This is a genomic window from Asaia sp. VD9 (assembly GCF_037150015.1).
Lineage (GTDB): Bacteria > Pseudomonadota > Alphaproteobacteria > Acetobacterales > Acetobacteraceae > Asaia.
Genome location: NZ_JBBCQM010000004.1, coordinates 230,128 through 286,962, shown reverse-complemented (window position 1 = coordinate 286,962; position 56,835 = coordinate 230,128). Strand labels below are relative to the sequence as shown.

Below are 56,835 nucleotides of genomic sequence, written 5' to 3'. Positions count from 1 at the left end.
GGGCGCGATATACCGGTTCTGCCGGAAACGGATTGAAAATTAGTCTGACGAAGCAAAGCTATCGGGATGGTATCTTCATTCTCAGCATTGCCCATGAGGATCTGGGATCCACCACCTATAGCGGGGTCGACTGGGCTGATTTGCAAAAGGCGGTCAGCAGGGATGTGCGAGCACTGGTACTCGTGGAAATGCCGGATGACACCGTGGCGGTGGAGACAGGATCTGTACAGCTCGCTGGCGGGACAGATGGCGCAGAGCCTTTAGCAGCCCGCTTCGTCGGTGTCAGCGAGAGCAAGACCGGGCTTTATGCGCTGACCTCCCAGGGATGCAGTCTTGCAACCCTCGCCGGTGTAGGTGACACGCTCCCCATGGCGGCGATGCTTGCCTTCGGACAAAGCGAAGGGGTCTATATGATCGCCGCAGGACCGCGGGGAGAAACTCTGGCCCAGGCGGTACAAAGCAAGACGGCGCTGGGTCTATGGTCGCATGCTCTCAAATATATGCATGGCGATTGGCTCTGGTGGAATGACGATACGCTTGGTCTGCAATTGGTCAGTCCCGCCCTTTTTGCTGCGGGCAAGCTCGCGGCTCTTTCGCCCGAGCAATCAGGGCTGAACAAGCCCCTGACCGGAATCGTGGGAAGTCAGAAAAACGGTTTCGAAGCGACCCGATTTGGCTACAGCATGGCCGAATTGGCCCTGCTGGTCGAGAATGGCATTGATGTCATCTGTAATCCCTCGCCGGGGGGGACGTATTGGGCGATCCGGGCTGGGCATAACACGTCCCTGAATAGCGCGATTCAAAGCGATGCCTATACGCGGCTGACGAATTACCTCGCCCGGGCGCTCGAGGGGACCATGGGGCAGTATGTAGGAAGCGTGATCAATGACACGCTGTTTGGCAACATACGGGCGTCCATTCTGGGCTTCCTGTCAAACCTGCTCTCGCAAGGTATTCTAGGAGTTACTGGGGGCGTCTTGCCCTATGCAGTGTTGTGCGACAGTTCGAATAATCCGATTGAACGGATCGCGACCGGCTATGTCCAGGCAGATGTGCAGGTCCGCTATCAGGGGATCAACGAGAAATTCATTATCAATCTACAGGGCGGTGCTTCTGTGAGCGTCAGCACTGTCAGTGGGAGCGTCTGACCCATGCCCAATCCCTATAGTATTGGCCGGGATTGCCGGATTACGCTCTTGTGGAATGGGTCGCGTATCGATTTGCGTGACGTGACAGGGTTCCAGTCCGAACAACACACGATCATCCAGCGCGCTACACCGCTCAATGGATTGCCTGTGGAGTTCAATACCCCAAGCGGCTGGCGCGGCGTATTCACAATTGCACGTGCCAACGCCAATCTTGATAGTCTGGTGGCAGCGATCGAGGCGGCTTTCTGGAATGCTGGAAGCATCGGCAGCGGTACACTTTATCAGTATATCCGTGAGCCAGACGGCGGCACGACGACCTGGGAATATACCGGTGTATCGCTCTCACTGAAGACGGATCGCTGGCAGGCTGAAGGCATGATCCATCAGCATGTGCAGTTCTATGCCTCATTACGGAGCAAGATTTCATGACGGGACTGCCTGATGAGGTAGAACTTGGCTCGGGTCGCAGTCTCACCCTGCGTGAACTTGACCCCGGCGACATGCTGGATCTGATTGAGGCTGGCGGAAGCGCTGTATCGGGAGCGGCGGCATCTGCCTGGCTGTCCTATGCGCAGATGATTTGCACTGTACGTGCGGTCAATGGTGTGCCGGTCCAGATGCCAGCCAGCAAGGATGAAGTACGAGACCTGGCAAGGCGGATCGGCAATGAGGGGGTCATGGCGCTCCAACCTCTCTTTTTTCCCTCCCCTGAACAGGAGGACGTGATGGTGGACAACGCAAAAAACTGAGCGGGCACCCGGTTTTCAGAGAGATTCTCTATCTGCTGAAGAACGGTGTGCCGTGGTCAGTTATCACCGGTTGGTCGCGTGCACGGCGGGTGGCGGCCTGTGTTGTGCTTGCGGAACAGGATGGGTTTTCCTTCGACTGGGAGCATTTTTCCTATCGGCGGGAGTAGGTGCGTATGATCCTTATAGAGAGTCCAGCACGGCCTTTTCCCTTTTCTGGGCGCAGGGATGCGAGGTGGATTGCGACGATGACGGCACGGCGATGGGTTGGTTCGTTCGTGCCACCATATCGCCTGGGCGTCGGAAATCGCCGCAAAGGAATTGAGAAGTCGGGAGAGCTAGGCTCTATAGACGAGCATGCTGTTTTCGGCAACTTTGATTCCACTCACCTCCCGGTGGATACAGCTGCCAGCAAAGTGACGCGCACACTCAGAGTTCACAATGTCGGGCTGGCGCTGCCGTGGCTCGGAGGTGACCGGCGGGGAGTATGGCGCGCTGCAGGCAGTCCAGTCTCGGCTAACACGGCCCGTTCGACGACCGTCGACCTGCTTGATGAAAGATCGAATACTCGTGCTTCGAAGAACGCACCGGGAAGGACGCGGCCAAGCTGGGTTCCTGTCATTGATTTCCTGAAAAGACGGGTCGCCTCGGGTAGCGACCCGAATGATGTTGCTTCGGGTATCGTCGACAGTCTCGCTGCACGGGGGGTGTCTGCACGCGAGCCTTCAAGAGGCGCGATCGAGGGGCTTCGGCATCTCATGTTTCTAGGACATCGCGCCCAGTCTAGCGATTATTCTGGCGTAGGCGTGGGGATAGCAGAGACCACGCCCTCAAGATCACTCGTGGCGCCAAACATCCTCTCTGCTGTGAAGCGAGGCGTGGAGAAGACCGAGCACCTAACGCGATCTATTCAGCGTCCCGACTTGCTGATCGTCCGACAGGGATATTCTGCAACAGGTCGTAGCGCGGGCTCAAAGGGTAGAGGATGCGCATCAGCGGTGCCTGACTTCATCGCTGCTGCGCGACAGGCGCGCCGTACATCAGCGAGGGAGTTTGCCATCGGCGGGGACGCTGTCTCTGTCGATGACGGCCAGGGGGGGCGGGAGAGCACCCTGCCATATTCCGGCGCGGATTTTGCTGCGTCTGACCGATGGTCCTTTTCACAGGCCAGCGAGAGCGGATTGCGAGCACGAAGCGCGAGCGTGGATGAGATCGCTGTGCCGCAATATCCAAATATGAGCTTCGGTTTCGTGTAGCAGGATGCAGAAATGGGATTATCGTTGCTTGAGGTCGAAAACGCCCTTGGGGCGATAGGCCAGCTCGACAGGGCGGCCCCTGTGCTTTTGGGGGATATGGTTCTGAGCGGGCCTGAAGTGCCTGATCAACTGATCATAGGAGGGCGGCAACTGCTCGTCATCCATCGGTTGCTTGGCGGCGGCAGGGTGATTGACTCCGTCGGCAATGATCCGGCCCGATTAATCCTGACAGGTCGGTTCGTGGGGCCTCTGGCGACGACGCGCGCGCGCCGTATGGAGGCGATGCGGGAGGCCGCGCAGGTTCTCTCTTTTTCGCTGGCTGATCTGGCTGCGCGCGTCTGGATCGCGGAATTTTCCTGGTCCTATCAGGCGCGAGGCACAATCTGTCCTTATCGCCTGGTGCTGGAACGAGAGGCTCTTCCTGCGGTCCCTGTCCCCGGGATGGCCGATCAAGTGGACACGGCCATGCTCTCGGGGCTGGGAACCATATCCGGGCTTTTGGGAGAGATGGCGGAGGCAGGATGGATCGGGACGGCTATGATCACGTCTCTGACCGGCCAGATCATGCCCGTCGCAAAGAGTCTGGGAGCGACCGGGGCCGTTGCGGATGCACAGAACGCGCTCGGTAGGGCGAGTGCCCTCTGGCAGAGCGCGATGAATACCGCTCGATTGACGTCCGTCTTGGATCAGACGGGGTCGTCTCTTTCTGTGGCGGCGAGTGATCTGGCTCAAGCACGCGATGACGCGGAGAGTGCTATGGACCGTACCACGATCAGTTCCTCTGCGGATCTGCTGACGATGGCGCAGAATTCCGGCCTGTCAACGCTGAGCGTTGAGGCTGGGAGCCATGTAACGCGCTCTCGGGCTTTGATCGGAGAGGCTCTGACCGCGAATTTCTGATCCTGAGCATAAGATTAGGGTCATTTCTGCAAGCAAAGCGAGAGAGGACGCGAAATGCGCGTACAAATCACGTCGGACGATGTTTCTCTCTACCACTTGGCTGTCAGGTATCTTGGAAATGCGATGCATTGGTGGCGCATCGCCGAGAAAAACGGATTGTCAGATCCGGATCTGAGCGCGTTCGACGTGCCGGTCATGCTCGTGATTCCAGATCGAGACAGCGGAGATGACGGGTCAGGAGTGCTATCCAGATGACAAGCGCGATGCGCGTGTGGAAGCCGCGTCTCCTGATCGATGGCGAGCGGCAGGACGGGGTCGAGGCGTGCAGTTTTCATATTGAATGCACCCGGTATGAGCGCTGTGACACCGCACGTATCAGGGTGTCAGTACGAGATAAGCCGACGATATACGCGTTTTTCGAAAGTCGGAGCGGTTTGAATCGTCCAGAAATCTGCCTGCAGATGGCCCAGGATGCAAGTAGCGGTACCAACTGGCAAACGGTGTTTCATGGTGTGCTGGATGCGGTAGGACAGGCAGATGGATCGTCTCTTCTGGAGTTGGAATGCCGGGATTACATGGCGTCCCTGCTCGATACGCGTATCGCCTCGTCGTGGGCTAATCAGACGGCGCTGGATATTGTTCGGGAAGCGGTAATCTCGGCAGGCCTTGGCTTTGAAAGTGATCCGTCCATTACCAATGTCGGGCCATATTGCGGTCAATTCTGGCAGTTGGAGCATCGGCGTCTGGCCTCGACCACGCAGAACCGATATCAGACCGCTTTTGATCTCGCGTACTCCCTCGCGCGGGATCACGGGTTCGAATGTCATGCGCAGGGGAAAACTGTGAAATTGCACCGCCCCTACGCCGCAGGCGAGGGCGGCATGCGCGTATTTTCGCCTGCTGGAGTGACGATACGGTCCTTTCGGCGGGACTTGGGGCTCACGGGCGATGTTGTTGTGGGCGTGTATTCCTGGGACTCACGCCAGCGGGCGAGAAGCGCGATCTATTATGACGGTGAGCGGTATTCGACCGACGCGCCGCGCTCCGGTGCCGCACTCTATACTTTTCGTGCCCCCGGTCAGCGTATGGACGATATCAGGCGACTGGCACGCGGCAAATATGCACGTATCGTTTCGCATGCTCTCGAAGCGCGCGTGACGCTCCCAGCCATAGCGGGTCTGGGGCCGCGTCATTTCATGACGCTGCGCGAGGGGCCTTTTGCCCAGCCACTGACACTCGCGATAGATTCCGTTGTGCATCTTTGTGATCCCGTAATGGGGTATCGACAGGAGGTAGTGTTGCGGGACCGCGTATTCTGAGAGGAAGAGGAATGCAGGGATCTCAGTGGGCAGCCGCCCACCAACTGCGCATGGCCCATGCAGTTCATGGCATTATCTCCGCCGTCGATCCTGCTAATCATGCTGTCAAGGTACGGGTGCAGCCCGATGATATTGAGACAGGCTGGTTGCCCGATGCGGCGATGACGCAGGTGGGGGATTTGCGTCTCAGCTGCCCCACGGCGCCTGGCGCCCATGTGCTCTTGATGCCGGTCGAGGGGGATGGGGAAAATTATGTTATTGTCTCGGTGCTTTTCGATGTCGTTGCGGGACCGGCTATTTCACCCCACACGGGCAAATGTGCCCAGCCTGGAGAATTGCTCATCCGCGCAGGATGCGGCGTTCCCTCACGCCCGGGAGGGCGGGTAGATGAGAAGGCTGGCTGGTTTCATCTTGGTCGTGACGGGGTTTTCTTTGGCGCCGGTTCCATGCAATGCGCGCTGACAGACACGGGTATCGTCCTGCGTGTCGGGTCGATGAAGATGAGGCTCGATTCCACCGGGCTCTCTTTTTCGGGTGGCGATGTCTCCGTTTCCGGAGGAGGAATTTCCGTTTCCGGTGGCGATGTGAAGACCGATCTACATAGCCTCGGCGGTCATGTTCATCCCTACGCAAATGGCATGACCGGAAAGGCGGTCGGATGATGGCGCTCTCTCATTATTTCGGAGAGGATCTGTCTCTGGATCAGGAGGGAGCACTGAACACGGTTTCCGGAAGTCTCTCTACCCGGCAGAATATCTTGCGTCGCCTGTGCACCAATCCCGGCGCTTATCTCTGGCATATCGACTATGGTGCGGGTCTGCCTTCTCGTGTGGGGCAACCTGTACGCGAGGATGCCACCAAGGGGCTGATCGCGAGGCAACTCGCCCTCGAGGCGGGTATCGACCAGAAAAGCCCCATCAGCGTGACGCTGGTTCCGTCAGGAATGAGCACGTATGCCTGCACGATCGCCTATAGCGAGCAAGGCGAGGATACAGAACAGGTATTTACTTTCAATCAGGACGGCACGATCTGAGCCCGATCTGGGCTTGGCCGACGAAGTATCGGAATGCCCATGGCTTTTTCCTTGCGTTCTTTCTCGTCGCTCGTACAGACGGCGATCGCGACGACACAGGCGAGTTGCGCCGCAAAATTCACTCTTGATACCGGCTCGCCCGGCCGCGCCCTGATTGAGAGCGTGGCCGCAACCGGGCTGTGGTTTCAGTATCTCCTCATGCAAGTGTTGTGTCGTACACGGCTTGCGACGTCAGTGGGCGTGGATTGCGACAGCTTCGTCGGTGATTTCGGTATGTCCCGTCTGCCGGGCGTGAAAGCCTTGGGCTCGGTTACGATGACCTGTTTCTCTTACGACGAGATATCGGCCGTCGTGCGTCCTGGTGTCACCGTGCGTACCGCTGCGGCGGTTACCTTTCAGGTCGTTAAAGATCCCACGCATGCGCGCTGGTCGGAGCAGACGCAAGGATATGTGCGTCCGGCAGGCGTGGCATCACTCGATTTGCCGGTTGAAGCCCTGCAGGAAGGCGTGCTGGGCAATGTGGCAGCGGGCGCCATTTCGCTCATGGGCACCTCGGTTGCCGGGATCGATATCGTGACCAACAAGGCGATGTTCATGAACGGCGCGGATCAGGAGACGGATGCGCAGCTTCGCAAGCGCTTTCCGCTCTGGCTGGCGGCCAAGGCCAGTGCCTCTCGCTCTGCAGTCGAGAGCGCCATTGCGGAAACGCAGAGCAATCTGAGCTATGCCGTGTTCGAGGGGCAGATCGATGGAGGCCCGGGTCGGCCTGGATATTTCACGGTCATCGTTGACGACGGGAGCGCTGAAACACCCGAACAGGTCCTGCGAAACGTTTATGCCAGCGTGGCGGCGACCAAGGCGCTCGGCATCGGCTTCGCTGTGCGGAGGCCAGAAGTCCTCACAGTCACAGTCGGTCTCACGGTTCAGATCGCCGCAGGCATCGATCGCGAGACCGCTGAAACGGCTTTGAAGCAGGCGATTGCGGCCGACATATCCGCATCGGCGATTGGGGCCGGTTATCCGATCAGCCGTCTGGCGTATGTCGCTTATATTGCCGCCGGCGTCTCGGTTCTGTCCGTAACGGATAGCCTGCTCAATGGCGCACAGCGGGATATTGCGGCGCGAACAAGTCAGTCGCTTTTTCCAGGCACGATCTCCGTTCAGATCGTTCAGGAGGGGTAATGCCGAAATTTAACAGCTACTTCCCGATCCCATCGGTGCAGGGGGCAGAGGTTCTCGTTATCGCGACACCGGATGGTGTCGAGACACTGAACGCGACCGCGAGTCAGATTGCAGGGGCCCCGGCCGATTCACCGCCGAGCGGCGAGTTCTTCGCCGAGGAAGGCGCGAAAGTGAGCCGCTATGGCGACCGTTTCTTTATCGGTGCGGCGTCGGATTACCCAGCGCTCAACACGCGCGATGTGGCGCAGCAGGATTGGCTATCGGCGCTGATGGCGACGACATCGATCGGCCCCTGGGCGCTCGAAAATGCGCAGGCAGCGTCTCTTTCCCGTTTTGGCAATAGTGCTTTTGTCGCAGGTTCGAGAACATCGGATGCCATGAATTCCAGGGACAAGCTTGGTCATGTGCCCAGCACGATCGGTGTCGCATCCTGGGGGGTGGCGGATGACACGACAAATCCGACACTTGCCACAGCCTATGCCTATTATGGCGAGGCATGGCGCATGCCCGGGGTAAACTACCAGCCCAGTTTTGTCATGGAGCTCGAAGCGGTGAATCTGGGGGGGGCTGCAGCAGGAATGTCGACGCCGTACCACCCTAATTGCGGCGGCGGTACCTACGCCATCCAGATCGGTGCGGGCGGCGGACAGACGGAGGAGACGGCGGATTGTGAAGCCGGGATCGTGTTTGTCAGCAATCCGGATTCATGGAAGACGGGTATCCTTTTCGGCAATACGGCGATTGCGGGCACCAATGGCGACGATCATGGATATGGCAACGCGATCTCCATGGCGCGCAACCAGGGTATCGAGTGGCGGACACCGGAGACACGGGAATATGTCCAGGGTCTCGACGCGGGTGCCATGCTGTTTTCTACTGTGGAAAAGACAGCGAATGGGCAGCGTATTCAGTTTTCGGATGACGGATTGCTCGTCACGAACATGACCGGTGATCTGCTGTTTTCAATCTCCCCCAATGCGAGACCAACCAACACCCTGAATATCCAGGCGGGAAGCGGACTTGCGGCGGCGGGATTGTATGTTCAGCGGGGCGAAAACGGCTCAGCGAATCTCGGCCTTTATCCGGCCCCCGGTGGCGAGATCCAGATGTCATCGCCCGTGGCGAGCCCGGGTGCGGCCGTACCTGCAGAAGCGGCTGGCGGTTTTCTGCATCTCAATGTGAATGGCAAGGATTATCGCGTACCGCTCTTCACTGTTGAGCAAGTGGGGGGCTGATGGCGGTTCTCAGAGATCCCGATCTTTCTGGTCTGACGGCGACAGATCGCAAAACTCTTTTTGATACCGGGCTGGCTCCTGGTTCGGCGCGCGATTTTGCCCGGCGTCTCCGGCTTCTCCTCCCGCAGGGCTGGTTTCCTGCATATCGAGGGGACGAAGTTGAGGAGGCTCCCGTGTTGCAGGCGTTGCTGACGGGGTTTGGCGCCGTTCTCTCTGTTATCTGGCACTTGATCATCGACGTGAAGAGGCAGACGAGGCTCGGGACCACGCAGGGTGCCTTTCTCGAAATGGCTGCGGTCGATTTTTTCGGTCCTGGGGCAATGGCGCGGCTTGAGCAGGAAAAAGACGGCCATTACCGTCGTCGGCTCGTGACGTCGCTCGCGGCACCCTTGAACACACGCATGGCTGTTTCGGAATCGGTACGACGCCTATCGGGTGCAGCACCAAGGATCATCGAGTTGGGTAGTGCACAGGATTGTGGGGCCTGGTGCCATGGCGGTGGTTATGGAGCGTCGCGTAGCCGTTACGGGTCACGTAACGGTGGACAGTTCTGCCTCGAGGTTTTTCCGAAAATTCCTGTGGACCAGCGCACAGTTCAGGCGGTGATACGCGTGACAAAGGCTTCAGGCGTGATTGCCTGGGTAAGGATGCTACACTGATGGATCGCCCTATAATCTACGCAGGCGCGGTGCCTTTCGATACGGATCTTCTGAGACTTGGTCGCTATGCAAAAGAAGGACTAGGACGTCTCGCCGAGATTGTGTTCGGGAGTGAAACAGTCCGGGCCTCCGGATTTTCTTGCCAGCTTTCCGATAAGGCTCTGTCGGTGACGCTCGGCCCAGGGACGATCATGGCGCCTGATCTCCTGGACCGCGCGCATATCGGTAGCTCATCTGCGGGACTAGAAGCAGATAATGCCCTGATTCAGAGCCTTTTTTACAGCAATGAGGCGCAGGATTTGGCTATCCCGATGACCGGGGCGTCGGTGACGATCTATGCCCTGTGCAGGGAGGTGGACGATCTGAATGATGTTTTGCCGTTTTACAATGCTGACAACCCCGAGCAGACGATGGCTGGGCCCGATAACCGGGGGAAAGCCCTGCCGACACGGCGCGCCGGACGAATTACGTTTTATGCTGGGACGAGTGCTCCGTCAGTGGAGGGGGGGCGTGCTGTCCCACTTTATGTGCTGTCGATACCAGAAGGGGCTGAGAACCTCAGCGCTGTAACTGCTCGGCAATGCGCTGCGTTTCAGAGTGCCATGACCGATCTGGCAACGATCGAGTTCGTGCAGCGGATCAGCCAGCCACAGGCTCTCTGCTCGACAAGCACACTTCTCACGGTGCCGAACTGGGCGCGCCAGGTCGAATTGCGTGTCATTGGCGGCGGTGGAGGGGGCGCGTCTACCTCCGTGCTGTCGCCGGAAGCTGGGTCTTTTTCCGGTGCGGGCGGAGGAGCCGGAGGCGATTGCTGGGGGGTCTATGCGGTCGATGCGTCGCGCAACGCGCAGCTTTCAGCGACTGTCGGTGCTGGGGGTGACGCCGACAGGCGGGGTGAGCCGAGCTTTGTGACTTACGGAGGGCAACCGTTGCTCACAGCCGATGGCGGTGGGGCTGGCGTCTTTGGCACTGCTCAGAATTCCTATGGCGGGAGCGGTGGCGGTACGGGTGGAGGCACGCTCTGGAACCAGACGGGCAGTGCTGGCAGCGATGGTCAGAATGGTCCCTACGTTTTTGCGGGGAATGGTGGCGCGGGACCCTGGGGTGGGGGCGGCCGTGCCGGTTATCTTGGGGGAATGAACGCGACCCGATATGGCGCAGGCGGTGGGGGAGCCTATTCTACCCGCGTGGCGGGGCAGAGCGTTGCGGGGGGGAAAGGATATCAGGGGCTGATTCTGTATCGTTTTCTCCCCTGAGGGGGGGGCGACGCTTAATTGAGTGGATTGACCGTTTCCTGCCTGATCCATTCGGCATTATGCGCGCGGAAGCGACGCACGTCCTCCTCGGTCACGCTGGCCGCCGTGTTGCCCCAGCTCTGTCTGATGAACGTGACCAGATCGGCGATTTCCCGATCCGATAGGATCTTGTCAAAGCCGGGCATGGTGAGAGCGGAGGGAGCCTTATCCGTTGGTGGAACGGTTGCGCCGCGCAGAATGATGAGGATGAGCGAGCCGGGATCCTTGTCCATGATCACAGGGTTGCCGGCCAAGGGGGGGAAGGCCGGGGCATAGCCATGACCATCAGTCCGGTGACAGGCCGCGCAGCGATCGACGTAGGTGCGCGCTCCCGCACCGGGAAGCACGCCCTTGTGCAGGGTCTCGGCCACTGCCGGATCCGGGTGCCAGGCGGTCTCGTTTTTGGAGGCGGGAAGAGTCGCTTTGAGATAGCGCGCGATGGCATGAAGGTCTGGCTCGCTCAAGTGCTGCGTGCCATGGGCGATAGCGTCACTCATGCCACCGAACGCTGAGCCGCGATCATTCCTTCCCGTTGCGAGAAAGGTCACGATGTCATTCTCGCTCCAACGACCAAGCCCTGTTCGATCGTCTTCCCTGAGATTGACCGGGGTCCAGCCATCCACAGCGGCACCGCCTGAAAGATAGGCACTTCCCTGATCGCTCGAGAGCGCTTTTTCCTGCATGGTAAGGGCGCGTGGCGTATGACACGCGCCGCAATGGCCCGGGCCCTCCACCAGATAGGCGCCGCGGGCGATTTCCTCAGAGGCGAAACGCCGATGCGCGTTCGCCATGGCAGTCTTCGGCGTCGGAGCGAAGGCCCAGCGCCACAAGGTCATTGGCCAACGCATCGAGAGGGGCCAGGGAATTCCATTCTTTGGAGGGGCTTTGGCGAGGGGTGAGATACCCTCATGGAAATAGACCCATAGTGCATGGATATCGGCGTCGCTCATACGCGCATAGGACGGGAAGGGCATGGCCGGGTAGAGCGGTTTGGCGTTTCGTCCAATTCCCTGACGCAACGCCCTGGTGAAATCGGCTTCGGAATAGCCGCCTATTCCGTAGCGTGAGTCGGGCGTGATGTTGGGCGCATAGAGTGTGCCAATTGGGAGTACGAAGGGATTTCCGCCGGCATAGGGAGCGGAGGCATCATGGGTGTGGCATGCCGCGCAGTCTGAGGCGGCTGCAAGATAGCGGCCTTTGTCGATGAGATCCTGCCTTGTGTCGGCGAAAGCGGGACGAGCCAGCGCCAGCAACGCAAGGAGAGCGAGGCCGGTGAGCTGATGCCGCTTCACAGGGACACCAGGGGGCCCGGCTGGGCAAGATAGGTCGTTCGGATATGATGCGCAGCCCAGTACGCCAGTGCCGCCACCGTGCCGGTGGGATTGTAGCCCATTCCCTGAGGGAAGGCATTGGAGCCGATGACAAAGACGTTCGAAACATCCCAGCTCTGCAGATAGCGGTTGAGCGCACTATCATGCGGGCTGACACCCATGACAGCGCCACCGCCCAGATGGGTTGTCTGGTAGCGTCTCGTATCGAAGACCTCGCCATGTTCCAGACGGCCCAGTTCATAGCGTCTGGCACCAAGGGCCTTCATGATTGGCTCGATACGCCCCACCACATATTGATTCATACGGATATCATTTTCCTTCCAGGTGAAGGTCATGCGGAGCAATGGCTGCCCGTAACTGTCCTTCCAGGTCGGATCGAGATCGAGATAGACGTCGCGATAGGCCATATTGCTGCCATGCGCATCCATGGCCATTGAATGGCGGTAGGTATCGACGAGCCCGGCCTTGTAGCCCGCTCCCCAGCGGGGAGCGGTCTTTCCACCGCCGGTCATGGCCGCAGCGATAGGTTTGACCCCTGCCTGATTGACCCAGACGGGAGAACCACCGATGAAGCCGAGCGGGCCGTGATCGAAATTATCGCTATTGAAATCGTCGATGGCGACGCCCGCTCCGCCCGCGCCGACGAACTGATTGGTGAACTGGTTTTGAGGCAGCCAGGCGCGTGAGGTGGTGATGGTCTGATAGACGAAGTTGCGCCCCACGACACCGGTATTGCTTATCGGGTCGTAAGGTTTTCCAATGCCAGAAAGCAGCATGAGATGGACATTGTGAAACTGGAAAGCCGCCAGGATGACCAGCTCCGCCTCGACCGTCTTTTCCTGCCGGGTATGCTGGTCGAGATAGATAACGCCTGTAGCCTTCCGGCGATCGCTGTCGAGGTTGACGCGCAGAACGTGCGCGTCTGTGATCAGGGTGAATTCCGGGTCATTACGCAATGCCGGCAGGATATTGATGTTGGGCGACGCCTTCGAATACATGTAGCAATCGTAACCGCTACAATAACCGCAGAAATTGCATGGCCCCATCTGCAGGCCATACGTATTCGTATATTGCATGGAGGCATTGGCGGCTGGCAGTGCATAGGGGTGGTATCCCACCTCGGACGCAGCTTTTCGGAACAGACTTGCTGTAAAGACATCCTGCATAGCCGGCAGGGGAAATTTGTCACTTCGTGATGGGGCAAAGACATTGCCGTTACCGACAACCTGCCCATTGATCTTGTAGGCCTGTCCCGATGTGCCGAACACCTTTTCGGCCTTGTCGAAAAAAGGTTCCAACTCCTCGTATGTGACGCCGTAATCCTGAAGATTCATATCCTCCGGAATGAATTTGGCACCATAACGGTCGATGACATGGCTGCGCAGGCGAAGATCATCGGGGGCCGCGCGAAAATGAACGCCAGACCAGTGCAGTCCGGCTCCTCCCACCCCTTCTCCTGGAAGAAAAGCGGCGAGTTGTCGGTATGGCAAGGCGGTCTGATTGATCGTGTTGCGGATCGTCACCGTCGTTTTCGCAGGGTTCTGGAAGAGGCGATGGCGTATGGCACCCCGTAATTCGTCAATGGACCCCGGATAGGTGCCCTCTTTCGCGGTCGCTCTTTCGGGGCCGCGCTCAAGCATGACGACGCTTCGTCCTGCTTCACGCATCTCCTTGGCGAGAATGGCACCGGCCCAGCCAGCCCCAATGATGACAACATCGGTCCGTTTTGAAGGCATGAATCTTGTACTCGACTGATTCTGGATCAGGCTTTTTGGCCAGAGATCGATACGGGTCCGAAAGGATACGGAGCGCCTTCCTGATCAACCCAGTCCATAAAGTCGGCGCGCGCGCCAGGGAAACCAAGCAGGAGCCAACCCGCCATATTGCGGTTGCCGCCGTGGACTGGGTCGGCAAAAACGCCTTCAAGTGTGTTGCGTCGCAATTGTTCGAAGAACAGGCGGGCGTTCAGTTCGGGAAAATGGACTGCGCCACCTTCAAAGGCTGTGAGAATTTCGATCTGATCATGGCTTGTCAGATCAATGAAATCCTTGCCGCGTTCGGACTGGGCATAGGCATTCGCGCCCGCAATCCCCTTGCGATACAGGTCTCGCGGCGCGAAAGGGAGCTGGTAACCCAAATTGGCAGGTCCATCCTCGAAAGGTCCGGCCATGTACCAGAGCTCCCCCCTGCCGTAAGGAGTGTCCATTTGTCTGTCGATAAAGTCAGGTACGCCGAGCATCGAGGCACCAGGACCCAATGAGTCAGCAGGGTAGATGCACTCGCAGGCAGCGTGCAGGAACCGGAATTCGGCAGGCGTAAAATAGACCGGTGTCGTATCGACTGATGTGCCAGTCGCGAAGGCACGACCGGGCAGATCTTGACCGGCCAGGAGGAGGAAAGCGGTTGTACCCGCAGCGTTCCTGACAAAGCGACGTCGTGAAGATGAAGGCGCGCTCAAGCCGGTCTCCTGACCAAACACAAAAGGCATTACCCACATAATGGGTAATGTCTCCTTCTTCGCGATTGTCGCCCGAAATGCAAGCGGCTTTATGGGATGTGCTTGTGTTCGGGCGGCCGGGTTTTTTCGTCAGGAATGCTTCGAGGGCAGGGCGAGAACGCCAGCCTTCGGGGACTTGACCGAAGGAGTAGCCGCGGGTGCGGCGGCACCTTCATCGCCCAGAGGGAAAATCGCGTCAGGCTCCTGGGGTTTCGCGGGCGCACTGACGGGAACGGTGGAGGCGGACGCCGCCCCGGTCGCGACCTGGGGGGCTGGGGGGGCAGTACTCATTGCGGGGGCATTGTTGCTTGATACGGTGGGGCTGGCAGTAGGTGCGTTGGGACCGATGTCCTGCTGCTGGATTGCTCCTGGGAGGGGCGCGCCGCTTGCGTCAACCAGCCAGTCATGCAGCGATTTCTTGATCTGGAACTCTAGTTCGACATTCATGTCCTGCATCATCTGCGATGTCAGATCATAAAGAACGGCACGCGATTCCGGGTCTTTATCTCCCGGATTGAGACTGCGCGTTATGTGGGCGGCTGCATAACCGGCGCGTCCGCCGGACGGAGCGGACAGATCGACATGCGCTTCGAGCTCGCCCAGCAATGTGCCGCCGGGGGCATGGAGGATGCTGGCCTTGGTTATGGTGAACGTACCGCTGCCTTCCGAGCCGCTCGCGATCAGGCGATCATGGGCCATCTGTTCGAGTGCCTGCTGAGGCGAGGTCGGAGCCTTGGCCGAGATATCGCCCGGAGTGTTTCCGGGGGGGGCAGCGTCGACCACCTCGATATGCGCCACATTCAGGTGCATCTTGCTCAGATAGCTGTAGTCCATCGGGGCAAAGCTCTGGGGTTCGCTGTCACCACATGCGGTGAGCACGGGAGAAAGAGCGCCCAGAACCAGGCATAGAGAACCGTAGCGGAGTAGCGTTTTTACACGTGACGGGCTGCGCGACATGACGGGCTCCTTGAATAAGCAGCAGGACATTATTTCTTTTTCACATAAGAGCGCAGCTTGTCGAACAGGCGCCCTGTTTGTTTCTTTTCTGCTTCCTGCCGGGTTTCGGCGGGTGAGGCGGGCCTCGTCGGGTTCTGCGCGAGAAACGCCCAGGATTCGGAGATCATATCAGCTGAGGCTGTGCTCGGAGGCGGTGGTAATGCGGCCTCGGTTGCAGGGTCGAATTGAAGTGAGGATGCCGTACCCAGCCCGTAATCACGGGCCTCAAAGGCAAGAGCCTCGGCAATCGAGGCAACATGCCCGGGATTGCTCAGATACCAGCCAAGAATCAAAGAGGGCAGCATGCCCGCCATTGCTTCGTCACTCACGAGAATAGCGGCCTTGGGGCAATAGAAGGACGGGGGCTTGTCGAGCTGTTTCTCCCACCAGGCGAGATAGAATACGCAATCGGCTTCCGGGTCATGGAAGCGATAGATCAGCTGATGATCGACCACGAAAGAGATCTGCGCACGCAGTGGGATATCGGTGAGCGGAGACAGCACGACCAGTGTTTCGGGCCCTACGCGTGAACCGAGAATACGTCTGATCTGCTTTGCTGACAGGGAAGACTGTCCGATCTGGGCCAGGATCTGCTCCTGACCCGCCAGAGACGTCTGGATCTGGCGCAAATCCATGAGCACGCGTACCGACCAGGCTGCTGCAAGCTGAGTTGCGAGGAAGAGCGGCATCGCAGGCGCATCGCGCAGCGGAGTAGGGGTTGCACTCAGCGCATTGCGGGCGAGTTCATCAAACCAGGGGGCAACAGCGCCGAGGATATCATCCGGGCGCATACGTTGAACGACCTCGATATGCGAGCCGCAATAATTGTGCGACTCATCCAGGTACCAGACAGCGTTGCGTCCCGTCAGCGGATCGGAAAAAGTGAGACAGGTGATGTCATCTGCAAGGGGGACGACCGCCTGAGGCGTCCATTGGTCGTAGAGCGCCGAGAGTGTCTCGCCCCCGACCCGGACGCTGCGCAGGAAATCATCCGCCGCGGTCATCGTGCGATCTCGGCACGTTCGAAACGAAAGCCAACATTGCAGAACTCGCAGTTCATGGTGATCGTGCCCTCTTCCGCCATGTGATTGAGATCGTCCTCGGGGAATGTGGAAAGGACGCTTGCGAGCCTTGCGCGGTTGCAGCGACACCCAAGGCTGACCGCGCGCGGTCGATCAATCAGGACATCCTGCGAGCCGAAAAGACGTTCGATCAACGTGGTGGCACTCAGGCAGGGGTCGAAAAGCTCGGCGGCGGTCAGGGTGTTGCCCAGAATGCCCGCTGTCTCCCAGGCGTCCTCATCGTCGGTTTCACCCGTGGCGATACCGCCTTCTTCGGCAATTTTTTCGAGCAGCAGGGCCCCGGCTTGCCAGCCATCCGGTGTCTTCTCACAATAGAGGCGCATCCAGCACTGATGCTGCTCGCTGGTCGCGAAATAATGCATCGCCATATCGGCAAGGGTTTCCCCCTCAAGCGCGACGATACCCTGATGGCGTTCCGTATGCGCGCCCTGATCGATGGTGAAGGCAAAATACCCTTCTCCCAGAAGGGCCTTGGCCGGCGCAGGATCGATGTTCTCGGGCGCGCGCAGATAAAAGCGCAATTCGCCCGCATCCGTGCAATCTGCCACCAGCATGGAAATCGGGCCGTCCCCCTTGATCTGCAGGGAAAAGGACCCTTTGAACTTCAGCCCGGCACTCAGTCCCGCGACGAGAGACAGCGCCTCTCCGGCAAGCTGACGCCCGCAATCGGGGATATCATGGCGCGACACCATGATATCCGCGAGTTTGCCCAGACGAACGAGACGTCCGCGGACCGGTCGCCGCGCCAGATGGAAAGGCGTTATTCCATGCGAGATCACCAGATCAGGCACGGTTTCGGGGCGGTGTGTATCCAGAAAGGCAGGTGTCTCGATCATTGGTGCTTCGTCGGTTGCTTCTCAAGGTGTCGGACGGTTGGACGCGCCGATGCCGTTCAGACGGGCTTACCGTAGGAACGCCAGTTCTCACCGCCCAGCACCCAGAGGAGCAGACCCTTTTGGGCGTGGAGGCGATTTTCGGCCTCGTCAAATACGACGGAGGCCGAGCTTTCGAACACCTCCTCCGTCACTTCCTCACCGATATGGGCAGGCAGACAATGCATGAACAGGGCATTGGGGGCGGCTTTCTGCATCAGGGCCGTGTTGACCTGATATGGGCTCAACGTGGTCAGCCGTGCTGAGGATTCCTGATCGGACATGCTCGTCCAGGTATCCGTCACAATGCAGTCAGCGCTTTGCACCGCCTCGACAGGGTCATGGACCAGCCGGATCTTGCCACCTTCGGCATGCGCCCAGTCCAGGATCTCCTGACGGGGTTTCATGCTTTCCGGCGTCGCCAGCGTCAGGGAAAATCCGAAGCGTACAGCGCCCTCGATCAACGACACGGCAACATTATTGCCATCCCCAACCCAGGCCCAGTGCGAGCCGCCCACCGGGCCACGATGCTCCTCATAGGTCATGATATCGGCGAGGATCTGCACGGGATGGGAATCCGGTGTCAGGCCATTCACGACGGGAATCGAACTCCAGCGGACGAGTTCAGTCAGCATGGCGGTCTCGCCCGTACGCACGACCAGCACATCGAGAAACCGCGACAAGACACGCGCGGTGTCCGCCAGGCTCTCGCCACGGCCAATCTGCATGTCTGCAGGCGACAGCACCGACACATCGCCGCCCAGCTGGCGCATGCCGACCTCGAAGGAGAGGCGGGTGCGTGTGGAGGGTTTGGAGAGCATCAGCCCCAGAGTGCGTCCGGCGAGCGGATGGGCAGGATGCATGGGCTTGCGGCGCTTGTCCTGCATCGCCTTGACCGCACGGCCCACATCGAGAATGTCGCGCAGCGTCGCTGCGTCGAGATCGCGCAGATCGAGAAAGTGACGAATAGCCGAAGCGTCTGCCTGTGTGCTCATGCCTGGCTCTCCACCGGGTTTGTCTTGTTGTTTTCAGCGGCTTCAAGGATGGTGGCGGCCCGCGAGAGGATCGCACAGGCTTCCTGGCATTCTTCCCTGCTCACGATCAGCGGCGGCAGCAGGCGCAGCACGTTCTCACCTGCGGTGACGGTCAGGAGACCCTCTTCCATGGCCTGAGCCTGAACCTGTGCAACAGGCAAGCGGCATTTCAGCCCCCACATCAGGCCACGTCCACGGGCGAGCTCGAAAACGGTGGGATGTTTGCGCACGAGGTTCTTGAGCCCCTCGCCCAAGGTCTCTCCCGTTATCGCGATCTGATCGAGGAAGCCTTCGGCAAGAATCACGTCGAGCACGGCATTCGCTGCCGCACAGGCGAGAGGGTTGCCCCCGAAAGTGGTGCCGTGGGAGCCTGCTCCCATGGAGGCAGCCACTTCCTCATTGGCGAGGATCGCCCCCATCGGGAAACCGCCCGCGATGCCCTTGGCGACGGAGATCACGTCCGGCGCGACGCCATAAGCCTCATGCGCGAAGAGCTGACCCGTGCGCCCCATTCCGGTCTGGACTTCGTCGAGCGCAAGAATCAGGCCAAATTCGTCACAGACCTGGCGCAGCCCGGTCATGAATTGAGGGTCGGCCTGTTTGATGCCCGTCTCGCCCTGGATCGGTTCGAGCATGATGCCTGCCGTCTGGGGGGTAATGGCGGCGCGCAGGGCGTTCATGTTATTAAACGGCACATGGTCAAAGCCTTCAACCGGCGCGCCGAAGCCTTCAAGATAGGCCGGATTGCCCGTTGCCGCGATCATGGCCAGCGTACGCCCGTGAAAGGCCCCCGTACAACAGATGACCCGTGTACGCTCGGGATGGCCACGACCCGCCTGCGTCTTGCGGATCATCTTGACCATGCCCTCATTGGCCTCTGCACCGGAGTTGCAGAAGAACACACTGTCCGCGAAGGAATGGGCGACCAGCCTGTCCGCCAGTTTCTCGGCCTGCGGAATGCGATACAGGTTGGACACGTGCATGACGCGCGCGGCCTGCTCGGCAATCGCCTTGACCAGACCCTCATGGCCATGCCCCAGCGACGAGACGGCAATGCCCGCCCCGAAATCCAGGAATCGTCGTCCGTCAGCCGTGTACAAGCAAGCGCCCTGACCATGCTCGAAAGCAAGGTCGACTCGTTTGAATGTTGGCATCAGAGCGGAAATCATGGCGATCAGAAAGCCCGGTTGGAATGGAAGGGAAAAGACGCAACGGCAAGAGCCCCGCACCTGAGAACTCAGGGCAGGGCACAGGCTGCTGCGTGCTTATGATGGGGTTATTCCCCCCCCGACGTCAAATCCCGGCTCAGATGCGCCTGTAAAGCAGATCGCGGGCAAGCCAGCATCCTGCGCGCAGGCCGGTCAGCTTGTGCTGTGCGTCACGCTGAAACGCCAGGGTCCAATACCCGGGCGGCGAGTGGTCGAGTGCTCGCAGGCAGGGCACGAGCCAGACGTCGTTGCCGAGTTTCTGCAGGCGCTCCATGCGTCCCTGGCCGAGCATGCCGGAGAAAGCGCCATAGAAGGCCTCTTCGCTTCCGGCAATTGTCAGGATGCTATCGAGTTCCTCGCATTCATAGCGTCCGGCCAGATCCTGAAAGCGCTGCATCTCTGGGATGGGTATCAGGCGTGTTTCTCGGTTTTCCTGCGGGCGGGACATGACCAGCCCTTGATCATCCAGGGTCAATGTTGTTGCATCGCGACCGGCCTTGTCCTGAGTCCAGTCATCAAGAATTTCGGGCGGATAAGCATAGCGCAGCGAAAGCCGCGCGTTCGAAACCGTCGGGGTGATCGAGGCGGAGAGCCCTGTTTCGGGCTCGAGATAGTGACCGATGAACGCGGTTGAGCCCGGCATTCTCTCCTGCGCAGTTCGGGTGATCTCCAGGGCTGCGGCGGCAAGCTCGGCAGCGGCGGAATGCGCCTCCGACATATGATTGAAGAGCACCACTACTGAGAGCCGCTCTTCGGCCAGATGGAGCCGGTGACTGCGCCAGCCGCGCAGGGCGCCCCCATGCCCTGTCATGGCCCGACCAAAAAGCTTGCCGCGCTGCAATCCAGATCCGTAGCGGGCCAGTCGGCCATCGCGAAAGTGAACAGGGCGGGAGAGCCGGTTATAGAAGCCCTCGGGGTCGTCGCGCTGCGCGTCAATTGCCTTTTCCCAGGCGATCATATCGTCCAGACTCGCCCCAAGCCCTGCATCCCCGGTCCACAGGATATTATTGTTGGCGGCGCGATACCCCGTGGCCTCGCTGCCCTCGTAGCCTTGGATCCCATCGGGCATTGATTGGGTGTTAGCCGCGAGGAATGCCGTTTTCATGCCGCAAGGGTCGAAAATCTGCGTTTGCAGCAATTCGGAAAAGCTGCGACCCGAGCAGGCTTCCAGCGCTTCGGAGATCAGATAGAAATTCTGGTTGACATACGAATAGGCCGTACCTGGCCTGAAATGCAGGCTGCGCGTGCCTGCGATCACCCGTTTTGCCTCGGCGCTGCCGAAAACCGATTCGGTGGGCGCACCGTGCAGCATGGCTACGGCCCAGTAATCGCGCAGGCCGGACTGGTTATGCGCGAGATCCATGACACCCGGCGGAGGCTCCTGCAGATTGGGGAGGCTCGATGCCACATAGGCATCAAGTGCCGCCTTGTCCGACCAGGTATCGAGCAGGGCACAGGTGAATTGCTTGGTGATCGAGCAAAGGCGGAACTGCGTACGAGGCGTGAAGGCCAGACGCGTTTCGGCATTGGCAAAGCCCCAGCTATGGCATCCGATGACCTCGCCATTGCGGATGACCGCAGCCGCCCCTCCCGGTCCGGGATAGGAAGAGGGGAGGGCGGCCAGCGCGCGATCGAGCGATGAGCGGGGCATGAGGGGTCTCCGACCGATTTTCACCATGTTACTGCCATGAAGTTATGGCACAGTGTCTCTATGTCAGCGATTCCGGATCAGCTCCCTCCGCCGACTGCGGAAACACTGCGCGAGGCGGCCCTGCGTCATCTGGCGCGCTTTGCCGCGACCGAACAAGGCCTGACCCAGATCCTTGACCGTGCCGTGATGCGCTGGGCGCGTAGATATGCCAGCCAGGGTGGAGAGAGCGAGCGGATCGAGGCGCAGCGCGCGGCCAGCCGCGCCATGATCGACGCCATTGTGGGCGATATGCGGCGGATAGGTGCGCTGGATGACGCAGCTTTTGCGCGATCGCGCTCGAAAACTCTGACGCGTACCGGTCGGTCCCGCCGTGCCGTCGCTGCCAGCCTTGCCCAGAAGGGAATTGATGCTGAAACGCTTGGCGAAGCGATGGAGGAGGCGTTGGGTCACCGGCATGACGAGAGTGCCAGAGAGCACGAACTGGGTGCAGCGCTCATCCTGGCACGTAAGCGCCGTCTGGGCCCGTTCCGTCGTAAGGATGCGGATGAAGCATCGGGCCCGGAACAACACCAGCGGGCTCTCGCTGTGTTCGCCCGCGCGGGCTTCGGTCGCGATGTGGCCGAGCAAGCGCTCTCCTTTGATCTGTCAGAAGCGGAGGATCGCGTCATGGCGCTGAAATCGTCATGAAGAAAATGGCTCTTGGATTTGGCTTTTGTCTCAGTCTCGCGGCCTGCGGCGGTGGTCCGAGAGAGTACAGCCGTGCGAGTTTCAATGGCCCCCTGCAATGCGCCCCTTATGCCCGTGCCAAGACGGGCGTCGCGCTCTACGGTGCCGCTGCCTCATGGTGGCGGGGAGCATCGGGTAAATACAGACGCACCCAGACCCCGGCGCAGGGTGAAATCCTCGTGTTTCGCTCCACCGGACGGCTGCCTTCGGGTCATGTATCGGTGGTGCGCAGCACGGTATCCTCGCGTAAGATCCTTGTTGAACATGCCAATTGGGAGCCAGGGCGTATCGATCGTTCCGTACCCGTCATCGATGTCTCCCGCGATAATGACTGGTCACTGGTGAGGGTCTATTGGGCCCCCATCAAAAATCTGGGGTCACGCGCCTATCCGACCTATGGCTTTATCGTACCGCGCGACCTCGATGATATTGCCCGCTTGCAAGAGACGCCTGATCACGCCATGTGAGAAGCAAGAGACAAGACGGCGAGACGACCCCGTCGCACAAGGAGAGAGATTATGGGTAGCATGAGTCCCCTGCACTGGCTGATAGTGCTCGCCGTTGTGCTCATCCTGTTTGGCGGTGGCAGCAAGATCAGCGGCCTGATGGGTGACTTCGCGAAGGGGATCAAATCCTTCAAGAAGAACATGGCCGAGGATGAGTCCATGGAGCCGAACCAGGCCCATACCCAGCCAAACGGACAGATTTCGCCGCCGCCTCAGAGCGGGGTGCAGCAGCCTCATTACACATCTCCCGTTTCGAGCGGCAATGTGAACAACGTCAATCACTGAGCTTGTCATGACCCAGTTTTCGGATCGTCTCTGGTCAGAGGCGGTGCAGGACGTCATCCGGGCCGGGGAGCGTATGGACCAGCGTGGCTGGGTGCCGGCGACGGCTGGCAATCTCAGCCGACGATTGGAGGATGGCCGGATCGCCATCACCCGCTCAGGCGGGCACAAGGGCTTTCTGGCCGTGCCGGACGTGATCGAGATCGATCCCGCGGGACGTCCGATTGATCCTATGCAGAAATCCAGCGCAGAGACGCTTCTTCACACGCAGCTTTATGCGGCTGATCCATCGATCGGGGCTGTATTGCACGGTCATTCCGTGGCCGCCACCGTGCTGTCCATGGCGCTTGCCGGATCGTCGCTGACCCTGGCTGGGTACGAGCTGCTCAAGGTGTTCGAAGGGCAATCGACCCATGATACGGCGATCGACGTGCCTGTGTTCGACAATGATCAGGATATCGCCCGTCTCGCTACGGTGGTTGCTCCGCGTCTTGGGGCAATGCCCGCCGGATACATCATCCGTGGGCATGGTGTTTATGTCTGGGGGCGGGACATGAAAATGGCCCTCGCCCGTCTCGAAGGGCTGGAGTTCCTGCTGGCCTGCGAACTCGAAAGGCGGAAATCATGAGCCGACTGACGATCTATCGCGATGACGCGCCGGAAACCGTGCTGCTCGACACGGAAAACCCGCGCGAGATTGCCGAGACCCTGCGCCCTCTGAATGTCCGTTTCGAGCGTTGGCAGGCCCCCGTCACTCCGGCCAAGGATGCCCCGCCGGAGCAGATCCTGGAGGCTTACCGCCCGTATCTGGACGGGCTGATGGGGGAAACCGGTGCGGGTAGCGCCGATGTGGTGCGCTTCGACCGCAACACGCCCCAGATCGCTGCGATGCGGGAAAAATATCTCTCCGAGCACACGCATAGTGAAGATGAGGTGCGGTTCTTCGTGCACGGTCAGGGCGCGTTCGTCCTGCATGTGGGCGACAAGGTGTATTCGGTGCTTTGCGTGCAGGGCGACCTGATCTCGGTGCCTGAAGGCACCCCGCACTGGTTCGATGCCGGACTCAATCCCGATGTGGTGGCGCTTCGCGTCTTCACCGACACGACGGGTTGGATCGCTGAATACACAGGTGACGAGATTGCCCGCCGCTTTCCCGTGACCATTCCGGACATTGCTGCATGAGCACCATCCGCCTGATCCTTCTTGATATCGAAGGCACAACCCTGCCGATCTCCTTCGTGAAGGATGTGCTTTTTCCCTATTCCGACAGGGTCATGCCGGAGCTGCTGCGTCAGCAGGCCGGTAATCCGCTGGTCAGGGTGGCGCTGGCTGATATCGATGCCGCCAATCCCGGCTGCGATCCGGTTGCCCAGCTTCATGACTGGACCATCCGGGACGAGAAGGTAGCCCCCCTGAAATCCCTCCAGGGCCTCGCCTGGAAAACGGGTTTCGAGTCCGGTGAGCTCAAGGCACGTCTCTATCCAGATGTGCCGCCTGCGCTGAAAGCCTGGCATCAGGCAGGCCTGCGTCTGGCGGTTTATTCCTCTGGGTCGGCCAGCGCGCAGCGCCTGCTATACGGCTACTCCGATGCGGGCGATCTGACGGGGTTGTTCGAGGCGTTCTACGATCTGGACATCGGGGGAAAGAAGATCGCGGAGAGTTACCGCGAGATCGCCCAGCGCGCGGGTGTGACCCCGGCTGAAATCCTGTTCCTGTCCGATATCGGAGCAGAACTCGATGCAGCCGCCGAAGCCGGGCTCAAGACCTGCCAGCTGGTCCGCAAGGAAGATGGCACGACCCCGCATCATGGAGCGCGGCAGGCTTCTGATTTCGCTGAGGTCAGCCAGTATTTTGCACTGCCCGTCTCATGACCCTGTACGAGGACTGGACGGCGATCCCGCCTGAGGCGCGCGGCGCCGCCGTCGCCCTCGGCAATTTCGATGGGGTGCATCTCGGGCATCGGCATTTGCTGCGCTCGCTCCATGCGGCCCGCCCCGAGCTGCCGCTCGGCGCAGTGACATTCGAGCCCCATCCTCGCGAGTTCTTCCGACCGCAGGATCCACCGTTACGCCTCATGCTGCCCGAAATCCGGGCGCGTATCCTGCAAGAGCAGGGCGCGCAGCGTGTCTTCCAGCTCCGCTTCGATGCGGATTTCAGCCATCTCAGCCCCGACGCTTTCGTTGAATCTGTGCTCGACCGGGCGCTCGGTGTGAAACATGTCGCCTGTGGTCCGGATTTTGCCTTCGGGCATCGACGTGCAGGCAGCATTGCCTATCTGGGACACAAGCTCGAGACGCTCGGGATCGGCCTGACCATCGTCCCTCCATTGACCGATATTGGCGGCCCTTTTTCTTCCTCGCGTATCCGGCGCCTGTTGCAGGAGGGCTATCCCGAGCGCGCTGCGGAAGAACTCGGTCGCCCCTGGTTTATCGCCGGGGGTGTCGCCCATGGCGACAAGCGTGGTCGTCTGCTCGGCTTTCCTACGGCCAACATCCCCCTTGGGCGGCATATCGAGCCTGCACGCGGTGTCTATGCCGTGACGATACGCCATCCCGATGGGCGCGTGACCCGCGGCGTTGCAAATATTGGCCGACGCCCGACCATCAATGACGGGCAGGAGAGCCGCCTCGAGGTACATATCTTCGATGTGAGCGAGGATCTCTACGGCCAGACACTGGAGGTCAGCCTGCACAAGCTTCTGCGCGAGGAGCGACGTTTCGAAGGGCTTGATGCGCTCAAGGCCCAGATTGCCGAAGACGCCGCCAGCGCTCGCATCGTTCTCTCAACCCTTTCCTGATCCTGCGGGTGTCGGAAATGCCCGTCGTCTGACACGCCTCTGATATCGGGCATAAATCACGTGACGCTCTGCGTAGGTGATCTTGAGCGTTCCATCCGCTTTTATCGCGATCTTTTGGGCTGCGTCCTGCGGGCTCGATGGGGCAAGGGGGCGTATCTAGAGGCAGGGGCCCTCTGGCTGTGTCTTGAGGTGCGTTCGGAGGCAATTCTGCCGGACGGTTCGGACGATTCTCATCTTGCCTTCAGCGTCGAGCAGGATGGTTTTACGGTACTTTGTGCCAGGCTGAGCGGAAAGGTGGCGCGCTGGAAGGAAAACAGGAGCGAAGGCGACTCGCTCTATTTCCTCGACCCCGATGGGCATAAACTCGAGATTCATGTTGGCACTTTGGCGACCCGCATGAGGGCCTGGCGTGATCGGCCCCCTAAGGGGCTGGTCATTCAGTCTCCAGAGGACTGATACGAACTTGCCTGTTTTGTGAAGTTTTACATGTTTCACTTAACATCGAAAAATGTTAAAGATTACCCACGGTTAATGAGGGGTGGGAGTCTGTCATGTTCGGCGCGATGCAAATGTACCAGATGCAAGCGATGGAACAGCACATCGCCCAAAAGGAATCCCGCAGGAAGGAAAGCGTTTCCCGGCTCGTGCGACTCAAGGAGTTCCTGCGCCGCGATCTTACGTCACTGGGCTGTCAGATCGATGAGACGTTTGAAAGCGTCTACGCCCCCTCTACTTTTTCGTCCCGTAAGGGTCTGCGCTGAGCTTGGTATATAGGGGCAAGTACGGTCGGAAGCAGTCTTTGTCCTCAGTTCACCACCGTGCAGAATGCCGGGCTACGCGTTGTTCTGAAGAACTCCCTCCCGCGCAACATGTATATGAATTCGACTGTGACGTTACCTTCCATCAGAAATTTCATGTTGGTTGAGCAATAGCGCTCAGTATCGGCATTCGTAATCATGCGCTTGAGCTCAGTTTCGGAAAAATTGAAGATCGCCTCGTCTGCCACATGGGTGAGGGCAATCGTCTCGACGATCTTGCGTCCTTCACGTCGTAGCGAGAGGATCGTCACCATTTCGTTATCCCTGAGCGGCGTCTTCTCATTCATCAGTGTGACGAACCGGTCCAGCACCCGGATCGACATCTGAGGAGGTGTTAGACTGGTTTGTGCTTCGGCAATGACTGGACCGCCTGAAAGCAGAAGCAGGGCGGTAGCGACGAATATTTTCATTCCATGAATCCGTGCTGAGTTATTATCAAAATGATGCATGGAAATAGGCGTCGTCTAGGAGTGAATAAAGCGTGTAAATGGCAGAAAGCTTGATCCAAGCACCCGGCACTATCCCGGTGGGCATCGCGCCCGGGTCATTCGCCTTCGCTGCCCCTGCGAGGGCGAGGGCGAGGCGGCATGACGCCACCAGGGTCGGTGGCCGGTTTTCAGCACAATTTGACGGGCCGAAGCGACCCAATTGTGAGTCCTTGCCAACCCTGCGCTCTTGACCCTTTGCCCCGCATCTTCGCATAACTCCCGGTTCCCTGACTCCGTCGAATGATCGAAGATGCCTGATTCCAAAAGCCCCGATCCTCAGGACCGTTATCGCGACACGGTCTTTCTGCCCCGCACCAGCTTTCCGATGCGCGGCAATCTGCCCACGCGCGAGCCGGAAATTCTGGCGCGCTGGGAGTCGATGGGACTTGATGAGAAGATTATAGAGGCAGGGCAGGGCAAGCCCGTCTTCACCCTGCATGACGGCCCGCCCTACGCCAACGGCCATCTGCATATCGGTCACGCGCTCAACAAGATCAACAAGGACGTGGTCAATCGCGCCCAGCGCATGAATGGCGCGCGTGTGCGTTATGTGCCCGGCTGGGATTGTCACGGCCTGCCGATCGAATGGCGCGTCGAGGAAGAATATCGCAAGGCGGGCAAGAACAAGGACGACGTGCCGGTCCTGCAGTTTCGCGCAGAGTGCCGCGACTATGCGCGTCGCTGGCTCGACATCCAGGCCGAGGAATTCAAGAGGCTTGGCGTCCAGGGCGAGTGGAAGAACCGATACGCCACCATGGATTTCTCGTCGGAATCCGCGATCGTCCGCGAGATCGGCAAATTCCTGCTCAATGGTGGTCTCTATCGCGGCCTACGCCCGGTGATGTGGAGCCCGGTCGAGAAGACGGCTCTCGCCGAGGCCGAGATCGAGTATCACGACATCACTTCCACCACGGTTCACGTGGCTTTCCCGATCGAGGCGGATCCGACCCCAGGCCAGGCGCTTCAGGGGGCTTCAGCCGTGATCTGGACGACTACCCCCTGGACCATTCCGGCGAACCGCGCCATCGCGTACGGGCCCGAGATCGCCTATGTCGTGCTGCGTGCCGATGTGATGGAAGAAGCCTCCCTCGTGGCGCCGGGATCGCGCTTCCTGGTGGCAGAGGAGCGCGTCGCGGATTTCTGCAAGCAGGCAGGCATCCAGGACCATCATATTCTCTACACCCTGCCCGGAGAGGCGCTTGAGGGTACGATCTGCGCCCATCCCCTGCGTGGCTGCGGCTATGAGTTCGACGTCCCCATGCTTCCCGGCGATTTCGTGACCACCGATGCCGGTACGGGTCTCGTGCATATGGCACCGGCCCATGGCCAGGACGACTTCCTGCTCACACGCCAATATGGCATCGAAGTGCCTGAGCTCGTGCAGGATGACGGGACCTATGCTCCCTGGGTGCCGCATTTTGCCGGTATCCATGTGTTCAAGGCGGCCGATCCGGTCTGTGCGGCCCTCACCGAGGCCGCGCAGCGCTGGGCGGCCAATGGCGATGCGGCGGCCGGGCTCGTGGCGCGGTCGAGCATCGTGCATTCCTATCCACATTCCTGGCGTTCGCGTAAGCCGATCATCTTTCGTGCTACCCCGCAATGGTTCATCCGCATGGATGGTGACCAGGCCCTCCGTCACAAGGCGCTTGACGCGCTTGCGGATGTCACCTTCGTGCCGGAGGCTGCGCGTAACCGCCTGACTTCCATGATCGAGCAGCGTCCCGACTGGTGCATCAGTCGCCAGCGCGCCTGGGGCGTGCCGATTGCCGTCTTCGTCGAGAAGAGCACGGGCGAGGTTCTGCGCGATACCGAAGTCATGCAGCGCGTCGTCGATGCAATGGCCGAGCATGGCGCCGATATCTGGTACAGCGCCGACCCGGCCCTGTTCCTGGGTGAGGGGCGTGACCCCGCGCAGTATGAGCAAGTATTCGATATCGTGGATGTCTGGTTCGAGAGTGGCTCGACGCACAGCTTCGTTCTGGGCGAAGACGGGTTGAACTTCCCGGCAGATCTCTATCTTGAAGGGTCCGACCAGCATCGTGGCTGGTTTCAGTCTTCCCTGCTCGAAAGCGTCGGTACGCGCGGCATTGCGCCCATGAAGGCCATTGTGACCAATGGTTTCGTGCTCGATGAGCAGGGGCGCAAAATGTCCAAGTCGTTGGGCAATGTGATTGCGCCCAAGGAAGTGACCGACAAGCTGGGCGCCGATATCCTGCGTCTATGGGTCGTCAATTCCGACAGCAACGAAGATCTGCGCATCGGCAACGAGATTCTCAAGCAGCAGGGCGAACTCTACCGCCGTCTGCGTAACACGCTGCGCTGGCTGCTGGGCGCGCTCGATGGGTACACCCCTGAAGAGGCGGTGCCGTTCGATCAGCTTCCGGAACTCGAGCGCTATATCCTGCATCGCCTGACCGAGCTGGGTGGCCAGATCAAACAGGCCGTGCATACCCATCAATGGGTCGGCGTCTATCCCATGCTTCACGGGTTCTGCACGACCGATCTCTCGGCGTTCTATTTCGACGTTCGCAAGGATGCGCTTTATTGTGATGCGCCTTCCTCGCAGCGGCGTCGCGCGGCGCGTACCGTGCTCGATATCCTGCATCGCGCGCTCGCCATCTGGCTCGCACCGGTGCTGGTCTTCACGGCGGAAGAGGCCTGGACGTCCCGCTTCGGCGAGGACAGCTCAGTTCATCTCCAGAGCTTTCTCGAGCCTGATCCGACCTGGAACGACGCGGCACTGGGCGAGCGCTGGAACCGCCTCCGCGCCCTGCGCCGCGTGATCACGACCGAACTCGAAGGCGCGCGCCGCGGCGGGGTCATCGGCTCATCGCTCGAGGCGCGCCTCAGCCTGCCGCTGACGGAACAGGAGCAGGCCGTGTTCGGGGATGTGGACTGGGCGGAGCTCGCCATCGTCTCGCAGGCCGATATCCAGCTTCTGACCAATGTACCATCGCTCTATATCGATGACGTGGCGACCACGGAGCATGAGGGTATCGTCGGCGCGCATCCTGGCCCAAGTGTGGCCGAAGCCGATGGCAGCAAATGCCTGCGCTGCTGGCGCGTTCTGCCTGAGGTCGGCAGCCAGACTGCCCATCCGGGGCTGTGCCTGCGTTGCAGCGATGTGGTGTCGATGTGAAGGGCGCCAAGCTCACCGTCAGCTTCGGTCGACCGGCGACGCTCGTCGCCGGGCTGGCCGCCTTTCTGATCGTGCTCCTGGCCGATCAGATCAGCAAATGGTGGATTCTCGCTGTGTATCACCTGCCTGACCGGGGCAGCGTGGCCATCATGCCTGGGCTGAATTTCACGATGGTCTGGAACCATGCGGTGACCTTCGGCATGCTCGGGGGCGTGGGGTCAAAGGGCCCTCTTCTGTTTTGCACCGTCGCCTTGATCGCGGTACTTGCCCTGCTGTGGCAGACCCTGCGCACGCCGCGCATGGTCGTGGCGATTGCCTCCGCCGCCATCGCGGGCGGCGCCGTGGGCAATGTGATCGATCGCATCCGTTTCGGGGCGGTGGTCGATTTCATCCACGCGCATGCCTTCGGCTGGAGCTGGTATGTCTTCAACGTCGCAGATTCAGCAATCGTCTGCGGCGTCATCGCCTGGGTGATCGACTCGATCTGGTCGGATCGTCGTGATGCAGCCTCCCGTACGCGCGCCGAAACGGGTGCCGCCACCGTCCCGGGCCACGGCCCCGCACCGCATGAGCATTGATCTCTTGTCGATGCCGAAACGCTCCATTAGGATCGGGTCCGATATGGCTCAGCTCTCCCTCCCGTCCGTCCTTCGCGTCCTGCCGGTTCTCGGCCTGACTGCGCTCCTCCCGGCTTGCTCCGGCTCCGACGTTTCGCGGGCTTTCGGCCTCGAACGGTCGATGCCGGACGAATATACGGTGACGACGCGCGCGCCACTGTCCATGCCGCCTTCCGAGCAGCTGAGCCTGCCGGGTCAGGGTGACCACACAGCGGATGAAAATCCCCGCACCCAGGCGCTCGAGACGCTCTCCCCCAACGCGGCTCTGCATTCCACCTCGGGCAGCGCCAGCGCCGGACAGCAGGCTCTAATCGGGGCGGTCGATCAGGCTTCGAAGGCCCCCAATAACGCCGAGCTCGGTGCCGCAGGCGCAGGACTGACTGATGAGCTGATGTTCTGGCGTGGCGGCAATGCAGGGAGCGTTGTTGATAGCGAAGCCGAAAACCGTCGGATACAGCGCGCCTCAGCCCTTGGACAGAGCCCCTCGACCGGTGCCACCCCGACCAAGAAGTCCAAAAGCTCTTTCCTCGGCGTCTTCTGAAGGGCGTCATCTGATGCCTGAACATGCCCCCCTCTGAACGTCCTTTGCTCCAGCCCCGACTTCGCCGTCTTTCCAACCACGTTATCGATCTGATCGCGGCCGGTGAAGTCGTCGAACGGCCCGCCGCCGCCCTCAAGGAAATTGTCGAAAACGCCCTCGATGCCGGAGCGACCCGCATCGAGGTATCGTTGCTCAACGGGGGCTGCGACAGAATTGAGGTGAGCGACAACGGCTGCGGCATGTCGCCCGATGATCTCGTGATGGCTGTCGAACGCCATTGCACCTCCAAACTCAGCGATGAAACACTGACCCATATCGTCACGCTGGGTTTTCGGGGTGAGGCTCTACCCTCCATCGGCGCCACGGCGCGTCTCACGCTCACATCGCGGCGGCATGATGCCGATACAGCCTGGACGCTGCGTCTTGAGGGCGGTGCCCTGACACCCCCTAGTCCGGCCGCCGGGGCGCCCGGAACACGGGTCGTGGTCGAGGATCTCTTCTTCGCGACACCCGCCCGGCGCAAATTCCTCAAAAGTGCGCGTGTCGAAGGCAGCCACGCTGAGGGCGTGATGCGCCGTCTTGCGCTTTCTGCCCCGCATTGCGCCATGCGTTTCACGCTGGACGAACGCCCTGTCTTCGATTTCCCGGTTCAGAGCGTCATCGACCGTGTCCAGGCCGTTCTGGGCGAAAGCGAGTCCCTGATCGCGCTCGATGAGACGCGCAACGGGCTTCACCTGAGCGGTTTCATCTGCGGCCCGGCAGCCACGCGCTCCACGGCGGCGTCGCAGTTCCTGGTGGTGAATAACCGCCCCGTGGCCGATCCACTCATGCGCACGGCCATACGTGTGGCCTATCGTCCGGTCATCGAACCGGGGCGTCACCCGGTGCTCGCCCTGCATCTGCGCCTTCCCCATGACAGGGTGGATGTGAATGTCCACCCGTCCAAGACCGAACTGCGCTTTGCCGAGGAAGCTGATGTCAGAGGGCTTATGATCGGCGCCATGCAGCGTGCTCTGGGGCACGGTGCGGGCGAAGCCGGGGTCAGGATGCGTTTTGCTGCGCCCGCCAGACAGGCCATCCACTATCCGCCCCCGGACCCCGTGAGTCTTACATCCGGATTTATCGCCGCGCACTCGGCTATGGCGGGTTCTGGTGCCCCTGTCGCACTGAGCCCCGGAAGCGACATACAGGGATTTGCAGAGGAGCTTGGAGGCTTCGCGCCGGCAACTCGCCCCTTGATGGAGCCTGACCCGATCCAGCGCGCTTCTTTTCCGCTGGGGGCACCCGTCGCGCAGGTATTCGATACGTATATCCTGTCCGTCGGGCAGGATGGCGATCTGATTTTGGTCGACCAGCATGCAGCGCATGAGCGGCTGACGCATGAGAAACTGCTCGCGCAATATACGAGCGGCTCTCTCAAGGCACAGCGCCTGCTTTTACCTGAAGTGATCGACCTGCCTCCCGGTCAGGCAGGACGTTTGCTCGAGTGGAAGACCGCATTGGAGGCGCTCGGGCTCGAAATCGAGTCTTTCGGTGGGGGGAGCGTTCTTCTGCGCACCATGCCCGTCCTCCTTCAGGGGGGAGACGGCGTTTCGCTTTTGCGCGATCTCTCGGAGGAGCTGACAGCTGATCCGGATCTCGTGCCGGGTGACAGCGCGGCACTGGAACGGCGGATCGATGCCGTTATCGCGCGTATGGCCTGCCATGGCAGCATCCGCGCCGGACGTCGTCTGCAGCAGGATGAGATGTCCGCTCTGTTGCGGCAGATGGAGCAGACGCCGAGAGCCAACACCTGCTCGCATGGGCGGCCGACCTGGCTACGTCTTGGGCGGGATGAGCTCGAGAAACTCTTCGGGCGCATCCGCTAACGCCGAGAATAGACGGCCCTGAAACTTTCACCCGGCAGGGAGCGCGCCGAGCCGGGGAAGGTTAACCGTTCAGGAAGGGCTGTTCGCCATCTTGTGGCGCTTGGCGGTCGTTGGGTGGGTTACGGCAACGACATCGCCAGAGACGAAGAGGATCGAATCGACCGCGTTCTGCAGGGCGTCGCCTGCCGATTTCGTATCGCCGCCATCCATGAAGACCGAGGCGCGATGAACGTCACCGGAAATCATCTCCAGTGGCGCGAGGGCCACCACATACTGAACCTTGGTGCCTACAACCTGCAGGTCCTGGTTGACCAGCTTGGTCTCACCCGTCTTCATATGTTGATTGGCATTGGCCAGAGCCGTCTGCTGGGCCGGGGCCAGTGTATCGGTCACGGCGTATTCGCCCCCAACCGGCAGCCAGTGCAGCGGCACGCCGCTTACCGCCAGACGCTTGGGCGCACCATGGCTCGGGACGGGCTGCATCGCGTCTTCGGCCTTGATGAAGGCGCGATTGTCCTTGGCAGCCTTTTCGAGGCGGGCTTCCGCCTCATTGATCAGGCTTTGAGCCTGTCCATTCTGGTTCGAGGCGAGAGCCTGCTGGGCCAGAATGATATTGGCCAGAGCTTTCTGTCCATCCTTGGACAGACGGGCGAAATCGCGATCTGCATGAGCCTGGTCAGCCGCCATGGAGGCGTCCGCCGAAGGGGCGGCAAAGGCCGGTGCCCCGGCAAGGGTCAGAAGGGCAGATCCGGCAATCATCAGGCGGCGCATGGATGTTCTCCTTTTAAGGCGTCTCTTGATGAGACGGTTTGGGAAGAGAACGGACCCCGGCACGGCATGTTGCATGACAAGCGCGTTAACACGACGCCATACAGGGTCTAGGTTGGGGGAACGGTCTCGCCGTCCGGGGGCGGCTTACGCGAGGTGAGCACGTTCCCGGCAGAGGCTCCGGCAATGCAGAGCACTCCCATCCAGCGTGCGACCGAAAGTGTTTCTCCCAGCAGAAGCAGCCCCGAAATCGACCCGAGAACAGGCTCGAGGCTGAGCAGGATACCCAGATCACGCGGCCCGAGCCGCCTCATGGCCATCATGTCCAGAATATAGGGCACCGCCGATGACAGGATGGCGACGCCCACAGCCTGTATTCCCTGATGGGGATGGGTTACGGCCGGCGTAAGGGCGGGTATCAGCCAGGGGAGAAGCAGGATGCCGGCCGTTGTCATGCCCAGCGTTGTGGCCTGGGCAGCAGGCATGACCCGCCCGATACGAGTACCGGTCAGGATATAGATCACCCATCCCACAGCACTGATCAGCGCCGCGATGACGCCGATTGGGTCGAGATGCCCCTCGATATGGTCGGGACGAAGCAGCAGATACAGACCGGATACCACCATGCCCGCCCAGACGAGATCGAGCAGTCGGCGTGACCCGATCAAGGCGAGGGAGAGCGGTCCCATGAATTCGAAAGCGACCACAAGCCCAAGGGGCAGGCGAACGAGCGCGATATAGAAGGCGAAATTCATGACGGCCATGGAGGCGCCATAAGGCAGGAGCAGCTTCCACATGCCCGGTTTGAGCACTGAAGGGCCCGGACGCATCACAGCAAGCAGAATGACGGCGGCGAGACAAACGCGCAGCCCCACCATGCCTTCTGCCCCAAAGAGCGGAAAAAGGCTCTTGGCCAGAGCCGCTCCGACCTGAAAGGACGATATGCCACCGATCAGAAGGGCCAGCCCTCCCAGCTTGTCCAGCGGCGTTGCATGAGGGTGCTCGAGAGAAGCCATCAGACGTCGAGCAGTTCGGCCGAGCGGGCATGATCCTGAATGAAGCGGAAGCGCAACTCCGGCTTGCGGCCCATCAGGCTTTCGACGCGGTCGCTGGTCAGGGCCCGGTCCTCGGGGGGCGTGACTACGCGCAGCAAGGTGCGCTTCGCTGGGTCCATGGTGGTCTGCTTGAGATCCTTGACCGGCATTTCGCCCAGACCCTTGAATCGCGAGATCTCGACCTTGGCGCCCTGCTTGAAGTCGCGTTTGAGACGCCGCACGCGATCCTCGTCATCCATCGCATAAATGGTCTTCGCGCCATGGGTCAGACGATAGAGTGGGGGCTGGGCCAGATAGAGATGCCCCTTGCGTACCAGATCAGGCATTTCCCGGTAGAAGAACGTCATGAGCAGCGAGGCGATATGGGCGCCGTCCACGTCAGCATCTGTCATGATGATGACGCGTCCGTAGCGCAGACGGGCGACGTCGAAGGTCGATCCCGACCCGCAGCCCAGTGCCTCGACCAGATCGCGAAGTTCCTGATTGGCCTTGAGCTTGTCCGCCGTGGCCGAGGCCACGTTGAGAATCTTGCCACGCAACGGCAGCACGGCCTGGGTCTCACGATCACGCGCCTGACGCGCGGACCCCCCTGCCGAGTCGCCTTCGACGAGAAAGATCTCGGTATCGGCCGCGTTTTCGCGCGTGCAATCTGTGAGCTTGCCGGGCAGACGCAGGCGCCTCGTGGCGCTTTTGCGTGGTGTGTCCTTGCTCTCACGCCTGCGCAGCCGCTCCTCTGCCCGCTCTATGATGAACGCTAGCAGATTATCGGCCTGAGCCGGATTACCCCCCAGCCAGTGGTCCAGACGGTCGCGCAGCGCGCCTTCAACCAGACGGCTGGCCTCCTGCGTGGTCAGCTTTTCCTTGGTCTGACCCTGGAAATGGGGATCGCGAATGAACACCGAGAGCTTGACCGCCAGGGCGCCCAGAGCGTCTTCTGCCGTCACGGCGGCCGCACGCTTCATGTTGCGGCTCTCGCCCCAGGCACGCAGCCCCTTGACCAGCGCGGCCCTGAAGCCAGCTTCATGCGTGCCGCCCTGCGGGGTCGGAATGGTGTTGCAATAGGAGGTCATGCTCGACGCTCCCTGCTCCATGAAGGCCACAGCCCATTCGAGCTTGCCACCGGTCCGTCCATCGGCGGCCTGAGGCAGTTCCGCCTCGCCCGCCCAGACAGGAGCCAGGAGCGCAGGGGATGCGCCGAGCTCAGCATTCAGGCTGTCCGCCAGCCCGTTCGGGAAATGGATGGTTGCCTCGACAGGGGTTTCATCGCCTGCCTTGATCAGGGCCGGGTTGACGCTCCAGCGAATGGTGACGCCACGAAAAAGGGCTGCCTTGGAACAGCACAGACGGTACAATCGCTGTGGCGAGAAGCTGAGCGGACCGAAGATTTCCGGATCGGGCGAAAAGCGGATGGTCGTGCCACGGCGATTGGGTGCGTTACCCACCTGCTGCAGCGGCGTGATGGGCTTGCCCCGGGCGTAATCCTGACGCCAGAGCAGCTTTTCGCGCGCCACCTCAACCTCAAGGCGATCCGACAGGGCATTGACCACGGAAGAGCCGACGCCATGAAGGCCGCCCGAGGTATCATAGGCTTTGCCCGAGAACTTTCCGCCTGCATGGAGCGTGGTGAAAATCACCTCGAGTGCGGAGCGATCCTTGAATTTGGGATGCGCATCCACCGGGATACCGCGCCCGTTGTCGCGCACCATCAGCAGACGCGATTCTTCAAGCGCCAGATCGATGACGCTGGCATGGCCCGCCACGGCCTCATCCATCGCATTATCAAGAATTTCGGAAGCGAGATGATGATAGGCGGTATCGTCGGTACCGCCGATATACATGCCCGGACGCCGCCGTACGGGTTCGAGCCCCTCGAGGACCTCGATCTGATCGGCACCGTAATTTTCGGGTACGGGAGCCTGCGCCGTCTTGCGGGGCCGACGGGCGGGCTTTTCATCGCTCTGGAAGAGGTCGTCGTTCATATTGCGTTCTTGACGGCCTCGCCGGGGCGCCGTCAAGCGCCCCGTGCAGGGTAATGGTAGTTTTTAGGCGCGCGTCTTGCGATGGGTGCGACGCGTGCTCGTCGTGCGGCCATGGGTGACGGCCTCAGGAGCCGAGCAGGTCTCGAATGAGGCCGGTTGGACGACGTCCTTGGCATCCGCATAATGCGCCAGATCGGCACCATCATCCAGCGCGTCAACCTCATCGAACATCGCCACGCGCTGCTGGCAGAAGATCGTTCCGGCCTTCAACCCGCCTTCGGACTGCACATTGGCCAGCTGGGTAATGTAGTCGTCATGCGCCTTGGTGGCGTTACGACCATAGGCGGACTTGAAATAGGAGTTCAGACGCTCCTCTTCTGCGGCCAGCTTGGGACGGAACTTGGTCACGAACGCATTGTAGCGCTCCTGAGCGCTGCAGGAGAGCGCCGTCACCATCAACTCGCTCTTGAGACCTTGCACGTTGAACGCTTCATGCGCCGGGGATTCGCCACAGCCTGCGGCGTAGGCGGCGCCCGAAGCGAAGAACGTCGTGGCCATAAGGCCACAAGCGGTGAGGCGTGCGAAAGGACGCAGGAGGCGTTGCCGGGTCGAAAGCGACATCAAGGGGCTCCAGAAGGGCAGGTCAGACAGGATCGGGCGCCGCGCCGGGCGGGCGCAAACGGGACAGGGAAATGCGGCGCGATTATGTCGCAGCAATTGCGGCGAGAAAATGCCCGCGAGCCGCTATCCAGGCCGATTCAACAAAAAAAAATACCCGTTCCCTTTTCTTTCGTTTCCGCCCTGTCTTCCCCCTTCCTGTGGAACGCGGCTTGCGCTAGGGCCATTGACGAAACTGTTTCCCCAGGCGTTGATCCTGTCCGGAAATATCTCGTGTCGGGCCTGCTGGAGCAAAATGGCAGAATCGACTTTCGATGACATGTGTTCAGTGGAGTTGATGGTGCGACTGCGTGGTTCTGCAATTACTCTCGTTTCGGCCCTGACCCTGGCGGCCTGTGCGCAAAAGCCCGTCGTCCAGCGCGTCGTGCCGCCCAATCCCTTCGGCTACCAGAAAGTCTCTGCGGTCTGCACGACTACCCCGGTCAAGACTGCGGCTGATGGCAGCATGAGCGTCGATATGACCGTGCGTAGCGATGATGGGCTGTGCGCCCTGTCCGTTCAAAAGCCGGGTAACACCAATTACCGTTCTTTCGGCGTCTCGCCTGCTCCCGAGCATGGCAAGGCGTTCATGTATAATTTCGACGACCACACGTACATTACCTACACGCCCAGCACCGCCTATGCGGGCAAGGACAGCTTCACGGCGATCCTGATTCCCGGCGGTACCGATCCGCGCACCAGGCTGACCGTCAACGCCACCGTCGATGCGACGGGTGTCGTGCGCGCTGCACCCCCGCCGGCTATCGTGGCGCCCGCCGCCAAGAAGCCTGTCGTCAAGCGCACGACCCGACACACCACCAAGAAGTAAGTCAGACCCATCAACGGCGGCCCGTTCCAGACGGGCCGTTCCAGCGGGCATGGCGGCCTCAGGTGCCGGACTTGGGCGTCGGCACTTGGGCGCCGGCACTCGGGGTGCCCCGTATGAGGCCTTGTTCATGAACCCGTCTGAATGGACGTGACGGTTCGCCCCGGTAACATCAGAAGGCGGTTTTTCTCAGATCGAGAATGAAATCGGCTCATGCACCGGGCGGCGCAGTCCGGCCGCCTCGGCCCGCCTCACCATTTCCTCGAGTGTCAGCGCCGCCATTTCTGCACGCACCGATTCGTCCAGGATCTGCCAGCAGGGTTCGATCACGTGGCGATAGAGCGCGCCCTGGGCCGTTTCTTCGGCGCCGGGCTCTTCCGACACGACAACGCGTACGATCTCATCCAGACCGATATCGCGTTGCGGACGGCCCAGCCTGTATCCACCGCGCGGACCGCGCACACTCTCCAGCAGACCCGAGCGGGACAAGGCCTGCAACAAAGGCTCGATCCCGCGTCTGGCCAGCCCCGCCCGTTCGGCAATATCGCCGCCACTCACGAGGCTCGACCGTCCGGCATGAAAGGCTACGTCGACCATGATGATCACGGCGATCATCGCCCTGTCCCTGCGGAGATACATGCGGCAATTTCCTTCATGACAAATTGCGCGCAATATAGCAGTTAATGCTGACAAATCACAGAGCGGCATCGCGGGAATAGACGTTGTGCCGCAGGATACGAAGGATATGTCCATGACAGCCCGACAGGAGCCCACCTCGTCCCAGGCAACTCGGGAGGATCTGGCGATCGGCTACGCCGCTCCGCGTGGGAGGGTTTTCAATTCGATCCTTGAGACGGTGGGTGGCACCCCTCTGGTAGCGGTGCCCCGCCTGACCGAGGCAGACAAGCTGCATGCGCGGCTCCTGCTCAAGCTCGAATTCTTCAACCCGCTCGGCTCGGTTAAGGATCGTATTGGCCTGGCGTTGATCCAGCAGGCGGAAGCTCGGGGCGAGATCACACCCGGGCGCACGGTTCTGGTCGAGCCCACTTCGGGCAATACCGGTATTTCCCTTGCCTTCGCCTCGGCCGCCCTCGGTTATCGTCTGATCGTCACCATGCCGGAAAGCGCCTCCATCGAGCGGCGCAAGATGCTGCGTCTCATGGATGCCCAGCTCGAATTGACCCCCGCCGCGCGGGGCATGGCAGGTGCGATCCTGCGTGCCGAGGAACTTGTGGCTTCTCTGCCCGATGCCTGGATGCCCAGCCAGTTCGATAATCCTGCCAATCCGGATATTCACGCCCTGACGACGGCAGAAGAAATCTGGGTGGATACGGATGGGGATGTCGATCTGGTGGTCGCCGGGCTCGGAACGGGGGGAACCCTGACAGGCATCGCGCGTACGCTCAGGCCGCGCAAGCCCGGGATGCAGTTCTGGGGTGTGGAGCCCGCCGAGAGCGCCGTGCTGAACGGTGATGACCCTGGGCCCCATGGCATTCAGGGCATTGGCCCAGGTTTCTGCCCCAACACGCTCGATTCCGCGTTGCTCGATGGGGTACTCGTCGTATCGGAGCGCGATGCCATGGCGGCCTCACGCCGCTGCGCGCGGATCGAGGGTATCCCGATCGGAATTTCCTCGGGTGCTGCGCTCCATGCGGCTCTGGCCCTTGCCCAGCGCGAGGAAAATGCGGGCAAGACGATCGTGTCGATCGTGCCCTCCTTTGCGGAGCGCTATCTTTCTACGTCGCTGTTCAACGGTCTGGTCTGAAGTCCCAGGCAAGAAAAAACCCTGATCCCGCAGGCGGGTCAGGGCTTCTCTGGTGATCACCCGTTCTCCGGTTCATAACCGGGGCGGGTTTGACGCCTGGATCAGCGCAGGATGATCTCGACGCGGCGGTTCTGGGGTTCGCGCGTGTTCGGCCCTGTCTGCACCAGAGGGTTGCTCTCTCCATAACCCTTGGTCGCGATCAGCCCGCCGGGCACACCATCACGGATCAGTTCGGCCCGGACGGCATCGGCGCGACGCATCGAGAGCTTCATGTTGTAGCTCTCGCCACGAGCGCCCGGATGGGCGGCGCTGTTATCGGTATAGCCGTTGACCTCGATACGCGTGAGCTGCGTGTGGGTCGAATTCTGCGCCGCTGTCCCGACAATGGAGCGGGCACGATCGGTCAGATCCGCCCGATCCCAGTCGAAGAAGACCAGATAGCTGCGCGCGGGAGCCGGAGCCGGAGCCGTCAGGACCGGCGCGGTGCGCGGCGGCGGCGGGGCCGGATTGAACTCGTAGCGCAGGCCCAGCATCAGGGAGTGATTGAAATCCGTGCGTGTGACACGGTTGCCTTCCATCGCACCGGCCGGACGCGCGGCATCATAGCCGCCAATACTGCCATAGCCCTTCGCATAATGGCCGTTCGGCCCCAGCAGGGAGTAGAAGCGATATTCAGTCGTGAAGGAGAGACCGACTGCGAAAGGAACAGGGAAGGACAGGCCAAAAATGCCCTGATAGGCAAAATTACCCGTCGTCCCGCCAATGGTCTGGTTCAGATAGTTGTTCGGTGCACGCACAGAGGCCTTCATCGCCTGCCAGCCATAGCCGACACCTGCGCCAAAATACGGATAGATCCAGTTCGCACCAATATCCATGTCGAACAGCGCGTTGGCCATCACGCCATATTGCTGCTGGCGCCCCCCGGCGGAGGACGGGAAATAGCTCGACTTGAACTGCTGGAGACGATTGTTGCGGTAGTTGCCTTCAACCTCGACGCGGAATCCGTTGCCAAGTCCCCAGCCAACTGAGCCGAGACCGGTCACGCCCGCATCATAGTGATCGCGGCCACTCGGCAGAACCGGCGAGAGTCGCACGGTCTGATCCTGGTTGAAGCTCGCACCACCGGCGCCAGCAACGTAGAGACCCTTCACAACCTGCGCCTGCGCGGGGACTGCGATGAGGGCAAGACCGCTCAGCGCGGTAAGACCCAGCATGGACCTGCGGAAAAGCCGGGAGAGCGAGCCGACCGCCTGCCGGACATCGGAAAACGGGCGGCAAACGGCTTCACCGCGCGTTCGGTGTTCCAGCGTCATATCGTCTTCTCCATCCTTTTCACGCGGCAGACTGAGAGAGGGCCACAGTGTCGGCCGTCCGCAGCGATCTGAATGCCGTCTTTTCGCTGAACTGTCATCCCCGTGCAACGCATGTTTCCCGCTGCGGTGCATTCACGTCGTTGCGCCATTCTTTCTTCCTGAAACGAGTGTGGGATGGTTGCAACAGTCGACCGGCCGCTTCGATGCGGCCGTTTTGCTGTCGGTCTTGCCCTGCCAGGGCCGTGCGGGTGCGCGCATCAAGGCTTAGCCCCCGCGATTGGGAAGCTGGGTTTCGATGGAGGCACGCGCATCATCGAGGGTGAATTCCAAGATCCACAGATCCGGATCATACCGTTTCTGCCGTTCCAGATAGGTTTCGAGCGCCTCATCGCTTTCCATGGCAATACGCTCCCACCCCTTGCCCAGGGCAGCTTCACGCAGCACCGCGCAGTGTCTGTTGCGATCGGTCAGGATGATCAGGACCGCGCCCGCATCCTCATCACCCCGCTTGAGCAGCATGGCGTCGTGGCCCTGACTCTGGACCATACGCATGAGCCCTTTTGCCCAGAATCCTGCTTTCAGCCGGTTCTCGCTCATGGCGTGGCATCATCCATGTCATCCGGCATGGCAGCCAGCGCTGCACGATAGCTATCAGGACGCTTCAGGATGAGCGCTGCGGTGTCGAGATCGGCATCCGTACCCAGAGCCGCAGGACAGTGTCGGCGGATATCGAGAATGCGCGACACGCTGACCGGAAAGCGTAATTCGCGGCTGGCCCTCACGCTCTCGGCATCCAAGAGCTTGCCCTGTGCGAGTGACTGAAGCTGCTGATCGAGCGCCTGTGCCCCGCGCGATGTACAGATCTGGGGCGTGACGCCCAGCCCCTGAAGCGGCCAGCCCAGAGGAGCCAGAACACGGCTCCACGTCACAAAGAGCTCACCCCCATCGGGCATCTGGCCGACGGCTTGAACCAGTCCTTTGCCCAGCGTCGCACTGCCTATCACAACTGCGCGACGATGATCGGAAAGGGCGGCGGCCATGATCTCGGCCGCGCTCGCCGTGCGCCCGTCCACGAGGGCGATGATCGGCAGACCATGGGTCATGTCGCCGCCCTGCACCGCCCAGATATGGTTGGATTTCGGATCGCGCCCCTTGGTGACCACGGCAATCCCCTGATCGAGCACCAACGCGGTGGCAGTCACGGCCTGCTGAAGCACCCCGCCGCGATCGCCGCGCAGATCGATGATGAGACCTGCGAGCTTCTTGTCCTCTAGCGCCTGATCGATGTTCTGGCTCAGCTCCTCCGCCGTGTCGGAGGAAAACGAGGCGATGCGTAGGACCGCCATATGGTCATGCATGCTGGCAAAGACGGTCTGGGGGGGCACTACCTGACGCTGAAGATGCATGATCGCGCCGTGATGGCCCGGATCGGCCAGAAGCAGTCTCACCTTGCTGCCCGGTGGGCCCGTCAGCCAGGTCTCGACCGCGGCAAGGTCCTGATTCCGTGTGGCGCGGCCGTCCACCGCCAGAAGCTTCTGGCCGATATTGGCGCCCGCCGCCCAGGCTGGGCCGTTGGCATTGATGGCCGACACGACGAGTGAGGACCCATCGCGGGTGAGTGAGATGCCCACCCCGGCCAGATCGCCCGTACGATTGGCGCGGTCATCCCCGGCCGGAGCCGGCGCAACGTAGCGCGAATACGGGTCGAGATGATTGAATAACTCGTCGAAGAAACTCTGCACCAGCGCATCACGCCCCGCCATACGCAGCGTGGACGAAGCGTGCCATGCGGAATCCATCACGGAAACGATGGCTTTGACCCAGCTTGCCATGTCGTCATCGGCAGGCTCGCGCAACTCGGTGATCGTCTTCTGGCCCATGGTCAGCCGCAGCATGGCTGGCTGTTTGGGATCATGTGGCGGTTCGGCCATGGTGAGTGAGGGATCGATCGCGGTCAGCCCGTCCAGCCCCCACAGGCTGTAGGTCTTGCTCGAATGCGCATCGAGGGTGCGCGGGCTCAGAAACCGGAAGGCGCTCGAGAGAACGGAGTTGAGGATGCCGGTATCGAGTGAAGCCGTTTCATCGGCACGGGCCGTGCCCAGACCGAGGGCCGCCGTCAGCAGCACCGCAGCTCCCAGTCGCCTTCCGGAGACCGCGCCAGAGAGGAGAGCGCCAGACAGGAAAGGAACGTGTTTCAGAGCCAGTGACCTTGACCATCAGGAAGATGGCTTCCCCCATCGAGTTCCGATTTAGCGACCCATCTTGGGATGCGATAGGGAGCCTAACAGGGGGAGCGACGTTTTTGCCACGGTCTGTGACTTCAAAAACGCAAATTATCCGGCGTCTTCACCATCTGTTGTTGTCGCCGTGCGCGATTTCCTTGCCGGCTTGCTGCTGTCTTCGGAGGCGGCTGATTTTTTCCTCGTCGTGGCGGCTTTTTTTGTGGCGGGCTTCTTGGCGGTTGCCGCTGTTTTGGTGGCTGTTTTCTTGGCGGCGGGCTTCTTTTCTGCCTTTGCCTCGCTGGTGCCGCCTTTGCCTGCCGCCTTGCGGGTGACCTTCCCCTTGGCCTTGAGGGGTTTACCCTTCTCGGCCAGCAGGGCGAGGGCCTCATCGAGGGTCACGTCGTCCATCGCCTGTCCCTTGGCGAGATTCGCTACGACCTGACCATGTTGCACATAGGGGCCGAATCGTCCCTTGCGCACCATCACAGCCTCGCCATCCTTGGGATGCGTCCCAAGCGTACGAATGGAGGCGAGCTTCTTGGCCAGGGAGTCGATGGCGCGGTTGAGCCCGACCGTCAGCACGTCGTCATCGGCATCCAGCGTCCCGAAGATCGAGCCCATTTTGACATAGGGACCAAAGCGCCCCAGTCCGGCTTCGATCATCTCGCCGGTCTCGGGATGCGGCCCAAGTTTGCGCGGCAGGGACAGCAGGCCGATGGCCTTGTCCAGTGTCAGCTTGTCGCCCTCCAGCCCCTTGGGAATGGTGGTGCGCTTGGGCTTGATCTTCTTGTTCTCAGGGTCGGCCTCGCCGCGCTGGATATAGAGCCCGTAGGGGCCGCGGCGCACGGTCACTTCCTCGCCCGTTTCCGGGTCCTGACCGAGGCTCTTCATTCCCTCCTTGAGCGTCTCGCCCTCAGCGCCATCTTCGGCCACGAGGCGCCGGGTGAACTGGCAGGTCGGGTAGTTCGAGCAGCCGATGAAAGCCCCGAACTTGCCAAGACGCAGCCCCAGACGCCCCGTGCCGCAGGCCGTACACTGGCGCGGATCGCCGCCATCTTCGCGCGCGGGGAAGAAATGCGAACCCAGATCCTCGTCGAGCGCATCAATGACATCCGAGATCTTGAGGTCCTTGGTCTGCGCCACGGCCGCCGAAAAGTCACGCCAGAACGCGGCCATGATATCGTGCCAGTCGGCACGACCATCGGAAATGTCATCGAGCTGCTCTTCGAGTGTCGCCGTGAAATCGGTGTCCACGTAGCGTTCGAAGAAGGAGGTCAGGAATGCCGTCACCAGACGGCCGCGATCCTCGGGAATGAAGCGTCGCGCATCAAGGCGCACATAGTTGCGGTCTCGTAGAACGGTCAGGATCGAGGCATAGGTCGAGGGACGACCGATACCGATCTCTTCCATGCGCTTGACAAGGCTGGCTTCGGAAAAGCGCGGCGGCGGCTGGGTGAAATGCTGATCGGCTTCGACGCCCCGGGTCGAGAGCGAATCTCCCTCGCTCATGGAGGGCAGCACGCGGCCCTCTTCCTCATCCGACTTCGTGTCGTCGCGTCCCTCACTATAGAGCTTGAGAAAGCCGTCGAAAGCGATGATCGAGCCATTGGCACGCAAAACGGTGCGGTTGGCGGGATCAGCCAGATCGACCACGACCTGATCGAGCTCTGCGGATTGCATCTGCGAGGCGACGGCGCGCTTCCAGATCAGATCGTACAAACGCATCTGCTCGCCCGAGAGATGGCGGGCCATCGATTCGGGCGTGCGCGTGACGTCGGTGGGGCGAATGGCCTCGTGCGCTTCCTGCGCGTTCTTGGCCTTGCTGGTGTAGACGCGCGGCTTTTCCGGCAGATAGGGCGCACCGTAGCTGCCCGCAATCATATCGCGAATCGCATGCACGGCCTCTGCCGCCATGGTCACGCCATCGGTACGCATATAGGTGATCAGACCGACCGTCTCACCGCCCAGATCGACGCCTTCATAAAGCTGCTGCGCCGCCCGCATGGTTGATTGCGCACTCATGCCGATCTTGCGCGAGGCTTCCTGCTGCAAGGTGGAGGTGGTGAAAGGGGCTGGAGGGTTACGCTTGGCCTTCTTGCGTTCGACCGACCGTACCTTGAACGCCGATGAAGCGACCAGATCGCGTGCGGCATGGGCCTTTTCGGCGTTGTCCAGGTCGAATTGGTCGAGCTTGCGCCCTTCGAGATGCGTCAGGCGCGCCGAGAAGCCGGCATTGCGCGGCGTGGCGAAGGCCCCTGTGACCGACCAGTATTCGCGGCTCTTGAACACCTCGATCTCGGCTTCGCGCTCGCAGATCAGTCGCAGTGCTACAGATTGCACGCGACCCGCGCTGCGGCTGCCTGGCAGCTTGCGCCACAGAACGGGGGAGAGGGTGAACCCAACCAGATAATCGAGGGCGCGGCGCGCCATATAGGCATCGATCAGCGGCTGATCGAGCGCACGCGGGTTCGCCATGGCCGTCTGCACGGCCGATTTCGTGATTTCATTGAAGGTGACACGCTGCACGTTCTTGCCGCGCAGCAGGTTCTTCTCTTCCAGTGCGGCGCGCACATGCCAGGAGATGGCCTCGCCTTCGCGATCCGGGTCAGTGGCGAGATAGAGCGTATCAGCGTTCTTGACCGCTTTTGCGATGGTGGCGATCTGTTTCGCCCCACGCTCATCGGTCTGCCAGTCCATGGCGAAATTCTCGTCCGGCCGCACGCTGCCGTCTTTGGGCGGCAGGTCGCGGACATGGCCGAAGGATGCCAGAACGATAAAGTTATCGCCCAGATATTTGTTGATGGTCTTCGCCTTCGCCGGGCTTTCGACCACTACGACATCAGTCATCTCTACTCCAGAACCGCACCGGCCTGCTCGGACACCGCAGATCAGGTTGCAAGCACAACCTGACCCCCGGGAAGGAAGGTCGCCATGCCGCCCAGTTCGAGTTCCGACAGGGCGGACAGCACCATGGAAACCGAGAACTGGCAGCGCGCCACGATATCGTCAACTGCCACTGGCGTAGGAGAGAGGAGTTGATGGATCTGCGCCAGCACCTCGCCAGGGGCAGGAGGGGACGCAAATCCCGGCGGATCAGCCTCCGCAAAGCCAGGCAGGCCAGTCCATTCCGTCATGCGTGCTGCAGGCGTGGTCGTTCCAATCTGGGTCAACACATCCTGTGCGGTTTCCGTCAGAATCGCCCCCTGGCGGATCAGGTCGTTCCCGCCGCGTGACCTCGGATCGAGCGGCGATCCCGGAACGGCAAACACATCGCGCCCGTATTCGAGGGCGAGCCGTGCCGTGATCAGTGTGCCTGACCTCAGCGCGGCCTCCACCAGCACCACGCCCAGAGACAGTCCGGCAATCAGACGATTGCGGCGCGGGAAATGGCTCGATTGCGGGATCGTCCCCAGCGGGGCCTCCGTGACGATACAGCCGCGCTCCGCGACAGCGCGGTAGAGTCCCTCATTTTCGGGCGGGTAGAAACAATCGAGCCCGCCTGCCGCTGCTCCGACCGTCATGCCCTGATGCAGCGCCGCGCGATGAGCCACTGAATCGATGCCACGCGCAAGGCCCGAGACAATCACGCAGCCCTCATGCGCCAAGGCTCCGCTGAGCGCCTCGGCCAGACGAAGCCCCCCGGCCGAGGCATTGCGTGCGCCCACAATGCCCACCGTACGCTGCGAAAGCCGCGCGACCTGCCCCCAGATGCTCAGGACGGGCGGTGCGTCGGGAATGCGGGCCAGAAGCGCAGGGTAATCGGAATCGCCGAGCACGAGCATCCGGGCGCCGAATCGCTCCAGCGCTGCCTGTTCCTCGCATACGGAATCGCGTGTAGGAATGGCCACGCCGCCGCGTCGCCCCGCTTTGCGGGCCCGTTCCGGCAAAGCCTCTATAGCGGCTGTAGCCGTGCCATGCTCCTTGAGCAGTCGTCGAAAATTGACCGGTCCTATCCCGTCGGTGCGCGCCAGACGCACAAGGTCCACACGGTCATCACCGAGGGGAGACGCGCTCATGAGCGGTCAGATTTCCTTCTTCGTCTGCGGGGGCGGGTCGATATTGATCCGCGATTCCCTACCCGTGAGCAGACGCCTGATATTGCTGGTATGGCGCAGCAGGATAATCAGCGTGAGGAGCAGGGTCGCGATGGGCAGCGGACTCTGCACCGGTTGTTCGCTCAACGGGGCCATGATGAACGGCGCCACGGCAAACGCGGCCAGAGCTCCCGCCGAGGAGATGTGCGAGAGCTTGGCAACGGCCAACCAGACGAGACAGCAGGCGATACCGACCGGCCAACAGAGGGCGTAAAGCGCACCAAGCCCTGTTGCGACACCCTTGCCGCCGCGAAATCCCAGCCAGATCGGGAAGCAATGGCCGATCACGACCCCTATGGCGGCCACGGCCATACCCGTCTGGATCCCGCCATCCAGAATCAGCCGCACCACGAGCACCGCCAGCGCACCCTTGAATCCGTCCAGCAGCAGCGTGGCCGCAGCCAGACCCTTGCGCCCCGTGCGCAGCACATTGGTTGCGCCGATATTGCCCGAGCCGATCTTCCGGATATCTCCCGCCCCGCCCAGATGGCTGATCAGCAGGCCGAACGGGATACTGCCCAGCAGATAGGCGATGCCTGCGCAAAGCAGATAAGGCGGCGTCAGAAACGTGGCGATCATGCCGCCTCACCCCCGAACACGCGCTGGCCATTCTTCCACGTGCCCAGAACCCGTCCCTTGAGGCGACGGCCGTCAAAGGGGGTATTCTGCGCGCGCCCCGGTTGTTCGCCCGCTTCGACCACCCAATCGATATCAGGGTCGAATAGACACAGATCGGCGCTTGCGCCCTCGTTCAACGTCCCGGCCTCACTGCCCAGCAGGCGTGCCGGATCGCAGCTCATCAGCGCAATCAGTCTTGCCAGCGGCAACACCCCGTCCTGCACGAGAGACAGCCCCACGCCCAGCAATGTGGTCAGCCCAGTGCCACCTGCGCTGGCCTGCGCAAAAGGCAGACGCTTGTCATCGGCATCCCATGGGGCATGATCGGAGGCGATGGCGTCGATCGTGCCATCGGCCAGCGCCGCACAGACGGCCAGCCTGTCCTCTTCCGCGCGTAGCGGGGGCGACAGCTTGGCATAGGTGCGAAACTCTCCGATCGCCTCTTCATTGAGGGCGAAATAGGGAGGCGCCGTATCGCAGGTGATGGCCAGACCGCGTGCCTTGGCCTGACGGATGAGTGCCAGCCCTTCCCCGGTCGAAACATGGCCGAAATGCAAGCGCGCGCCCGTCATTTCCGCCAAACGGATATCACGGGCAATCAGAATGGCCTCTGCCGCTGCCGGGATCTGGGGCAGGCCCATGCGGGTGGCCAAAGCGCCCGCGGTGGCCGCGCCCCCCTTGGCGAGAGACGGATCCTCGGGATGTTGGACCACGAGCGCATCAATTCCCTTGGCATAGGCCAGAAGCAGTCTCATGCGCTTGGTATCGGCGATCGCATGAATGCCATCGGTAAACGCGACCGCCCCGGCCTCGCGCAGCATGCCGAGTTCGGCCATTTCCTCGCCCTTGCACCCCTTGGTGAGCGCGCCATAGGGCAGGATCGAAACCAGTCCGGTCTCTTCGCCGCGACCACGCAGCAGACGCACGAGGGCGGGTTCGTCGATGGCGGGCTTCGAGTTCGGCAGGGCAGCGAGCGTCGTCACCCCGCCTGAGACGGCTGCGCGGGCACAGGACGCGATGGTCTCGCGATATTCAAAGCCCGGCTCCCCGATAGCCACACGCATATCCACAAGGCCCGGGCAAAGCACGGCACCTTTGCCATCGATACGCTGTGCCCCATCAGGGGCCCCTTCGGCACCGGGCTTGTCACGCCCTGCGAGACGTCCCTCCCGGACCAGAAGACGTGAGGGCGCATCATGGCCATCGACCGGATCGATCAGCCGTACATTCTCAAAAACAAGATCGGTCATGATGCTGTCCGCATGCGTGAAAGTCGGTCGAGCACGGCCATGCGCACGGCCACACCCATCTCGACCTGTTCCTGAATGACGCTCTGCGCCGAGTCCGCCACATCGGAGGCAATCTCGACACCCCGGTTCATCGGCCCAGGATGCATGACCAGAGCGCCGGGCTTGGCAAGGGCGAGGCGACGGCTATCCACCCCGTAGAATCGGAAGAACTCGCGCGCGCTTGGCACCAGACCCGCCCCCATGCGCTCGCGCTGAAGGCGCAGCGTCATCACCACGTCAGCGTCGCGCAGGCCGCTTTCCATGTCATGATGAATGGATACCGAGCCTAGGGAAGCCAGCGATGCAGGGACGAGGGTAGGCGGTCCGACCAGACGCACCTTGCTGCCCATGGCGGTCAGCAGATGGATATTCGAACGTGCCACGCGACTATGCCCGACATCGCCACAGATCGCGACGGTCAGACCGTTCAGCGTGCCCAGATGGCGCTTGATGGTCAGCGCATCGAGCAGAGCCTGTGTTGGGTGCTCATGCATGCCATCGCCAGCGTTGACGACGCTGGCCTCGACCTTCTGGGCCAGCAGGGCCGGTGCGCCTGAGGCTGCATGGCGCACTACCAGCAGGTCGCAGCGCATGGCATTGAGCGTGGCTGCCGTGTCGAGCAGGGTCTCGCCCTTGTTTACCGACGAGGTGGCGACCGTCATGTTGATGACATCGGCCCCCAGACGTTTGCCTGCCAGTTCAAAACTGGTGCGCGTGCGCGTGCTGTCCTCGAAGAACAGGTTGATCACCGTCCGGCCACGCAACGCATCGCGCGGAGCGGTGCGCGAACGGCTCAGCAGGGCATAATTGGCCGCGAGATCGAGATAAGGGGTGATCTCCTCGGCGCTCATGCCCTCAAGGCCGAGCAGATGATGCCGTCGGGTGAGCGTCTCAGCCATGCGCGATCGCGGCTCCTATGCGGGCCAGAACCTCGTCCCGGCCAAGGGCTTGAAGGGTCAGATCGATACCAGGCGACACCGTGCTGCCCGTCATGGCTGCACGCAGGGGCTGGGCCACCTGTCCCAGCTTGATCGCCTTGGCCTCCGCAAATTCACGCAGCGCCCCATCGATGGCCGAGGCCTCAAAGGGCTCGACCAGAGCAAGCGCCTGCGCCACGCCACGCAGAACGTTCTTGCCTTCTTCCGAAAGCTGCTTCTCCGCCTTGGCATCATAGGTGAACGGCAGGGATCGACCGAGGAAAGCCGCGCTATCGGCAAGGTCCGTCAGCAGCTTGGCGCGCTCCTTGAGCCCCGGCATCAGGGTCAGCACCCGGGCGCGCAGGGCATCATCTACCGTGACGTCCTCACGCGCCTTCAGGCGATCCACCACATCATCGGTCAGGCGCGCATCCTCGGCATCACGCATATACACGCCGTTCAGATGCGTCAGCTTAACGTAATCCATACGCGAGGGCGAGCGCCCCACGCCGTCCAGATCGAACAGGCGGATCTGCTCTTCACGGTTCAGAATCTCGGCATCGCCATGACCCCAGCCCAAACGCAGCAGGTAGTTGCACAGCGCCTCGGGCAGGAACCCCTCATCGCGAAATTCCACTACCGATTGTGCGCCATGACGCTTGGAGAGCTTGGCGCCGTCCGGTCCATGGATGAGCGGCAAATGCGCGAAATGCGGCAGATCCCAGCCCATGGCGCGATAGATCATGGCCTGACGAAAGGTGTTCGTCAGATGATCATCGCCCCGGATCACATGGGTGATCGCCATGTCATGATCGTCGCACACCACGGCATGAAGGTAGGTGGGCGTCCCGTCCGAGCGCAGGATGATCAGATCATCCATCTCGGCATTCGCCACGCGAACCTCGCCCTGAACCAGATCGTTGATGACCGTCTCACCCTCACGCGGGGCTTTCAGGCGGACGGCAAAGGGCGCCCCCTGGGGCGCTTCGGAAGGATCGCGGTCGCGCCACATGCCGTTATAGCGTGGCGGCTGACCCTTCGCGATCGCGTCCTCACGCATCTGCTTCAGTTCGTCGGCCGTGCAATAGCAGCGATAGGCCAGACCCTTTTCCAGCAGTTCCTGTGCCACCGCCGTATGGCGGCCCTGGCGCGTGGACTGGAACACGGGCTCCTCATCCGCCGTGATGCCCATCCAGGCCAGCCCCTCGAAAATGACATCGACCGCGCGCTGCGTGGAGCGCTCGCGATCCGTATCCTCGATGCGGAGCAGAAATTGCCCACCGTGATGACGGGCGAAAAGGAAATTGAACAGGGCCGCACGGGCATTGCCGATATGCAGCAAGCCGGTGGGAGAAGGGGCAAAGCGTGTGCGAACGGTCATGGCGCGTGCATAGCATGGTTGAGTGCCGCACACTACCGGATGGCGATTTGTTGTCCGGCCCGGATGAGCGAATGCGGCCCAAAAATTTCTGTCATGGGGCCTCGCCCCGCGGAGGCTTCCCGCTGCGAGAACCTCTCTCCATGGGGCTCCGCTCCATAACCCGCCAAAGGACGGTCGTCCTTTGGAAACCTGTCTGACCAAATCGGGATGAGAGGGACGCGTCCCTTTCCGGGGAGCGGGGCAGCGCCCCGCAGGCACCTCTCTTCACGGGGCTCCGTCCCGCTTGGACAATGGAAGGCCTGCCCAATCAGGCCCCGTTTTTGCGCGCGTGTTTCCTCCTGAAAACCCCTCGGGGTACGATTTGTGCAATTGGGATTTGCAGAATTCTGTATTCGATGTAACGGTCTCGATATGAAAACACGCTTTCTCCTGTCCTGCCTTGCATCCATTGCCTGTGTTGTCGGTCTGGGGGCATCGGCTGTTGCCGCACCGGTGGCGCCGCGCGTCATTATTGTTGCGGGGTGGGAAAACGGGGCGGATACGGGGGATGCGCCGGGGGAGTATCAGGACTGGGTCGAGCGCGAGCACCTGACGCGCCAGATTCCGGTCAGGGGCGTGAAAGAGCCGATCCTCAGAGCCAATGACTCGGGCGTCTACGGGCTTGTGCTGCGTTCCGGCCCTGCGGAACTGATGGCGCTGGCGCTGGCGCTGGCGCTCGATCCTGCTTTTGACCTCAAGAAGACCTACTGGATCTTCACCGGCATCTCGGGCGTGAATCCCAATGTGGCCTCTGTGGGCAGCGTGGCTTGGGCACGCTGGGTGGTAGATGGTGATGCCCTGCGTGAGCTGGATGACCGGTCCATCCCGAAGGACTGGCCCTACGGACTTTATGCGATCGGCGCCGACCGACCCAACACCTTGCCGAAAGACCCGAATCATTATGGCTCGGTCACGGATGTGGCGCAGTTGACCAAGGCCTACCCGCTCAATCAGGGGCTGGCGCGCTGGGCGTTCGGACTGAGCAGGAATGTCACCCTGGCCGATGACCCCGAGATTGCGCGCCGTCGCGCGGCGTGGCCCGCTTCCTTGCCTGCCAGCAAGCCGCCGATGATTCTCATGGGGGAAACGCTCGGTGCGCTCCGCTACTGGCATGGTGAGGCGCGCAACAAATGGGCGCAGGATTGGGTCAGGCTCTGGACCAAGGACCAGGGCGTTTTCGTCATGACCAATGAGGAAAGCCAGACCAACCAGAAGGCCATGCGGCTCCTCGCGAAATGGGGCTATATCGATCCGGATCGCGTCATGGTGCTGCGCTCCGGCTCCAATCCTTCCATGCCTCCGCCGGGCGTGTCGCTCACCCAGTCGATGGGCGATGAGGGGCCGGGACAGGATCTCGCTTTCGATAATAACGAGCGCGCCGGGGCGCCTGTCGTAGCGGAACTGGTCAGGCATTGGGACCATTACCGCGACCATGTGCCCAGCGCGCCCTGAGCGCACGGGATCGATCTCTACCGGAGGGAATCACACCTCCGGTATCGAACAGGCTGAAGAGCCGTGAGGCGTTTGGCTTTCGCCAAGAAGGTCGAAGCCATCCTGCTCGGTCAGGGACGCGCCCTTGCCGCCTGGCTGCCTGTCGCGTTCGGCGCGGGATGTCTCCTCTATTTCCTCCCGCGCCACGAGCCGGGCCCGGCCTGGGCCAGTCTCACCGCCTCACTCGGGGCGCTAGCGCTGTGGCGGGGCTGGAATCGCCTCATCCCGCGCAGTCTCGGTCTTGTAATCGTCATGGGGGCTCTGGGTTTTCTCGCGGCGCGGGGGCAGGCGCTGCGCCAGCCACCCATGCCCGCCTTGCCCGCTCTGGCGGTCGTGATGACGGGGGAGATTGCTGGGATAGCGACGAGCCGCGATCAAGGAGAGATGGCGCAGAGGATACGCCTGCGCCATGCCGTATTCGAAACCGGTGTCGATATCGGCATGGCGCCTATGCGACGCGATCTGCTCCTGTTTACCCATGACGGACAGGTTTATGAACCGGGCATGATCCTGCGTGTGCGGGCTGTATTGCGGCCACCCGACTGGCCCGATTTTCCCGGCGCACGTGACCGGCAAAGAGAAGCCTGGTTTGATGGATTGGCCGGCACAGGGCGTATTCTCGGTCGCCCCGAGATACTTCAATCCCCTCGACGCTATTCCCTTGGGCGCTGGCGAAGCACGATAGTGACGGAGATCGACCGTCATCTTGCCGGACAACGTGCCGCCATCGCGGCTACCTTGCTCGCTGGCCATGGTGAGGGGATCAGCAAGGTCACGCGTGCGGCCTATGCGGCATCGGGACTGGCCCATATCCTTGCGGTAGCCGGGCTGCATCTGGGGCTTGTCATGGGCGTGGCTTTTATTGCCACCCGTCAGGCTCTTGTGCTCTGGCCATGGCTCGGTCTCAGGGTGCCCTGCCGGGAAATCGCGGCTCTGGTCGCCTTGCTTATCGGGATGGCCTATGTTGCGCTTACCGGATTTCATCTGCCAGCTTTGCGCAGCCTCGGCATGGCTGGCCTCGCCAGTCTGGCTTTGCTGGCCGGACGGCGGGTGCTGTCCATGCGCTCCCTCGCCGTTGTGGCGCTGATCCTGCTCATCGCGTCTCCTGTTCTGGTCCTCGATCTGTCGTTCCAGATGTCCTTTGCGGCTGTCATGGCACTTGTTGCAGGATATGAGGCGCTCCGCCCCTGGTTCATCAGTCGTGCCGAGCGAGGGATAAAAGGGGGGATCGGTCATCATCTGATCCTGCTCTCCCTAACCAGCGCCCTCGCAGGCGGGGCGACATTGCCGTTGGTCATGGCTGGGTTCGGGAGTTTTCAGCCCTGGTTCATCATCGCCAATCTGGTGGCGGTACCTGTTGCAGCGTTCTGCGTCATGCCAGCCGGGCTGGTGGCGCTTTTGCTCATGCCTTTCGGTCTGGCCGCCATACCACTCTGGGTCATGGGGCAGGGGATCGGCCTGATCTCCTTGATTGCTGACTGGGTGGCGGCCCTGCCTCTGGCCCATGTTGCGGTCCCGGTCATCGGGGGCAAAGGGCTCGCACTCTATGTGCTTGGGCTGTCCGGATTGTGTTTATGGCGAGGGAGGGCGCGTTTCGGCTTTCTTGTGCCGGTCGTGGCCGGGCTCGTTTCTCCGTTTCTGAGCCCCTGGCCTCTGGTGCTGATTTCACCCGATGCCGGTCTGATCGCCTTTTCCGAGAATCGTCGCTGGGTGGTCGGTGCTCATGGCGGGCTGGAAAACAGGGTGCTCGACGCCTGGATGCAGGCATGGCCCGGCCCGATGCGCGGGATAAATGACGCAGCCTCGTGCACCGGAGTGCGCTGCACTCTTTCCTATCCTGGTCAGCGACTATGGATCTGGCTTGCGCCTCTGTCGCCTGAAGAATGGGGCGCGGCCTGTCAGAATGACGGGTTCGTCATCACTGCGCAGCCCCTGCCCGCAGGATGTCAGCCGGGTCGGTTCATCGATCGGTTTACCGTCTGGCGGGATGGGGCTGTCCTGATCATGTCCCGCCAGGGGACACTGGAGATCCGTTCGGACCGCTCATGGCGCGGGGAACGGCTCTGGGTGCCACGAGTAGGGTTTCGAGGCGTACCCAACCTGCCCCAGGCCCTGTCGGAATAGGTCAGGAGTTCTTGGGATAGAAGCGCAACGCGACACGTTCCATTGTCAGGCCCTGCACCAGAATAGTGAACACCACGATTCCATAGCAGATTGGCGCGAGGATATCCTTCATCGGCCCCGGCGGCAGGGTGAGAGCGAGGGAGAGCGAAATTCCTCCGCGCAGACCGCCCCAGGTCAGTACCGCCAGCATGCGCCCGCGATCCTCGCCATAGAGATGGATCGGCAGGATGGCGAGAAACACGCTGAGCGCGCGCGCCGCGATGGAAAGCGGAATCCCGAGGAGAAGCGCCCAGACGGCGCGCAGGCTGGGAATGGCGGCCAGAACCTCGAAACCGATCATCAGGAACAAAAGCGCATTCAGGATCTCGTCAACGAGTGTCCAGAAGCTGTTGAGCTCCTCACGTGCATGGTCGTCCATGCTGCTCTTGGCGCGTTCGCTCCCGAGGCACAGCCCGGCCACCACCACGGCAATTGGACCGGACATTCCAAGTGCATGAGCAAGGCTGAACGTGCCTGCGGCCAGACTGAGCGAGACGAGCAATTGCAGATGGCTGTCCCTTGCTGCACGGAAACACAGCAAGCCGATCAGCCCTGCCACAAAGCCCAGCCCCGCTCCGCCCACCGCTTCGACCCCGAAGGCTTCGGCGGCGTCCATGAGGGTAAGGTGATGCGCTTCGCCCGTGACCAGTGTCATGGCGAGACCGAAGATGACGATGCTCACCCCGTCATTGAACAGGCTCTCTCCGGCAAAGATCGCCTGGATGGGGCCGGGCAGTCCGAGGCGGCGCAGCATGCCCACCACCGAAACCGGATCGGTTGGCGCGAGGATCGCACCGAGCACCACGCACCACAGGAAAGGCACCGGCAGCCCCACCTGCGCCATCACCCAGTACATGGCCCCACCCAGCATGAAGACGGCAAGAATGGTGCCGACGATGGCGAGAAAGAAGACCGAGAATTTCCGCTCCATCAGATGACGCGTATCGACCTGAAGCGCCCCGGCGAAAAGCAGAAATGACAGCGCCCCATCCAGCAGATTGCCTGGCAGATCGGCCGAAGCGAGGATCGTCA

Annotated in this window: 54 protein-coding genes (2 of these 54 cut by a window edge); 29 read left to right on the top strand and 25 right to left on the bottom strand. The window is 61.4% G+C overall.

The features are described from left to right. The 12 genes from WFJ47_RS07635 to WFJ47_RS07580 form a co-directional block, all read left to right on the top strand. A protein-coding gene (locus WFJ47_RS07635) for a phage tail protein (protein WP_336762040.1) crosses the window boundary here: on the top strand, positions 1 to 1,148 show its 3' portion. Its footprint begins 343 nt before the window's first position; the window shows 1,148 of its 1,491 coding nt (coding positions 344-1,491); its start codon lies beyond the left edge, outside the window; the stop codon is at positions 1,146 to 1,148. Between the two features lie 3 nt (positions 1,149 to 1,151). Further along, on the top strand, positions 1,152 to 1,577 hold the full coding sequence (locus tag WFJ47_RS07630; RefSeq protein WP_127099965.1) for a hypothetical protein: 426 nt from the start codon (positions 1,152 to 1,154) through the stop codon (positions 1,575 to 1,577). Beyond that, positions 1,574 to 1,897: a hypothetical protein gene (locus WFJ47_RS07625; RefSeq protein WP_336762038.1), complete on the top strand. Its 324-nt coding sequence runs from the start codon at positions 1,574 to 1,576 to the stop codon at positions 1,895 to 1,897. The genes WFJ47_RS07630 and WFJ47_RS07625 overlap by 4 nt, the downstream gene beginning before the upstream one ends. 995 nt (positions 1,898 to 2,892) lie before the next feature. Further along, positions 2,893 to 3,150 carry a hypothetical protein gene (locus WFJ47_RS07620; protein ID WP_336762036.1) on the top strand — a complete coding sequence of 86 codons (258 nt, stop codon included), beginning with the start codon at positions 2,893 to 2,895 and terminating at the stop codon, positions 3,148 to 3,150. A gap of 12 nt (positions 3,151 to 3,162) precedes the next feature. Next, on the top strand, positions 3,163 to 4,050 hold the full coding sequence (locus WFJ47_RS07615; protein ID WP_336762035.1) for a hypothetical protein: 888 nt from the start codon (positions 3,163 to 3,165) through the stop codon (positions 4,048 to 4,050). Positions 4,051 to 4,511: 461 nt separating this feature from the next. After that, positions 4,512 to 5,369 (top strand): hypothetical protein, encoded by an 858-nt coding sequence (locus tag WFJ47_RS07610; protein ID WP_336762034.1) that lies wholly within the window; start codon positions 4,512 to 4,514, stop codon positions 5,367 to 5,369. 11 nt (positions 5,370 to 5,380) lie between these two features. Further along, positions 5,381 to 6,031 (top strand): baseplate assembly protein, encoded by a 651-nt coding sequence (locus WFJ47_RS07605; protein ID WP_127099977.1) that lies wholly within the window; start codon positions 5,381 to 5,383, stop codon positions 6,029 to 6,031. Beyond that, the gene (locus WFJ47_RS07600) at positions 6,028 to 6,402 is read left to right on the top strand and encodes a phage tail protein (RefSeq protein WP_336762033.1); all 375 of its coding nucleotides are present in this window, start codon (positions 6,028 to 6,030) and stop codon (positions 6,400 to 6,402) included. Before WFJ47_RS07605 ends, WFJ47_RS07600 begins: the two co-directional genes overlap by 4 nt. Positions 6,403 to 6,441: 39 nt before the next feature. Next, positions 6,442 to 7,584, top strand: a complete 1,143-nt coding sequence (locus WFJ47_RS07595) for a baseplate J/gp47 family protein (RefSeq protein WP_336762032.1) — start codon at positions 6,442 to 6,444, stop codon at positions 7,582 to 7,584. Beyond that, positions 7,584 to 8,819 (top strand): hypothetical protein, encoded by a 1,236-nt coding sequence (locus WFJ47_RS07590; RefSeq protein ID WP_336762031.1) that lies wholly within the window; start codon positions 7,584 to 7,586, stop codon positions 8,817 to 8,819. Before WFJ47_RS07595 ends, WFJ47_RS07590 begins: the two co-directional genes overlap by 1 nt. Further along, positions 8,819 to 9,478 (top strand): hypothetical protein, encoded by a 660-nt coding sequence (locus WFJ47_RS07585; protein WP_336762029.1) that lies wholly within the window; start codon positions 8,819 to 8,821, stop codon positions 9,476 to 9,478. Before WFJ47_RS07590 ends, WFJ47_RS07585 begins: the two co-directional genes overlap by 1 nt. Then, entirely contained in the window at positions 9,478 to 10,734 is a 1,257-nt protein-coding gene (locus WFJ47_RS07580) for a glycine-rich domain-containing protein (protein WP_127099987.1), read from the top strand. Before WFJ47_RS07585 ends, WFJ47_RS07580 begins: the two co-directional genes overlap by 1 nt. Before the next feature lie 14 nt (positions 10,735 to 10,748). Here WFJ47_RS07580 and WFJ47_RS07575 read toward each other — a convergent pair whose 3' ends face one another. The 9 genes from WFJ47_RS07575 to WFJ47_RS07535 form a co-directional block, all read right to left on the bottom strand. Continuing rightward, positions 10,749 to 12,065: a cytochrome c gene (locus tag WFJ47_RS07575; RefSeq protein ID WP_127099989.1), complete on the bottom strand. Its 1,317-nt coding sequence runs from the start codon at positions 12,063 to 12,065 to the stop codon at positions 10,749 to 10,751. Continuing rightward, complete coding sequence (locus WFJ47_RS07570) at positions 12,062 to 13,840, bottom strand: GMC family oxidoreductase (protein ID WP_336762026.1); 1,779 nt, start codon at positions 13,838 to 13,840, stop codon at positions 12,062 to 12,064. The genes WFJ47_RS07575 and WFJ47_RS07570 overlap by 4 nt, the downstream gene beginning before the upstream one ends. Positions 13,841 to 13,866: 26 nt before the next feature. Continuing rightward, the gene (locus WFJ47_RS07565; RefSeq protein WP_336762024.1) at positions 13,867 to 14,562 is read right to left on the bottom strand and encodes a gluconate 2-dehydrogenase subunit 3 family protein; all 696 of its coding nucleotides are present in this window, start codon (positions 14,560 to 14,562) and stop codon (positions 13,867 to 13,869) included. Between the two features lie 129 nt (positions 14,563 to 14,691). Then, positions 14,692 to 15,558, bottom strand: a complete 867-nt coding sequence (locus tag WFJ47_RS07560; RefSeq protein WP_336762022.1) for a hypothetical protein — start codon at positions 15,556 to 15,558, stop codon at positions 14,692 to 14,694. Positions 15,559 to 15,587: 29 nt separating this feature from the next. Next, positions 15,588 to 16,601, bottom strand: coding sequence for a hypothetical protein (locus tag WFJ47_RS07555; RefSeq protein WP_336762020.1), 1,014 nt, complete (start codon positions 16,599 to 16,601; stop codon positions 15,588 to 15,590). Then, positions 16,598 to 17,515 carry an Hsp33 family molecular chaperone HslO gene (locus WFJ47_RS07550; RefSeq protein ID WP_127099997.1) on the bottom strand — a complete coding sequence of 306 codons (918 nt, stop codon included), beginning with the start codon at positions 17,513 to 17,515 and terminating at the stop codon, positions 16,598 to 16,600. Before WFJ47_RS07550 ends, WFJ47_RS07555 begins: the two co-directional genes overlap by 4 nt. A 56-nt stretch (positions 17,516 to 17,571) precedes the next feature. Then, positions 17,572 to 18,546, bottom strand: a complete 975-nt coding sequence (gene argF / locus WFJ47_RS07545; RefSeq protein WP_336762018.1) for an ornithine carbamoyltransferase — start codon at positions 18,544 to 18,546, stop codon at positions 17,572 to 17,574. Further along, complete coding sequence (locus WFJ47_RS07540; RefSeq protein WP_336762016.1) at positions 18,543 to 19,754, bottom strand: aspartate aminotransferase family protein; 1,212 nt, start codon at positions 19,752 to 19,754, stop codon at positions 18,543 to 18,545. Before WFJ47_RS07540 ends, argF begins: the two co-directional genes overlap by 4 nt. Before the next feature lie 136 nt (positions 19,755 to 19,890). Next, entirely contained in the window at positions 19,891 to 21,444 is a 1,554-nt protein-coding gene (locus WFJ47_RS07535) for a D-aminopeptidase (protein ID WP_336762014.1), read from the bottom strand. A gap of 60 nt (positions 21,445 to 21,504) precedes the next feature. Here WFJ47_RS07535 and WFJ47_RS07530 point away from each other — a divergent pair, with 60 nt between their 5' ends. From WFJ47_RS07530 to WFJ47_RS07490, 9 genes are all read left to right on the top strand, one after another. Then, on the top strand, positions 21,505 to 22,131 hold the full coding sequence (locus WFJ47_RS07530) for a RecX family transcriptional regulator (RefSeq protein ID WP_336762012.1): 627 nt from the start codon (positions 21,505 to 21,507) through the stop codon (positions 22,129 to 22,131). After that, entirely contained in the window at positions 22,128 to 22,637 is a 510-nt protein-coding gene (locus WFJ47_RS07525; RefSeq protein WP_127100007.1) for a CHAP domain-containing protein, read from the top strand. Before WFJ47_RS07530 ends, WFJ47_RS07525 begins: the two co-directional genes overlap by 4 nt. Before the next feature lie 51 nt (positions 22,638 to 22,688). Beyond that, the gene (locus WFJ47_RS07520; protein ID WP_336762009.1) at positions 22,689 to 22,961 is read left to right on the top strand and encodes a twin-arginine translocase TatA/TatE family subunit; all 273 of its coding nucleotides are present in this window, start codon (positions 22,689 to 22,691) and stop codon (positions 22,959 to 22,961) included. A gap of 7 nt (positions 22,962 to 22,968) precedes the next feature. Beyond that, positions 22,969 to 23,586 (top strand): methylthioribulose 1-phosphate dehydratase, encoded by a 618-nt coding sequence (locus tag WFJ47_RS07515; RefSeq protein ID WP_336762007.1) that lies wholly within the window; start codon positions 22,969 to 22,971, stop codon positions 23,584 to 23,586. Beyond that, a complete protein-coding gene (locus tag WFJ47_RS07510; RefSeq protein ID WP_336762005.1) occupies positions 23,583 to 24,140 on the top strand; it encodes a cupin domain-containing protein in 558 nt (185 codons plus the stop codon). Before WFJ47_RS07515 ends, WFJ47_RS07510 begins: the two co-directional genes overlap by 4 nt. Beyond that, complete coding sequence (mtnC, locus tag WFJ47_RS07505) at positions 24,137 to 24,829, top strand: acireductone synthase (RefSeq protein WP_127100015.1); 693 nt, start codon at positions 24,137 to 24,139, stop codon at positions 24,827 to 24,829. Before WFJ47_RS07510 ends, mtnC begins: the two co-directional genes overlap by 4 nt. Beyond that, positions 24,826 to 25,755: a bifunctional riboflavin kinase/FAD synthetase gene (locus WFJ47_RS07500; protein WP_336762002.1), complete on the top strand. Its 930-nt coding sequence runs from the start codon at positions 24,826 to 24,828 to the stop codon at positions 25,753 to 25,755. Before mtnC ends, WFJ47_RS07500 begins: the two co-directional genes overlap by 4 nt. Before the next feature lie 39 nt (positions 25,756 to 25,794). After that, positions 25,795 to 26,211 (top strand): VOC family protein, encoded by a 417-nt coding sequence (locus tag WFJ47_RS07495; RefSeq protein ID WP_127100068.1) that lies wholly within the window; start codon positions 25,795 to 25,797, stop codon positions 26,209 to 26,211. Positions 26,212 to 26,306: 95 nt separating this feature from the next. After that, a complete protein-coding gene (locus tag WFJ47_RS07490) occupies positions 26,307 to 26,516 on the top strand; it encodes a hypothetical protein (protein ID WP_127100019.1) in 210 nt (69 codons plus the stop codon). 44 nt (positions 26,517 to 26,560) lie between these two features. On the opposite strand, the gene WFJ47_RS07485 is transcribed toward WFJ47_RS07490, so the two are convergent. Further along, positions 26,561 to 26,983: a hypothetical protein gene (locus WFJ47_RS07485; RefSeq protein WP_336761998.1), complete on the bottom strand. Its 423-nt coding sequence runs from the start codon at positions 26,981 to 26,983 to the stop codon at positions 26,561 to 26,563. Between the two features lie 328 nt (positions 26,984 to 27,311). Here WFJ47_RS07485 and ileS point away from each other — a divergent pair, with 328 nt between their 5' ends. From ileS to mutL, 4 genes are read left to right on the top strand one after another with little or no spacing between them, the layout of a single operon-like run. Next, the gene (gene ileS, locus WFJ47_RS07480) at positions 27,312 to 30,200 is read left to right on the top strand and encodes an isoleucine--tRNA ligase (RefSeq protein ID WP_336761996.1); all 2,889 of its coding nucleotides are present in this window, start codon (positions 27,312 to 27,314) and stop codon (positions 30,198 to 30,200) included. Beyond that, the gene (lspA, locus tag WFJ47_RS07475; RefSeq protein ID WP_408868630.1) at positions 30,176 to 30,778 is read left to right on the top strand and encodes a signal peptidase II; all 603 of its coding nucleotides are present in this window, start codon (positions 30,176 to 30,178) and stop codon (positions 30,776 to 30,778) included. Before ileS ends, lspA begins: the two co-directional genes overlap by 25 nt. A gap of 43 nt (positions 30,779 to 30,821) precedes the next feature. Next, positions 30,822 to 31,358, top strand: coding sequence for a DUF3035 domain-containing protein (locus tag WFJ47_RS07470; protein ID WP_127100026.1), 537 nt, complete (start codon positions 30,822 to 30,824; stop codon positions 31,356 to 31,358). A gap of 23 nt (positions 31,359 to 31,381) precedes the next feature. Continuing rightward, positions 31,382 to 33,226 carry a DNA mismatch repair endonuclease MutL gene (mutL, locus tag WFJ47_RS07465; protein WP_336761994.1) on the top strand — a complete coding sequence of 615 codons (1,845 nt, stop codon included), beginning with the start codon at positions 31,382 to 31,384 and terminating at the stop codon, positions 33,224 to 33,226. Between the two features lie 69 nt (positions 33,227 to 33,295). Here the strand turns inward: mutL and WFJ47_RS07460 are convergent, their stop codons facing one another. The 4 genes from WFJ47_RS07460 to WFJ47_RS07445 form a co-directional block, all read right to left on the bottom strand. Continuing rightward, complete coding sequence (locus tag WFJ47_RS07460; protein ID WP_336761993.1) at positions 33,296 to 33,997, bottom strand: YfdX family protein; 702 nt, start codon at positions 33,995 to 33,997, stop codon at positions 33,296 to 33,298. Positions 33,998 to 34,104: 107 nt separating this feature from the next. After that, on the bottom strand, positions 34,105 to 35,010 hold the full coding sequence (locus WFJ47_RS07455) for a DMT family transporter (protein WP_127100032.1): 906 nt from the start codon (positions 35,008 to 35,010) through the stop codon (positions 34,105 to 34,107). Then, positions 35,010 to 37,028: a DNA topoisomerase IV subunit B gene (gene parE, locus WFJ47_RS07450; protein ID WP_336761992.1), complete on the bottom strand. Its 2,019-nt coding sequence runs from the start codon at positions 37,026 to 37,028 to the stop codon at positions 35,010 to 35,012. The genes WFJ47_RS07455 and parE overlap by 1 nt, the downstream gene beginning before the upstream one ends. Positions 37,029 to 37,091: 63 nt before the next feature. Beyond that, positions 37,092 to 37,649, bottom strand: coding sequence for a hypothetical protein (locus WFJ47_RS07445; protein WP_408868629.1), 558 nt, complete (start codon positions 37,647 to 37,649; stop codon positions 37,092 to 37,094). A gap of 337 nt (positions 37,650 to 37,986) precedes the next feature. Here WFJ47_RS07445 and WFJ47_RS07440 point away from each other — a divergent pair, with 337 nt between their 5' ends. After that, positions 37,987 to 38,514 (top strand): hypothetical protein, encoded by a 528-nt coding sequence (locus tag WFJ47_RS07440; RefSeq protein WP_127100070.1) that lies wholly within the window; start codon positions 37,987 to 37,989, stop codon positions 38,512 to 38,514. A 186-nt stretch (positions 38,515 to 38,700) separates the two neighbouring features. Here WFJ47_RS07440 and WFJ47_RS07435 read toward each other — a convergent pair whose 3' ends face one another. Further along, positions 38,701 to 39,150 carry an Rrf2 family transcriptional regulator gene (locus WFJ47_RS07435; protein ID WP_127100038.1) on the bottom strand — a complete coding sequence of 150 codons (450 nt, stop codon included), beginning with the start codon at positions 39,148 to 39,150 and terminating at the stop codon, positions 38,701 to 38,703. A gap of 112 nt (positions 39,151 to 39,262) precedes the next feature. On the opposite strand from WFJ47_RS07435, the gene cysK reads away from it, so the two are divergent. Beyond that, the gene (cysK, locus tag WFJ47_RS07430; RefSeq protein WP_336761991.1) at positions 39,263 to 40,276 is read left to right on the top strand and encodes a cysteine synthase A; all 1,014 of its coding nucleotides are present in this window, start codon (positions 39,263 to 39,265) and stop codon (positions 40,274 to 40,276) included. Positions 40,277 to 40,377: 101 nt separating this feature from the next. Here cysK and WFJ47_RS07425 read toward each other — a convergent pair whose 3' ends face one another. The 9 genes from WFJ47_RS07425 to gltX all read right to left on the bottom strand — a co-directional run bounded on the left by WFJ47_RS07425 (position 40,378) and on the right by gltX (position 52,110). Further along, entirely contained in the window at positions 40,378 to 41,490 is a 1,113-nt protein-coding gene (locus WFJ47_RS07425) for an OmpA family protein (protein WP_127100072.1), read from the bottom strand. A gap of 363 nt (positions 41,491 to 41,853) precedes the next feature. Beyond that, the gene (locus WFJ47_RS07420; protein WP_336761989.1) at positions 41,854 to 42,186 is read right to left on the bottom strand and encodes a DUF1491 family protein; all 333 of its coding nucleotides are present in this window, start codon (positions 42,184 to 42,186) and stop codon (positions 41,854 to 41,856) included. After that, positions 42,183 to 43,715, bottom strand: a complete 1,533-nt coding sequence (locus tag WFJ47_RS07415) for a S41 family peptidase (RefSeq protein WP_336761987.1) — start codon at positions 43,713 to 43,715, stop codon at positions 42,183 to 42,185. Before WFJ47_RS07415 ends, WFJ47_RS07420 begins: the two co-directional genes overlap by 4 nt. A 207-nt stretch (positions 43,716 to 43,922) precedes the next feature. Next, complete coding sequence (gene topA / locus WFJ47_RS07410) at positions 43,923 to 46,658, bottom strand: type I DNA topoisomerase (protein ID WP_336761985.1); 2,736 nt, start codon at positions 46,656 to 46,658, stop codon at positions 43,923 to 43,925. Between the two features lie 41 nt (positions 46,659 to 46,699). Further along, positions 46,700 to 47,827: a DNA-processing protein DprA gene (gene dprA / locus WFJ47_RS07405; protein ID WP_336761984.1), complete on the bottom strand. Its 1,128-nt coding sequence runs from the start codon at positions 47,825 to 47,827 to the stop codon at positions 46,700 to 46,702. Positions 47,828 to 47,833: 6 nt separating this feature from the next. Next, positions 47,834 to 48,484: a glycerol-3-phosphate 1-O-acyltransferase PlsY gene (gene plsY, locus WFJ47_RS07400; RefSeq protein ID WP_336761983.1), complete on the bottom strand. Its 651-nt coding sequence runs from the start codon at positions 48,482 to 48,484 to the stop codon at positions 47,834 to 47,836. Beyond that, positions 48,481 to 49,773, bottom strand: a complete 1,293-nt coding sequence (locus tag WFJ47_RS07395; RefSeq protein WP_336761981.1) for a dihydroorotase — start codon at positions 49,771 to 49,773, stop codon at positions 48,481 to 48,483. Before WFJ47_RS07395 ends, plsY begins: the two co-directional genes overlap by 4 nt. Beyond that, positions 49,770 to 50,711: an aspartate carbamoyltransferase catalytic subunit gene (locus WFJ47_RS07390; protein WP_127100054.1), complete on the bottom strand. Its 942-nt coding sequence runs from the start codon at positions 50,709 to 50,711 to the stop codon at positions 49,770 to 49,772. The genes WFJ47_RS07395 and WFJ47_RS07390 overlap by 4 nt, the downstream gene beginning before the upstream one ends. Continuing rightward, positions 50,704 to 52,110: a glutamate--tRNA ligase gene (gene gltX, locus WFJ47_RS07385; RefSeq protein WP_336761979.1), complete on the bottom strand. Its 1,407-nt coding sequence runs from the start codon at positions 52,108 to 52,110 to the stop codon at positions 50,704 to 50,706. The genes WFJ47_RS07390 and gltX overlap by 8 nt, the downstream gene beginning before the upstream one ends. Positions 52,111 to 52,521: 411 nt before the next feature. Here gltX and WFJ47_RS07380 point away from each other — a divergent pair, with 411 nt between their 5' ends. Continuing rightward, complete coding sequence (locus tag WFJ47_RS07380; RefSeq protein WP_336761978.1) at positions 52,522 to 53,601, top strand: purine nucleoside permease; 1,080 nt, start codon at positions 52,522 to 52,524, stop codon at positions 53,599 to 53,601. 63 nt (positions 53,602 to 53,664) lie between these two features. After that, entirely contained in the window at positions 53,665 to 55,764 is a 2,100-nt protein-coding gene (locus WFJ47_RS07375; protein ID WP_336761976.1) for a ComEC/Rec2 family competence protein, read from the top strand. 1 nt (position 55,765) lies between these two features. Here WFJ47_RS07375 and WFJ47_RS07370 read toward each other — a convergent pair whose 3' ends face one another. Beyond that, positions 55,766 to 56,835: the 3' portion of a sodium:proton antiporter gene (locus WFJ47_RS07370; RefSeq protein ID WP_336761974.1), read on the bottom strand. 181 nt of this gene lie beyond the right edge of the window; 1,070 of the gene's 1,251 nt are visible here — the last part of the coding sequence; its start codon lies beyond the right edge, outside the window; its stop codon occupies positions 55,766 to 55,768.

Excerpts from the sequence above, each read along its gene's own strand:
- WFJ47_RS07490 (WP_127100019.1), top strand. The coding sequence starts at position 26,307 with ATGTTCGGCGCGATGCAAATGTACCAGATGCAAGCGATGGAACAGCAC.
- WFJ47_RS07515 (WP_336762007.1), top strand. The coding sequence starts at position 22,969 with ATGACCCAGTTTTCGGATCGTCTCTGGTCAGAGGCGGTGCAGGACGTC.
- WFJ47_RS07510 (WP_336762005.1), top strand. The coding sequence starts at position 23,583 with ATGAGCCGACTGACGATCTATCGCGATGACGCGCCGGAAACCGTGCTG.
- WFJ47_RS07625 (WP_336762038.1), top strand. The coding sequence starts at position 1,574 with ATGACGGGACTGCCTGATGAGGTAGAACTTGGCTCGGGTCGCAGTCTC.
- WFJ47_RS07615 (WP_336762035.1), top strand. The coding sequence starts at position 3,163 with ATGGGATTATCGTTGCTTGAGGTCGAAAACGCCCTTGGGGCGATAGGC.
- WFJ47_RS07500 (WP_336762002.1), top strand. The coding sequence starts at position 24,826 with ATGACCCTGTACGAGGACTGGACGGCGATCCCGCCTGAGGCGCGCGGC.
- WFJ47_RS07470 (WP_127100026.1), top strand. The coding sequence starts at position 30,822 with ATGGCTCAGCTCTCCCTCCCGTCCGTCCTTCGCGTCCTGCCGGTTCTC.
- WFJ47_RS07395 (WP_336761981.1), bottom strand. The coding sequence starts at position 49,773 with ATGACCGATCTTGTTTTTGAGAATGTACGGCTGATCGATCCGGTCGAT.
- WFJ47_RS07560 (WP_336762022.1), bottom strand. The coding sequence starts at position 15,558 with ATGTCGCGCAGCCCGTCACGTGTAAAAACGCTACTCCGCTACGGTTCT.
- cysK (WP_336761991.1), top strand. The coding sequence starts at position 39,263 with ATGACAGCCCGACAGGAGCCCACCTCGTCCCAGGCAACTCGGGAGGAT.
- mtnC (WP_127100015.1), top strand. The coding sequence starts at position 24,137 with ATGAGCACCATCCGCCTGATCCTTCTTGATATCGAAGGCACAACCCTG.
- WFJ47_RS07550 (WP_127099997.1), bottom strand. The coding sequence starts at position 17,515 with ATGATCGAGACACCTGCCTTTCTGGATACACACCGCCCCGAAACCGTG.
- WFJ47_RS07590 (WP_336762031.1), top strand. The coding sequence starts at position 7,584 with ATGCCGAAATTTAACAGCTACTTCCCGATCCCATCGGTGCAGGGGGCA.
- gltX (WP_336761979.1), bottom strand. The coding sequence starts at position 52,110 with ATGACCGTTCGCACACGCTTTGCCCCTTCTCCCACCGGCTTGCTGCAT.
- WFJ47_RS07540 (WP_336762016.1), bottom strand. The coding sequence starts at position 19,754 with ATGATTTCCGCTCTGATGCCAACATTCAAACGAGTCGACCTTGCTTTC.
- WFJ47_RS07420 (WP_336761989.1), bottom strand. The coding sequence starts at position 42,186 with ATGAGCGAGAACCGGCTGAAAGCAGGATTCTGGGCAAAAGGGCTCATG.
- WFJ47_RS07525 (WP_127100007.1), top strand. The coding sequence starts at position 22,128 with ATGAAGAAAATGGCTCTTGGATTTGGCTTTTGTCTCAGTCTCGCGGCC.
- WFJ47_RS07390 (WP_127100054.1), bottom strand. The coding sequence starts at position 50,711 with ATGGCTGAGACGCTCACCCGACGGCATCATCTGCTCGGCCTTGAGGGC.
- WFJ47_RS07580 (WP_127099987.1), top strand. The coding sequence starts at position 9,478 with ATGGATCGCCCTATAATCTACGCAGGCGCGGTGCCTTTCGATACGGAT.
- WFJ47_RS07425 (WP_127100072.1), bottom strand. The coding sequence starts at position 41,490 with ATGCTGGGTCTTACCGCGCTGAGCGGTCTTGCCCTCATCGCAGTCCCC.
- WFJ47_RS07630 (WP_127099965.1), top strand. The coding sequence starts at position 1,152 with ATGCCCAATCCCTATAGTATTGGCCGGGATTGCCGGATTACGCTCTTG.
- topA (WP_336761985.1), bottom strand. The coding sequence starts at position 46,658 with ATGACTGATGTCGTAGTGGTCGAAAGCCCGGCGAAGGCGAAGACCATC.
- WFJ47_RS07585 (WP_336762029.1), top strand. The coding sequence starts at position 8,819 with ATGGCGGTTCTCAGAGATCCCGATCTTTCTGGTCTGACGGCGACAGAT.
- WFJ47_RS07380 (WP_336761978.1), top strand. The coding sequence starts at position 52,522 with ATGAAAACACGCTTTCTCCTGTCCTGCCTTGCATCCATTGCCTGTGTT.
- plsY (WP_336761983.1), bottom strand. The coding sequence starts at position 48,484 with ATGATCGCCACGTTTCTGACGCCGCCTTATCTGCTTTGCGCAGGCATC.
- argF (WP_336762018.1), bottom strand. The coding sequence starts at position 18,546 with ATGAGCACACAGGCAGACGCTTCGGCTATTCGTCACTTTCTCGATCTG.
- WFJ47_RS07520 (WP_336762009.1), top strand. The coding sequence starts at position 22,689 with ATGGGTAGCATGAGTCCCCTGCACTGGCTGATAGTGCTCGCCGTTGTG.
- WFJ47_RS07435 (WP_127100038.1), bottom strand. The coding sequence starts at position 39,150 with ATGTATCTCCGCAGGGACAGGGCGATGATCGCCGTGATCATCATGGTC.
- mutL (WP_336761994.1), top strand. The coding sequence starts at position 31,382 with ATGCCCCCCTCTGAACGTCCTTTGCTCCAGCCCCGACTTCGCCGTCTT.
- parE (WP_336761992.1), bottom strand. The coding sequence starts at position 37,028 with ATGAACGACGACCTCTTCCAGAGCGATGAAAAGCCCGCCCGTCGGCCC.
- WFJ47_RS07455 (WP_127100032.1), bottom strand. The coding sequence starts at position 35,010 with ATGGCTTCTCTCGAGCACCCTCATGCAACGCCGCTGGACAAGCTGGGA.
- WFJ47_RS07570 (WP_336762026.1), bottom strand. The coding sequence starts at position 13,840 with ATGCCTTCAAAACGGACCGATGTTGTCATCATTGGGGCTGGCTGGGCC.
- WFJ47_RS07530 (WP_336762012.1), top strand. The coding sequence starts at position 21,505 with ATGTCAGCGATTCCGGATCAGCTCCCTCCGCCGACTGCGGAAACACTG.
- ileS (WP_336761996.1), top strand. The coding sequence starts at position 27,312 with ATGCCTGATTCCAAAAGCCCCGATCCTCAGGACCGTTATCGCGACACG.
- WFJ47_RS07535 (WP_336762014.1), bottom strand. The coding sequence starts at position 21,444 with ATGCCCCGCTCATCGCTCGATCGCGCGCTGGCCGCCCTCCCCTCTTCC.
- WFJ47_RS07460 (WP_336761993.1), bottom strand. The coding sequence starts at position 33,997 with ATGCGCCGCCTGATGATTGCCGGATCTGCCCTTCTGACCCTTGCCGGG.
- WFJ47_RS07445 (WP_408868629.1), bottom strand. The coding sequence starts at position 37,649 with ATGTCGCTTTCGACCCGGCAACGCCTCCTGCGTCCTTTCGCACGCCTC.
- WFJ47_RS07605 (WP_127099977.1), top strand. The coding sequence starts at position 5,381 with ATGCAGGGATCTCAGTGGGCAGCCGCCCACCAACTGCGCATGGCCCAT.
- dprA (WP_336761984.1), bottom strand. The coding sequence starts at position 47,827 with ATGAGCGCGTCTCCCCTCGGTGATGACCGTGTGGACCTTGTGCGTCTG.
- WFJ47_RS07610 (WP_336762034.1), top strand. The coding sequence starts at position 4,512 with ATGGCCCAGGATGCAAGTAGCGGTACCAACTGGCAAACGGTGTTTCAT.
- WFJ47_RS07555 (WP_336762020.1), bottom strand. The coding sequence starts at position 16,601 with ATGACCGCGGCGGATGATTTCCTGCGCAGCGTCCGGGTCGGGGGCGAG.
- WFJ47_RS07595 (WP_336762032.1), top strand. The coding sequence starts at position 6,442 with ATGGCTTTTTCCTTGCGTTCTTTCTCGTCGCTCGTACAGACGGCGATC.
- WFJ47_RS07600 (WP_336762033.1), top strand. The coding sequence starts at position 6,028 with ATGATGGCGCTCTCTCATTATTTCGGAGAGGATCTGTCTCTGGATCAG.
- WFJ47_RS07485 (WP_336761998.1), bottom strand. The coding sequence starts at position 26,983 with ATGAAAATATTCGTCGCTACCGCCCTGCTTCTGCTTTCAGGCGGTCCA.